Genomic DNA, 56173 nt, shown 5'->3' with positions numbered 1-56173 from the left:
GGCAGTTCGATGGTACCAGTCACGTCAGTAGTACGGAAGTAGAACTGCGGACGGTAGCCTTTGAAGAACGGAGTATGACGGCCGCCTTCGTCTTTGGACAGAATGTACACTTCAGATTCGAACTTGGTGTGCGGCTTGATAGAGCCCGGCTTAGCCAGTACCTGACCACGTTCGATTTCTTCACGTTTGATACCACGCAGCAGAACACCAACGTTCTCACCAGCACGGCCTTCGTCCAGCAGTTTGCGGAACATTTCAACGCCAGTACAGGTAGACTTAGCTGTCTCTTTGATACCAACGATTTCAACTTCTTCACCAACTTTGATGATACCGCGCTCTACACGACCGGTAACAACGGTACCACGACCGGAGATGGAGAATACGTCTTCGATAGGCAGCAGGAACGGCTTGTCAATCGCACGCTCTGGTTCTGGGATGTAAGAATCCAGGAAGCCAGCCAGTTCGATGATTTTCGCTTCCCACTCTGCTTCGCCTTCCAGCGCTTTCAGAGCAGAACCACGAACGATCGGAGTGTCGTCGCCCGGGAAATCGTACTGAGACAGAAGTTCACGAACTTCCATTTCTACCAGTTCCAGCAGCTCTTCGTCATCAACCATGTCGCATTTGTTCAGGAACACGATGATGTACGGAACGCCTACCTGACGACCCAGCAGGATGTGCTCACGAGTCTGCGGCATCGGGCCGTCAGTCGCAGCAACAACCAGGATCGCGCCGTCCATCTGCGCAGCACCGGTGATCATGTTTTTAACATAGTCGGCGTGGCCCGGGCAGTCTACGTGTGCGTAGTGGCGAGTCGGGGTGTCATATTCAACGTGAGAAGTGTTGATGGTGATACCACGAGCTTTTTCTTCCGGCGCGTTATCGATCTGGTCGAATGCACGAGCAGCACCGCCGTAGGTTTTAGCCAGTACGGTAGTGATTGCAGCGGTCAGGGTAGTTTTACCGTGGTCAACGTGGCCGATGGTGCCGACGTTAACGTGCGGTTTTGTACGTTCAAATTTTTCTTTAGACACGGCTATATTCCTTACTATAGTGCTCTCCCCTATGGAGAGAGCACGGGACTTAGGTTTTAATCCTGTGGATTATTTACCACGGGCTTCAATAACGGCCTGAGCTACGTTGTTCGGCGCATCGTCGTACTTCAGGAACTCCATGGAGTAAGAAGCACGGCCTTTGGTCAGAGAACGCAGCTGGGTTGCATATCCGAACATTTCAGACAGCGGAACTTCAGCATGGATAACAACGCCAGTGACGTTGGATTCCTGACCACGAAGCATACCACGACGGCGGCTCAAGTCACCGATTACGTCACCGGTGTTCTCTTCCGGAGTCTCTACTTCAACCTTCATGATAGGCTCAAGCAGAACTGGTTTCGCTTTCTTAAAGCCATCTTTGAAGGCGATAGAAGCGGCCAGTTTAAACGCCAGCTCAGAGGAGTCAACGTCATGGTAAGAACCGAAGTGCAGACGCACGCCCAGATCAACAACCGGGTAACCAGCCAGCGGGCCAGATTTCAGCTGTTCCTGGATGCCTTTATCAACGGCCGGGATGTATTCGCCAGGAATTACACCACCTTTGATGTCGTTGATGAACTCGTAGCCTTTCGGGTTTGAACCCGGCTCCAGCGGGTACATGTCGATAACAACATGACCGTACTGACCGCGACCACCAGACTGCTTAGCGTGTTTACCTTCGATATCGGTAACTTTCGCGCGAATCGCTTCGCGGTAAGCAACCTGAGGTTTACCGACGTTCGCTTCAACGTTGAATTCACGCTTCATACGGTCAACGATGATGTCGAGGTGCAGCTCACCCATACCAGCGATAATGGTCTGGTTAGATTCTTCGTCAGTCCATACGCGGAATGACGGGTCTTCTTTAGCCAGACGGCCCAGAGCCAGACCCATTTTTTCCTGGTCAGCTTTGGTTTTCGGTTCTACCGCGATGGAAATTACCGGCTCAGGGAATTCCATACGTTCCAGAATGATCGGGTGATCCGGGTCACACAGAGTGTCACCAGTGGTCACGTCTTTCAGACCGATTGCAGCAGCGATATCGCCCGCGCGAACTTCTTTGATCTCTTCACGTTTGTTAGCGTGCATCTGTACGATACGGCCGAAACGTTCACGTGCAGTTTTCACGGAGTTCAGGATGGTGTCACCGGAGTTAACCACACCAGAGTACACGCGGAAGAAGGTCAGGTTACCCACGAACGGGTCAGTAGCGATTTTGAATGCCAGAGCAGCAAACGGCTCGTCATCGCTAGCATGACGCTCAGCAGGAGTATCTTTACCGTCGTCCAGAATACCGTTGATCGCAGGTACGTCTACTGGGGATGGCAGGTAATCAATTACCGCATCCAGCATCGCCTGAACACCTTTGTTCTTGAACGCAGAACCACAGGTTACCAGGATGATTTCGTTGTTCAGAACGCGCTGACGCAGAGCTTTTTTGATCTCTTCTTCAGTCAGTTCTTCACCACCCAGGTATTTCTCCATCAGCTCTTCTGAAGCTTCTGCAGCGGACTCGATCAGGTTCTGGTGCCATTCTTCAGCCAGTTCCTGCATGTCAGCCGGGATATCTTCATAAGTGAAGGTTACGCCTGCATCTTCTTCGTTCCAGTTGATGGCTTTCATTTTCACCAGGTCAACAACACCGGTGAACGCTTCTTCAGCGCCAATTGCCAGCTGCAGCGGAACAGGGTTCGCGCCCAGACGGGTTTTGATCTGACCAACAACTTTCAGGAAGTTCGCACCCATACGGTCCATTTTGTTAACGAACGCAATGCGCGGAACTTTATATTTGTTTGCCTGACGCCATACGGTTTCAGACTGAGGCTGAACACCACCAACTGCGCAGTAAACCATTACTGCACCATCAAGCACACGCATGGAACGTTCTACTTCGATAGTGAAGTCAACGTGCCCCGGGGTGTCGATGATGTTTACGCGATGCGGTTCATACTGCTTAGCCATACCAGACCAGAATGCAGTAGTCGCTGCGGAGGTGATAGTAATACCACGTTCCTGCTCCTGCTCCATCCAGTCCATGGTGGCTGCGCCGTCATGAACTTCACCGATTTTATGGTTTACACCGGTGTAGAACAGAATACGTTCGGTAGTAGTGGTTTTACCGGCGTCGATGTGCGCACTGATACCGATGTTACGGTAGCGCGCGATGGGTGTTGTACGAGCCATTTGATTCCTCGTTTATCTTTTAGGCGTTCAATTTAAGTAGCCCAAAGCGGGCTGCTTACTAGAAGCGCCCGCCTGGTGACTAAAACTCCGAAGGGATTACCAACGGTAGTGTGCGAACGCCTTGTTGGCTTCTGCCATACGGTGAACGTCTTCACGTTTCTTAACTGCAGTACCTTTGTTTTCTGCAGCATCAGAAAGTTCGTTCGCCAGGCGCAGAGCCATGGATTTATCACCGCGTTTACGAGCAGCTTCAACGATCCAACGCATTGCCAGAGCATTACGACGGACCGGACGGACTTCAACTGGTACCTGATAAGTAGAACCACCAACGCGGCGAGACTTAACTTCGACAGTCGGGCGCACGTTTTCGAGAGCTACTTCGAAAGCTTCCAGTTCGTTTTTACCAGAACGCTGAGCCAGGGTCTCCAGCGCGCTGTATACGATAGTTTCGGCAGTAGATTTTTTACCATCTACCATCAGGATATTTACAAATTTAGCCAGCAGTTCTGATCCGAACTTCGGATCCGGCAGAATTTTACGCTGACCAATGACGCGACGACGTGGCATGGAAATACTCCGTTGTTAATTCAGGATTGTCCAAAACTCTAAGAGTTTAGTTTGACATTAATATAAAACGTTTGGCCTTACTTAACGGAGAACCATTAAGCCTTAGGACGTTTCACGCCATACTTGGAGCGTGATTGCTTACGGTCTTTAACGCCGGAGCAGTCAAGCGCACCACGAACGGTGTGGTAACGAACACCCGGGAGGTCTTTTACACGACCGCCACGGATCAGGATCACGGAGTGCTCCTGCAGGTTGTGACCTTCACCACCGATGTAGGAAGTCACTTCAAAACCGTTAGTCAGACGAACGCGGCAAACTTTACGCAGTGCGGAGTTCGGTTTTTTAGGAGTGGTAGTATATACACGAGTACATACGCCACGTTTCTGCGGGCATGCTTCCAGCGCAGGCACGTTGCTTTTTGCAACTTTGCGTGCACGTGGTTTGCGTACCAGCTGGTTAACTGTTGCCATTAAATAGCTCCTGGTTTTAGCTTTTGCTTCGTAAACACGTAATAAAACGACCTCATACAATATGAGGACGCAGAATTTTAGGTCGGTGTCGAAAAGGTGTCAAGAAATATACAACGATCCCACAATTACCAGGACATCTGGCTGGGATGCTTCACCGTAAGTCTGACGAAGTCAGTATAGCTAACCCTGACGACACTGTCTGAAATTTGACCACTCAAACCGCGAGCCTTAATGTCTTCTTCCAGTACATAGACCTTAATGGAGGCATTTTGCAGACTTTCAAGGAAACGGCTGCCTTCTATTGCCGCCGTCACGCCATCCTGGAGCAATAAAAGCTCATCGTCTTTATCTACCAGGCGAAGAAGAGAGGAGAAATCGGTAAGCCACGCGGAGCGATGTAGTGTGTGCAGCATGAGGGTCTCAAAACCTTAAAATGACGTCAAAGTTGCCTAACTCACGGCGTAAATCTTCCGGTTCAAGCGCTGTCGCATCGATCACAAAATTAACCCCCTGCTGAAGGCCCCGCTCGCGTAATGAAGCGGCGCACAGCCAACATTGATCGATATCGTACAACCCTAACAGCTTGAAGGTTGCGATATAGTCTCGCGCCAGCACGGCATCCGGTTGTTGTCCCTGGAGGATTTGAAAGACGCCATCGCCGATAAAAAACACGCCGAGGTCTTCCGTTAATGCAGATGTCGCTAGCAATGCATCTAATCCTTCACGGCCAGATGCGCTGCCATGCGGCACGGTAGAAAAGACAAAAGCAACACGTTTCATCAGAACTGCACCACGCGATCGCAGGTCAGGGATGCCTCAGCCAGCGATCCAAGCCCGCTGAGGTTAAAACCTGATTGTAAATTAGCCCCTGCCAGTCCCAGACGCTTTGCCTCAGTTTCATCAACAACGCCGCGACGCAACGCCGCCGCCACGCAGATATTCAGCGTTACACCATGCTGTTGGTTCAGCTGTTGCCAGGCCCGCACCAGATCATATTCATCACTGGCGGGTGAAGTCAGTAAGTTGGCGTTATATACACCTTCTCGATAGAAAAAGACGCTGCATAACTCATGCCCTTCTTCGAGAAGCGCATGTGCAAATTGCAACGCGCTACTCGCCTGCTGCGTGCCATAAGCAGGCCCTGTCACCATGATGGCAAAACGCATTACTTGTCTTGCCCCTGGAAATCGCCGCTTTTGAACTGACGAATATAGAGGTAGACCGTATGTTTGGAGATGTTCAGCCGATCGGCGACCTGGTTGATGGCATCTTTAATATCGAAGATGCCTTTCTCATATAAATTCAGGACGATCTGGCGGTTCTTCGCGTTGTTGGAAACATTGCGATCGGCATTCACTTCTTCGATCGTGAATTCCAGCGTCTGGGTAACCAGATCTTCCACCGAAGAAGCAAAGTTGACGGCAGAGCCCACTTCCGGGGTTTCCGGTGGGATAAAGGTATTCATTATCTGCGAGAAAGGAACATCAAGGTTCATGTTGATGCACAGCAGACCAATCACGCGATGCTCACGGTTGCGAATGGCAATCGTCACCGACTTCATCAAGACACCGCTTTTCGCACGTGTGAAGTAACACTTCGACACGCTGCTATCCGCACCCGTCATATCATGCAGCATACGCAACGCAAGGTCGGTAATCGGTGAGCCAATTTTACGGCCCGTGTGTTCACCGTTAGCAATGCGGATGGCCGAGCATTTCAAATCCTGCAAAGAGTGCAATACGATTTCACAATGGGAACCAATGAGCATCGCCAACCCGTCCACTACCGCTTCGTAGGATTTGAGGATATCGAAGTCGGTTTGATCGAAAGGACGTTGATCCAGCAAATCTAGCTCACTGGTTTCGTTGGTTAAAAGCGACCTGGACATGAAAAAAAGCACTCCTTTTCAGGAGCCTGTCGTTATGTTGTCAGGGCAGGCTCATCACTATTATAGGGGCATCTAAAGTAATACAGCGCACAAGGCGCTTTCCAGTATTAATTATATCCTGTCGATAATAAAAAACCGCCGCCCTGTGGGCGGCGGTTTCTGTTAGCTTATTTTTTGCTGCTGTCTGCAGCTTTATCTGCCGGTGCAGCATCTGGCTGCGCGTCAGCTTTCGGTGCCGGTTTGATGTCTAACAGTTCAACATCAAAGACCAGCGTAGAGTTGGCCGGAATACCCGGGACGCCGGTTTTGCCGTAAGCCAGATCCGGTGGGATAACCAGCTGGATTTTGCCGCCTTTCTTGATGTTTTTCAGGCCTTCAGTCCAGCCAGGGATGACACCGTCAAGACGGAAAGACAGCGGCTCACCACGGGTGTAGGAGTTATCAAACTCTTTACCATCGATCAGCGTACCTTTGTAGTTGACTACCACGGTATCGCTGTCTTTCGGTGCAGCGCCAGTACCTTCTTTCTCTACTTTGTAGACCAGGCCAGTAGAAGAGGTTTTAACGCCTTTCTCTTTAGCAAATTTCTCGCGGTAAACTTTACCTTTGGCTTCGTTGTCAGCCGCGTCTTTTTCCATTTTCGCCTGAGCGGAGCTCTTCACGCGCGCTTCAAACGCCTGCAGAGTTTGTTCGATTTCCTGGTCAGACAGTTTGCTCTTGTCTGCAAACGCATCCTGAACACCAGCGATCAGCTGATCTTTATCCAGTTTGATGCCCAGTTTTTCCTGCTCTTTCAGAGAGTTTTCCATATAACGACCCAGGGACGCGCCCAGCGCGTAAGCGGCTTTTTGGTCGTCATTCTTGAATGCTGCTTTGCTGTCAGCAGTAGCGGCTGGTTTCGCAGCATCAGCAGCGAAGGTGATCGGGGCATGCAGAGCAACAGCCATTGTGGTCGCCAGCAGCGTTACTTTAAACAGTGATTTCATCCATATCTCCAGGGCCGGGGCATCTCACCCCAGGGTTAGCTAACATAAAAATGTACTATAAAGCGTTGCAGAACAAATCAACATACAGGCACGCCCTATTATCACCACTTTTCAGACTCTTTTTGTTTAAATTAGTTTCGTTACCGAAGATTGAGTGCTGTGCAAACAGGCAAAGTTAAGTAGAATTCGCCGCAGTCCGCGATCTGCCGGAGAAAAAAGAAAGAGGTGAATCATGCAGGATACAACAATGGAAACTCGCCTGGCTGAACTGGAAAGTCGCCTGGCATTTCAGGAGATCACCATTGAAGAGCTCAACGTGACGGTGACCGCGCATGAACTGGAAATGGCCAAACTGCGCGACCATCTGCGTCTGCTGACGGAAAAGCTCAAAGCAACGCAGCCGTCCCACATTGCGTCGCAGTCTGAAGAGACCCCGCCGCCACATTATTGAGACGTAAAAAAAGCGGGGATATCCCCGCTTTTTTGTGCCGGATGACGACGTAAACGTCTTATCCGGCCTACGGTAGGCCTGATAAGCGTAGCGCCATCAGGCAATCATACCGATCAGTGGCAACCGCAGCCGCCGCCGTTACCTTTACCGCCACCGCCGCAGCAGCCTTCGCCACCGTGCTCGTGACCATGGTCGTGACCGTGGCCGTGACCACCGCAGCAACCGTCATGACCGTGGTCATGATCGTGGTCGTGGCCGTGCGCACCGTGAACGTGGCCGTGAGCCAGTTCTTCTTCGGTCGCTTCGCGGATAGCAACAACTTCTACGTTGAATTTCAGATTCTGGCCAGCCAGCATGTGGTTACCGTCAACCACAACGTGGTCGTCTTCCACTTCGGTAATTTCTACCGGTACTGGACCCTGGTCAGTTTCAGCCAGGAAACGCATGCCAACCTGCAGTTCGTCAACGCCCATGAAGACGTCTTTAGGAACGCGCTGCACCAGGTTTTCGTCGTACTGACCGTATGCGTCGTTTGCGCCAACAGCAACATCGAATTTGTCGCCAACTTCATGACCGTCCAGCGCTGTTTCCAGGCCAGAAATCAGGGAACCGTGACCATGCAGGTAGTCCAGCGGTGCACTCACCGGAGACTCATCAACCAACACACCGTCTTCTGTACGTACCTGATAGGCCAGGCTGACCACCAGGTCCTTTGCTACTTTCATGATATCTCCTGAGCATGGAAAGAATAGTGGCGCAGATTGTAGCGGAATTCTGCACCCGTGTACCCTCTAGCTTAAAAAAAGCTGCGCCATATCGCTAGTCCGGATGAAAAATCCCGATCACTTGCTCTTCTTTGCGAACGTGCTCGCGTGCCTCTTTATCGGCTTCCCGCATCTGATGACCGCACTTAACACACTCAACAATATCGATATTATTTTCACGCCACATCGCCAGCGTATCCTGCGACTGGCAGGACGGACATTTTGCACCTGCGATAAAACGTTTACGAATTGCCATGGTTATCCTCTACTCAAATTCATCCCAGCCATCCAGCTGACGTCGCTCTTGCTGCATCTCTCGTTGGAAAATTTCCTCCAGCTCGCGCCGGGCTTCCCTGGCTCGAGAGATTTGTACCGTATCTGTATGCATGGGGATCAGTTCCCGCAGCATGCGCATATCCAGCCGCCGAAAATGCAGCTGAGCGCGCTGAGCCTGGTGCGGATGCATTCCCAGTGTAACCAGCGTTTTACGCCCCAACTCCAGCGCACTGGAGAACGTTTCGCGGGAAAACTGCGTCACACCAGCCTGTAATAACTCATGCGCCTCTACACGTCCGCGCGCTCGCGCAAGAATATGCAAATGCGGAAAATACTGTTGGCACAGTTCCACCAGTTTCATGGTGTCTTCAGGCTCATTACAGGTAATAACAATAGATTGCGCCGCCTCTGCCCCTGCGGAGCGCAACAGTTCCACCTGCGTGGCATCACCGTAATAAACCTTATAGCCATATTTACGCATCAGATTCACCGCGCTGATATCCCGCTCCAAAACGGTAATGCGCATTTTATTGGCCATCAACAGACGACCAATAACCTGACCAAAACGCCCAAACCCCACCACAATCACCTGCGGTTTATCATCTTCCACCCAGGGTTTTTCGTCTTCCTCATCCGTGCCGTTAAACTGGCGGGAGAGCCATTTATCAATCAACTTCATCACCAGCGGCGTGGTCATCATCGACAGTGTGACGGTCACCAGCAGCAACGCCATTTGGTCGCCCTGAAACAGCCGTTGCGAGGATGCCGTTGAAAACAGCACGAAAGCGAATTCACCACCCTGACTTAAAACCCCGGCAAATTGCATCCGTTCAGAGCTTCTCATGCCGTTAAGACGCGCCAGCACATACAACACCAGCATTTTTACGACCACCAGCACGATCACGCTCGCTACCACCCACAGAATATGGGTGTAGAGCACACCGAGGTTGAGCGACATGCCAACGGAGATAAAAAACAGCCCGAGCAACAGGCCTTTAAACGGATCGATTGCCGTTTCCAGCTCATGTCGGTATTCGCTTTCCGCCAGCAGCACGCCCGCGATAAACGTTCCCAGCGCCATTGACAGCCCCAGCGCATCCATAAATAAAGCAGAACCCAGCACCAACAGCAGCGTGGCAGCGGTGAACACTTCCCGCACGCCAGAATCCGCAATAAAGCGGAAAACCGGACGCAGCAAATAGCGACCGCCAATCAGCATGCCGGCAAAGGCCAGCACCTTCATCCCCACTTTGATCCAGTCAAAATGTTCGTCAGCAGAGCCCGCCAGCAGCGGAACCAGCGCCAGCGCGGGGATCACCGCCAGATCCTGAAACAGCAGCACCGAAAAACCCAGTTGTCCGGATTCACTGCGGTTCATGCCTTTTTCGCGCATCAACTGTAGCGCCATAGCGGTCGATGACATCGCCAGACCAATGCCGCCAACCACTGCCGCCTGCCAGGAGAACGCAGTGAGCATCAATAATCCGGCCAGCACCACCGCGCTCAGCATCACCTGCGCGGCACCGACGCCAAAAATTGAACGCCGCAGTTGCCACAGTTTGGCGGGATTAAGTTCCAGCCCAATGATGAACATCAGAAAGACTACGCCCAGCTCGGAAAAATGCAGGATTTCATCCACATCGCTGATAAATCCTAATCCCCACGGGCCGATAGCAATACCCGCCAGCAAGTAACCCAGCACCGGACCGATACCCAGCTTTGAGGCCAGGGGAACTGCAGCCACCGCCGCGAAGAGGAACAACACTCCTGCTGTCAATAAATCAGAACCTTCCATCAGCGGCCTCCCACAGGGATCGGATTCGCCAGCCAGTCACCATACGCTTTCGCATGGCTGTCCAGCTCCTGCTTCGTTTGCCGTCTGGCCCAGTAAACGATAATTGGGCTCATCCAGTGCATGCGGCACATACCGGCCGTTAGCTCGAAAGGACGCAGCACATCGCTCATTGGATAACGGTTTAGCGCGTCATAGCGGTAGGCACTTTCCGGTTCTCCGGTAGTGATAACGCTACGCCAGTACTTTCCCGCCAGTTGATTCCCTCCGGGACCGCTGGCAAATCCGCGGCTCAGTACGCGGTCAAGCCATTCCTTTAACAGCGCCGGACAGCTATAGGTATAGAGTGGGTGCTGAAAAACAATCACATCATGCTCACGCAGCAGCGCCTGTTCATGCGGAATATCGATAAAAAAATCAGGATAGTGCGCGTAAAGGTCGTGCACGGTAACATTGCTGAGCTGCATGGCCGGTTTAAGCAGAACACGGTTCGCGACCGAGTCCTGAGATTCCGGATGGGCATACAGCAGCAAGACTTTCGCTGGCTGGAACATCATCCCCCTCCCGGTTTTGTCTTTTGTCTATTTTCGACGTTTTGGGCTACCATTGCGCCTCGGTGCGGCAAACGGCCCGCACATTACATTATCATAATGATAAATTAACATAGTCTGAACATACGGCGCCTTATGATTGTTTTCTCATCGTTACAAATTCGTCGCGGCGTGCGCGTCTTGCTGGACAATGCCACGGCCACCATTAATCCAGGGCAGAAGGTTGGCCTGGTGGGTAAAAATGGCTGCGGTAAATCTACCCTGCTGGCATTGCTGAAAAATGAACTCAGCGCCGACGCTGGAGGATTTACCTATCCGGGAAACTGGCAGCTCGCGTGGGTGAATCAGGAAACGCCTGCGTTGCCACAGCCCGCGCTGGAGTACGTCATTGACGGCGACCGCGAGTATCGTCAACTGGAAGCGCAGTTGAACGACGCCAACGAACGTAACGATGGACATGCCATTGCCACCGTCCATGGCAAGCTGGATGCCATCGACGCCTGGACCGTGCGCTCACGCTCCGCCAGCCTGCTGCATGGCCTCGGCTTCTCCAACGAACAGCTTGAGCGCCCGGTCAGCGACTTCTCCGGTGGCTGGCGTATGCGTCTCAACCTGGCCCAGGCGCTGATTTGCCGTTCAGACCTACTGCTGCTCGATGAACCCACCAACCACCTCGATCTCGACGCGGTGATCTGGCTGGAAAGATGGCTGAAAAGCTATCAGGGTACGCTGATTTTGATCTCCCACGATCGCGACTTCCTCGATCCGGTGGTAGATAAAATTATTCATATCGAACAGCAAACCATGTTCGAGTACACCGGCAACTACAGCGCGTTTGAAATCCAGCGTGCGACCCGCCTCGCACAGCAACAGGCAATGTACGAAAGCCAGCAGGAGCGCGTGGCGCATCTGCAAAGCTATATCGATCGTTTTCGCGCCAAAGCAACGAAAGCGAAGCAGGCACAGAGCCGTATCAAAATGCTGGAACGCATGGAGCTGATTGCCCCAGCGCACGTGGACAACCCGTTCCACTTCAGCTTCCGTGAGCCGGAAAGCCTGCCAAACCCGCTGCTGAAGATGGAAAAGGTTAGCGCAGGCTACGGCGATCGCGTCATTCTCGATTCGATCAAACTGAATCTGGTGCCGGGTTCCCGCATCGGCCTGCTCGGTCGCAACGGCGCGGGTAAATCGACGCTGATTAAGCTGCTGGCCGGCGAACTGGCCCCCATCAGCGGTGAGATTGGCCTGGCGAAAGGCATCAAACTGGGCTACTTCGCGCAGCACCAGTTGGAGTTTTTACGCGCCGATGAATCACCCATTCAGCATCTGGCACGCATGGCACCGCAGGAACTGGAGCAGAAACTGCGTGACTACCTGGGTGGATTCGGCTTCCAGGGCGATAAAGTCAGCGAAGAGACACGCCGCTTCTCCGGTGGCGAAAAAGCGCGTCTGGTACTGGCGTTGATCGTCTGGCAGCGCCCTAACCTGCTGCTGCTCGATGAACCAACCAACCACCTGGACCTGGATATGCGTCAGGCGCTGACCGAGGCGCTGATCGATTTTGAAGGCGCGCTGGTTGTCGTCTCGCACGACCGTCACCTGATCCGATCCACCACCGACGACCTCTATCTGGTACACGACAAGAAAGTCGAGCCGTTTGATGGCGATCTGGAGGATTATCAGCAGTGGCTGAGCGATGTCCAGAAACAGGAAAACCAGGGCGACGAACCGGCGAAAGAGAGCGTTAACAGCGCCCAGGCGCGTAAAGACCAGAAGCGCCGCGAAGCGGAACTGCGCTCCCTGACGCAGCCGCTGCGTAAAGAGATTACCCGTCTGGAAAAAGAGATGGAGAAACTGCACGCACAGCTGGCGCAGGCGGAAGAAAAACTCGGCGACAGCGAACTGTACGACCAAAGTCGCAAAGCCGAACTTACCGCCTGTTTGCAGCAGCAGGCCAGTGCGAAATCCGGGCTGGAAGAGTGTGAAATGGCCTGGCTGGAGGCTCAGGAACAGCTTGAGCAGATGCTGGCCGAGTAGTCATCATTGCCGGATCCGACGCCAACACGTCTCATCCGGCATTTTTGTTGAATTATCCCTGTGTCGCCAGACGCTGGCGGATTTCTTCGAAATGCTCGCGGTTAAACAGCTTGCCGTTGAGAAAACGAGTTTTCAGCTCCCCTTCCTGCTCTTGCTCCCAGGTCTGTTCGTCATGCAGACGCAATTCCCCTTGCTCATCACGTGTGACGCGAAGCAGACCACGGGCTGAACGTTTCAGACCATTATCAGTTTTTGGTTCTTTAAAAATCGTCCGGCCTTTGCCGTCGACTTCTCCCCACGTCGCTTTCATCGCAAAGCCAAAGGTGTCACGTGTGTTGTATTGATAAGTAAAAGAACCAACGCCAAACACGACGTTTGAACTGGCAAATCCTTTCGCTTCCAGACGACGCAGGATCTCATTCGCTCGCTCAAGGGTGATGGAGTCGCCATAAATCAGTCCGACATGCGGGTCGAGCACCTTGTAACCTTTGGCGTTAATCGTGCCGCCAAAAATCTCCCACAGCACTTCCACAGACCCTTTCTCCTGAGCGGAACGATCGCTGCTTGTATCGTCATCTTCGCCAGCACCACACAGGATCTCCACCGGGTTGCCGCTATCCGGACGGAATACCACCCGACCTTCACGCGCCAGAATGATGTTCTTCAGTTCGCGGGTATATTCCGTCAGCACCTGCCAGTAGTCCCAGGTATCAGAGACTATCGATACAAATCCTTGCGGGTAGAGATCGGCAATCAGGCGGCGGAAGGTTTCAATTTCATGCTCGCGCTCACCCATACACATCACGCTGTGTTCGGTAGCCGGAATGCTGGCGCCGATAAAATAGGGCTCGCCGTCGGTGTAGTAATCGCGAGCGTACAGCAGAGATGGAATACTGTCGGTCCCTTTAAAGCTTAACAAATGCCCACTGCCCGCCTGCATGGTGTCCTGTAATCCGGACATACCGCGAAATGAAAAGTCATGGCACTGGAAGTCAAGGTGCGTCAGGTCGCTACAGGTTTGCTCTGCCCAGCGAGCGCAGATTTTGCGGTAGTGGTGAGCTATCGTGGCATTTGTTGACGCCTTCCACAGCTCCGCCGACAGCACGGTCTCCAGGTAATTCACCAACCAGTAAAACTCAGGTTGGGTATTGATGATAGTTAAAACGGGCACCGCCATCGGCACTTTGCTGCCTTCATCCAGCGCTTTGATGTGCAGCGGCAGATAGCCCAACTGATGCAGTGCACGAATATGGTCCACCGCCACCGCATCTTTGCCCAGATAGCTGTCCATGACCTGTTTGTATTCGCTGACCACCTCGTCTTCCGGGCGGGCAAAGAACGCCTCATTAAACAGGTCGACTAAAAACCACTGCATAAAACCCTGCAGGCCGAAGAATACCAGTTTGCCATCCGCCAACGGCGAGGAGAAAAAGCGATCGCTGCGCGGGGTAAAGTTGGAATACACGCGATGGGTACCCTGCGGATACTGTACGCGATGAGAAACTTTGTAGCCGTCGATAGCCAGAATCGGGTTCATTTTCATAATCAGTCTCTCCCTCAGGCGCGGTAAATCGCGTCAATGTCGATAAGCTCAATCTGCGGATGTACCAACGCAGGGGCAGCTAAAGAGCTGGTGGTGTAGATAGCATCAATACCGTTTGCAAACAGGTGATCAACGCCCTTAGAAAAGATACCGTGGGTGACATACAGGCTGACACTGCGGGCGCCAGCATCACGTAACACCTGTGCAGAGCCTATAAACGTACCGCCTGCGTCACACAGATCGTCAACAATCAGCAGATCCCTACCCCTGACGTCTCCGGCCAATAATGCAAATCCCGTCAGGCTGCCGCTTGCCACATCACGTTTTTTGCTCAGGATGACATACTGCTCCACACCGGCCGCTCTGGCTACGGCATCAATCTTCTTCAGCGATCCCGCATCGGGAGCAACCAGCATCAGCGCGTTTTGCTGAAACAGCCGCGATAATGACGCGCTTTGCATCAGGCAGACCTCCTGGGGGATCGCCACAAAGTTGTCGATTGCAGCCGCCGCCGCATCGCTGTGCGGGTCGAGCACGTTGACCTTGTCAAATTTCAACGTATTGAGCTGACTGGCGAAGACTTTCAGCGCAAAGCTGTCACCCGATACCATATGTCTGTCCTGACGCGCCCACGGCAGCCAGGGGAGGTCGAGATGGCTGACCAGTACATCGGTCTGATGACGTACCGCCTCAACCAGTTGCGCCAGCAGCATAAAATCGTTCATATCACGCATAGCCGTGGCACGGATGTGCATCAGGCGAGCAAAGGTTGGCAACGCATCGGTGACTTTTAACCAGACAGCACCATCAGGAAAAACACCGCTGGCAACGGCATAGGTCTGGTCGTCCAAAGTTAGTGTCAATTTTATGTTCATCGCGCTCACCCCTTAATAATGTCCCTTCGACACAATTAATAATGTCCCTGTGACACATATTAAGCAAGTATAAAATGAATTATTTTTAAGGCGTGAGCTAATCCACTGATAAGCAATAAGAAAAAACGAACCTTGCCCCCCGGTGTCGGGCTGGTACACTTGTCAGCGTTACAAATCATCGTGAGTACCTTATGACCACCGAAGCCGACTACCTGAATCAGTACGATGCCAGCCGCTTCCCTTCACCTCTGGTGACGGTAGATAGCGTGTTATTTACCCTGCATCAGCAGGCGCTGTGCGTATTACTGGTCGAGCGGGCAAATCAGCCGCAAAAAGGGCGTTGGGGATTACCCGGCGGCTTTATTGATATCGAAAACGATGATTCAACCCGCGCCACCGCGCTGCGCAAACTCACCGAAAAAACAGGCGTTTCGCCTTCGTGGCTGGAACAACTGGATACCTTTTCCGGCCCTGATCGTGACCCGCGCGGCTGGAGCCTGACGGTCACCTGGTTTGCACTAATCGCCTGGGTAGACTGCGCGCCCCATATCGCCAGCGTCAGCAATGCCCGTTGGGTGCCGGTTGATGAACTGAAAAACTATTCACTCGCGTTTGATCACGAGAAAATCATTACCGCGGCGCTACACCGCTTACGGCAAAAAACGATGTACTCGCTCCTGCCCGTATACTGCTTGCCGGAAACATTTACCCATGGGCAACTGCTCGAAGCCACCGAGGTGATCCTCGGTCAGTCGATCCAGCGTAAAAGTCTGATTCGCCGCTTTGAAGCGTCAGGAATGTTTGAAGATACCGGAGAAAGCGTGGCGACAGGGACGCGTAAAGCCCGCCTGTGGCGACGTAAACCCAACGTCGATTTTCATCTTTTCTCGCGTAACCTGCTGACTGACTAGCGACAAAATCACATATTGGCTAACCCGCACGCGCTGTGCGCGGTATAGTTATTCTTTCCGATTATTAATTGCTCCGGTGTTATGGTTGAAATCACGTCCACAGAAATGACCCCACCTACCGACGATTCGCGAGAATTCCGCCCGATGCGCGGTATCAGTAACCGCCATCTGCAGACGATGCTGCCGCGTTTAATTCGCCGCAAGGTGAAGTTCGACGCCCACTGGCAGCGTCTGGAATTGCCCGACGGTGATTTCGTCGATCTGGCGTGGAGTGAAGATCCGCAACAGGCGAAACACAAACCGCGCCTGGTGGTTTTTCACGGTCTGGAAGGCAGTCTGAACAGCCCCTACGCACATGGCCTGATTGAAGCAGCGCAAAAGCGCGGCTGGCTGGGCGTGGTAATGCATTTTCGCGGTTGCAGCGGCGAACCCAATCGTCTGAACCGCATTTATCACTCCGGTGAAACAGAAGATGGCACCTGGTTTTTACACTGGCTGGAGCGTGAGTTCGGTCGCGTACCGACCGCGGCGGTAGGTTATTCACTCGGTGGAAACATGCTGGCTTGCCTGCTGGCAAAAGAAGGCAACGATATTCCGATAGATGCGGCGGTTATCGTTTCTGCACCTTTCGTGCTGGAAGCCTGTAGCTACCATATGGACAAGGGCTTCTCCCGGGTCTACCAGCGCTACCTGCTCAATCTGTTGAAAGCCAATGCCTCACGGAAGCTTGAAGCTTATCCAGGTTCGTTGCCGGTGAGTCTGGCCCAGTTGAAATCTTTGCGCCGCATTCGCGATTTTGACGATCTAATCACCGCCAAAATCCACGGTTTCGCCGATGCTATAGACTATTACCGCCAGTGCAGCGCCATGCCGTTGCTCAATCGGATAGCCAAACCAACGCTGATTATCCATGCGAAAGACGATCCGTTTATGGATCATCATGTGATCCCGAAACCGGAAAATCTGCCCTCACAGGTGGAGTACCAGCTTACTGAACACGGCGGCCACGTCGGATTTATAGGTGGCACGGTGCGCCGTCCTGAGATGTGGCTGGAATCAAGAATCCCGGACTGGCTGACAACGTATCTGGAGGCATCATCATGATTATCCCCTGGCAAGATATCTCCCCGGACGCGCTGGACAATTTGATTGAAAGCTTTGTCTTGCGCGAAGGCACCGATTATGGTGAACATGAACGCTCGCTCGAACAAAAAGTCGCCGACGTCAAACGCCAACTACAATCAGGTGAAGCCGTGCTGGTGTGGTCTGAACTGCATGAAACGGTCAACATTATGCCGAGGAAGCAGATTCACGAGTAATCCGTAGCCGCCGGCCGACTTTACTATAATTACAACCATTTCATGGAGTTGTTATGTCTGCCAAACATCCGGTGATTGCGGTAACAGGATCCAGCGGCGCGGGGACCACCACCACCAGCCTCGCGTTTCGTAAAATTTTCGCGCAGTTAAATCTGCGCGCCGCCGAGGTGGAAGGTGACAGTTTTCATCGCTATACCCGTCCAGAAATGGACATGGCGATTCGCAAAGCGCGCGATGCCGGGCGGCATATCAGCTATTTTGGCCCTGAAGCTAATGACTTCGGCTTGCTGGAACAAACCTTCATCGAATACGGTCAGACGGGCAAAGGCCAGTCGCGAAAATATCTGCACACTTACGATGAGGCCGTACCATGGAACCAGGTTCCGGGGACATTCACGCCCTGGCAGCCGCTGCCTGAACCGACGGATGTACTGTTCTACGAAGGGCTGCACGGCGGTGTTGTCACCCCGCAGCAAAACGTGGCCCGGCATGTCGATCTGCTGGTTGGCGTGGTACCTATCGTAAACCTGGAATGGATCCAGAAGCTGACCCGCGATACCAGCGAGCGTGGACATTCGCGTGAAGCGGTGATGGACTCGGTGGTGCGTTCAATGGACGATTACATCAATTACATCACGCCGCAGTTTTCCCGGACACATATTAACTTCCAGCGCGTACCGACCGTCGATACCTCCAACCCCTTTGCCGCTAAGAGCATTCCATCACTGGATGAAAGCTTTGTCGTGATTCATTTTCGTAACCTGGAAGGGATCGACTTCCCGTGGTTACTGGCCATGTTGCAGGGATCATTCATTTCCCATATCAATACGTTAGTCGTACCTGGCGGCAAGATGGGTCTGGCGATGGAATTGATTATGCTGCCGCTGGTACAGCGACTGATGGAAGGTAAGAAGATAGAGTGATGTGGTCTTTTGCCGGATGGCGGCTGATGCCTTATCCGGCCTACGTGTTTATATCCTGTAGGCCTGATAAGTGAAACGCCATCAGGCATGACATCACGCAGCAGCAACCACTTCATAGGAATGGGTAATATTCACTGCCTTTTCCAGCATCAACGCCACGGAGCAGTATTTTTCCGCTGAAAGATCGACGGCGCGGGAGACTGATGCATCTTTCAGATCGTTACCCGTTACGATGAAATGCAGGTTGATGTGGGTAAACAGGCGCGGTGCTTCATCACGACGCTCTGAAGTCAGTTTCACTTCGCAGTTGGTCACATCCTGACGACCCTTTTGCAGGATCGATACCACATCAATTGCGCTACAACCACCGGCAGCCATTAATACCATTTCCATCGGGCTCGGCGCTTTATCACCGGAGTTACCGTCCATCAAAATTTGGTGGCCAGAGGCGGACTCACCGAGGAAGGTTAACCCCTCAACCCACTTTACACGCGCTTGCATATTTCGTAACTCCAATGTTTCAATTTTCCTGACAGATTACGCGCACATAACAATTCTCGCAACGGAAGGCGACCTGCGTCATGCTGAAGCGAGACACCAGGAGACACACGGCGAAAGCTATGCTAAAACAGACGGGATGCTACAGTAATACATTGACGTACTGCATGTATGCAGAGGACATCACATTACAGGCTGCAGTATATTTTTGACAGCCCCTTTCCCAGGTAGCGGGAAGCATATTTTTGCAAACCCAGAGGCAGCGTCGTTTTCTGGCTCTGGAGACAGCTTATAACAGAGGATAACCGCGCATGGTGCTTGGCAAACCGCAAACAGACCCGACTCTCGAATGGTTCTTGTCTCATTGCCATATTCATAAGTACCCATCGAAGAGCACGCTGATTCACCAGGGTGAAAAAGCGGAAACGTTGTATTACATCGTTAAAGGCTCCGTGGCAGTGCTGATCAAAGATGAAGAAGGGAAAGAAATGATCCTTTCTTATCTGAATCAGGGCGATTTTATTGGTGAATTAGGCCTCTTCGAAGAAGGTCAGGAACGTAGCGCCTGGGTACGTGCCAAAACCGCATGTGAAGTCGCTGAAATTTCCTACAAAAAATTTCGCCAATTAATCCAGGTCAACCCGGATATTCTGATGCGCCTGTCTTCTCAGATGGCTCGTCGTCTGCAGGTCACGTCTGAAAAAGTGGGCAACCTTGCCTTCCTCGACGTAACCGGTCGTATCGCGCAGACTCTGCTGAATCTGGCGAAACAGCCTGATGCGATGACCCACCCGGACGGCATGCAGATTAAAATCACCCGTCAGGAAATCGGCCAGATCGTTGGCTGCTCCCGTGAGACCGTCGGTCGTATTCTGAAGATGCTGGAAGATCAGAACCTGATCTCCGCACACGGTAAGACCATCGTCGTCTACGGCACGCGTTAACCCCATCGAAGTGGCGCGTTACCCAGTAATGCGCCACTTTTGTTTACTCCGATGTGGCGAAGACTGATATACCACCCAGAGATCAACTACGCACTACGACAAACGCTGGTGCTATGTTTACCTGTGGCTGTTGGTCTGATCATCGGTCAGCTTCATTTGGGGCTTCTCTTTTCCCTCGTCCCTGCCTGCTGCAACATTGCCGGTCTTGATACCCCGCACAAGCGCTTTTTCAAACGCTTAGTCATTGGTGCATCGCTGTTTGCCGGGTGCAGCTTGATCATGCAGCTACTGCTTGCGCAAACTATACCGCTACCATTGATCCTCACCGGCCTGACGCTGATTCTTGGCGTAACCGCCGAGCTAAGCCCCTTGCATGCGCGATTACTGCCAGCCTCGCTTATCGCGGCGATTTTCACGCTCAGCCTGGCCGGGAATATGCCCGTCTGGGAGCCGCTGCTGATCTACGCGCTGGGCACGTTATGGTATGGCCTGTTCAACTGGTTCTGGTTCTGGATGTGGCGCGAGCAACCGCTCCGCGAATCGCTCAGCTTGCTGTACCGTGAATTAGCCGATTACTGTGAAGCCAAGTACAGCATGCTGACCCAGCATGCCGACCCAGAAAAAGCGCTGCCTCCCCTGCTGGTTCGCCAACAAAAGGCGGTGGATCTGATTACCCAGTGCTATCAGCAAATGCATATGCTGTCGGCACATCACAACAACGAATACAAACGCCTGCTGCGTGCCTTTCAGGAGGCGCTGGATTTACAGGAGCATATTTCCGTTAGCCTCCACCAGCCAGAAGAAGTGCAAAAACTGGTTGAGCGTAGCCACGCGGAGCAGGTAATTCGCTGGAACGCGCGAACCGTCGCCGAACGCCTTCGGGTACTGGCCGATGATATTTTGTATCACCGCTTGCCGACCCGTTTCTCGATGGAAAAGCAGATTGGCACGCTGGAGAAAATCGCCAGGCAGCATCCGGACAATCCGGTGGGGCAATTTTGCTACTGGCACTTCAGCCGTATTGCCCGCGTGCTACGGACCCAGCGCCCGCTGTATGCCCGTGACTTAATGGCTGACAAGCAGCGTCGGTTGCCGCTGATCCCTGCCCTGAAAAACTACCTGTCGTTGAAATCCCCAGCGCTGCGCAATGCCGGACGCATCAGCGTTATGTTGAGTATCGCCAGCCTGATGGGCAGCGCTTTACACCTGCCAAAGCCTTACTGGATTTTGATGACAGTCCTGTTTGTTACGCAAAATGGCTACGGGGCGACCCGGGTGCGCATCTTACACCGTTCCGTAGGTACGCTCGTTGGACTGGTTATTGCCGGCGTCACGTTGCACTTTCATATTCCCGAAGGTTTCACGCTGGCGGCCATGCTGCTGATCACCCTGGTGAGCTATCTGATCATCCGTAAAAACTACGGCTGGGCTACCGTCGGTTTTACGGTAACGGCGGTATACACCCTGCAACTGCTGACGCTGAACGGGGAAGAGTTTATCGTGCCGCGGTTTGTCGATACGGTCATTGGCTGCTTAATCGCCTTTGGCGGCACGCTCTGGCTGTGGCCACAGTGGCAGAGCGGTCTGCTGCGTAAGAACGCCCACGATGCGTTAGAAGCCGACCAGGAGGCAATTCGTCTGATCCTCAGCAACGATCCACAGGCCACGCCGCTGGCGTATCAGCGCATGCGCGTCAACCAGACGCAAAACACGCTGTTCAACTCGCTGAACCAGGCAATGCAGGAGCCGGGATTTAACTCGCACTACCTTGCAGACATGAAACTGTGGGTCACGCACAGCCAGTTCATCGTTGAACACATCAACGCGATGACCACGCTGGCAAGGGAACATACGATGCTGACGCCGGATTTGGCGCAGCGGTATCTGGAGTCCTGTGAAATTGCACTCCAGCGCTGTCAGCAGCGGCTGGAATATGATGGGCCGGGAAGTTCGGGAGATGTGAATATTCTCGAAGCGCCAGAGATGCTGTCCCATGGTCCGTTAAGCACCCTTGAGCAGCATCTGCAGCGGGTTCTTGGGCATCTGAACACCATGCATACCATTTCGTCGGTAGCATGGCGTCAGCGACCGCACCACGGGATCTGGCTGAGCCGCCGACTACGGGACATGAAAGGTTAAGAGATTTGCCGGATGCGCTACGCTTATCCGGCCAACGAATCACACCTTACCCTGTAGGCCGGATAAGGCGCGCGCGCCGCCATCCGGCAATCAGCCCACCACCTTCGCTACCGCCTGCGCGAAACGCTGCATCCCTTCATCGATATCCGCCTGCTCCACCACCAGCGACGGCGCGAAACGCATCACGTCCGGCCCGGCGTTCAGCACCATCACCCCTTCGTGCGCGGCGGCATAGAGGAAATCGCGCGCCCGGCCTTTAAACTGCGGCTTCAGCTCGGCGCCAATCAGCAGCCCCATCCCGCGAATATCGCTGAAAATATCGAACTGTTGATCAATCTTGTGCAAATGCTGGACAAACGCCTGACGCCGGGCCTGAATGCCTCCCAGCACTTCCGGCGTGTTGATGATATCAAACGCTGCCCCCGCTACCGCGCAGGCCAGCGGGTTACCGCCGTAAGTGGAGCCGTGCGAACCCACGTGGAACGCGGAGGCAATCTCCTGAGTGGTCAACACCGCGCTTACCGGGAAGCCGCCACCGAGCGCCTTCGCGCTGGTGAGGATATCCGGCGTCACGCCGTAGTGCATATAGGCAAACAAATCGCCGGTACGCCCCATCCCGCTCTGCACTTCATCAAATACCAACAGCGCCTGGTGCTGGTCACAAAGTTCACGCAAACCTTGCAGGAATTCCGGCGTAGCCGCAGTGACGCCGCCCTCTCCCTGAATAGGCTCAACGACCACCGCGCAGGTGTGATCGTCCATCACCGCTTTGACCGCATGCAGATCGTTAAACGGGACATGGATGATATCCGCCGGTTTTGGCCCAAAGCCGTCGGAGTATTTCGGCTGCCCACCAACGGACACGGTAAACAGCGAACGGCCGTGAAACGCATTATGGAAGGCAATGATTTTGGTTTTGAACGGACTATGACGCACGCAGGCATAATGGCGCGCCAGCTTAAAGGCGGTTTCGTTGGCTTCAGTACCGGAGTTCATGAACAGCACGCGCTCGGCAAAGCTCGCATCAATGATTTTACGGCCTAAGCGCAACGCCGGTTCGTTGGTAAATACGTTGCTGGTATGCCACAGGGTTTCGCCCTGGGTTTTTAACGCCTCAACCAATGCCGGATGGCAATGCCCTAACGCGGTCACTGCAATGCCGCCCGCGAAATCAACATACTCTTTGCCCTGTTGATCCCACACTCGACTCCCTTTTCCTTTTACCGGGATAAACTCAGCCGGTGCATAAATCGGCAGAATCACTTCATCGAATGTCGCGCGCGTAATTGCAGTTTGTTCAGTTGCCATGTCATTACCACCCTGTTAAGCAGAAACGCCAGTGAAATTATAATCACAAAATATGAATAAAAAATCACTGAATAGCAACTACAAATCAGCGATTGAGAAAATTAGCCAGCAGCTGATGCCCCTGTTCGCTGAGAATACTCTCCGGGTGAAACTGTACCCCTTCCATATCCCACTCGCGGTGACGAATGCCCATAATCTCCTGCGTTTCACTCCAGGCCGTCACCTCAAAGCACTCGGGAAGCGTCTCAGGGGCAACCACCAGAGAGTGGTAGCGCGTCACCGTTAATGGGTTAGCGAGTCCCTGAAAAACACCCTGCCCGGTATGGGTAATCGGCGAGGTTTTACCGTGCATCACTTTAGCCGCCCGAACTACGCTCGCACCAAAGGCCTGCGCCATCGCCTGGTGGCCAAGACAAACACCCAACAAGGGGAGCTTACCGGCGAAATGACGAATAACCTCCAGTGAGATACCGGCGTCATCCGGCGTGCATGGCCCAGGGGAAATCACGATTTTTTGCGGGTTCAGCGCGTCGATTTGCGCCAGCGTCAGCTCGTCGTTGCGCCGGACAAGGACATCAGCGCCCAGTTCGCAGAAGTATTGGTACAGGTTCCAGGTAAAAGAATCATAGTTATCAATAAGCAGGATCATGGCGGCTCCGGTACATAAGAACCGCGCTATTCTACTCAGTTTCAGGGGCTTCGCTTACCACTTTACGAAATATCGCCCGCAGTGCAGACAGGTCACCCATCGCCCCGCTCTGATTAGCCTGATTCCACTCCTCAACCGGAATGCCATCCCAGCTCAGCATATACCCGGCATGAATCGCTAACTGTTCGAAGAAAATACGCTGCGCCAGGCCACTGCCAATGCGAAACGGATGCAGCACATTGATTTCGCAATAATAGTGCGCAAGACGATCGACAAACTTGTCTTCCGGTATTCCCACCAGCCAGGACTCCTCTTCCAGGTCCTGCATCAGCGCATTGCCCTCTTTCTCGATATAGGCGAAGTGGCAAAAGCGAGTATCGCCCTGGTAAATATCGACTTCACGCAGGTGTCCCGCCCAGTCAAAAATATCCCGATACAGCTGACGATGAATGGCGCACAGGTGCGGTAATCCCCGTTTAAGCGGCCCCAATTCGATAGTTGCCGCACGCAGCGCTGTCAGTTCATAAGCAGCCTGCGCCAAACGCTGCGCCTGATGAATCCCCAGACGGTTACGCATGACATTCAGGCCCGGATATAAATACGGGTCGCGACCATCACCGAATTTATCGCTCATAGTGCCTCCTCAGCTCTTCAAGACGCGCCAGGGCGTCTTCAGCACTCAGAGTAACCCGTGGAATATCTACGCCTTCCAGCCGTCGGCTGGCCTGGAAATTGGCGTTTCGCCGTTGTTCCCACAGCCTGGACTTTTGTTTATCGGTGAGTTTTTTCACGTGACCTCCCTGAATGAGCCGACACTTGCCACAAGTATAAGCAGCAATTTCGGGTTACGCAGAGAGAGGGGTGAACGCGGGCAAGAACTACCCGCGCAAGATACGATTACGGCAGGACTTTAGCAGAAAGGATAACAATCGGTTTTGACGGGACATTCTGGTATGGACCGACATCATGGGTCTGTACCTGAGAGATCTTATCCGCGACATCCATACCTTTCACAACTTTACCGAAAACAGCGTAGCCAAAGTCGCGCTGGCCGTGATCGAGGAAAGCGTTATCTGCAATGTTGATAAAGAACTGGCTGGTCGCGCTGTCTTTATCCGCTGTACGCGCCATAGCAATCGTGCCGCGAGTGTTACGCAGTCCGTTATCGGCTTCATTCTTGATTGGCGGGTTAGGTTTCTTCTGCTGCATCTGCTCGGTAAAACCGCCGCCCTGCACCATGAAGCCTGGGATCACACGGTGGAACGTGGTGTTGTTATAGAAACCACTGTTGACATAATCGACAAAGTTTTGCACTGAAACCGGGGCTTTCTGACTGTTCAGCTCCAGCTCAATGTTACCAGCAGAGGTTGTCAGCAGAACATGTGGATCACCTTTTGCTGCCAGTGCTGCGGGAGAGAGAGCAGAAAGAGCGAGAACAGCTGCAACAGCCGCCAGAGTCGATTTGAGCATGAGAATTCCTTAACAAGAGCAGAAATGAAGCAAGTGAATTGATTCTAAAGAGCCTTCAAGGACAAGGCCATCCCTTTACTTAATTTTACGTACCTGAAACAAATGTAACCTCATGGCTGCAAGTATCAATGTGATCAAGATCACATTGAAAAATGTAACGCACCAAGTTATTACCGATAAATATTTAAATACATCACTAAAGCGCCTAAAATCTGCCCGCTCACGGCGCAGTCAATGCGCCTTACACTTCTATACAGGCCAGTCATGACTAACAGCAATCGCATCAAGCTCACATGGATTAGCTTTCTCTCCTACGCCCTGACAGGTGCGTTGGTAATTGTCACCGGGATGGTGATGGGAAACATCGCAGATTACTTCCATTTGCCCGTTTCCAGCATGAGTAACACCTTCACCTTCCTGAATGCCGGCATTCTGATCTCTATCTTTCTGAATGCATGGTTAATGGAAATCGTGCCACTGAAAACCCAGCTGCGCTTCGGCTTTATCCTGATGGTACTGGCCGTTGCCGGACTGATGTTCAGCCATAGCCTGGCCTTGTTCTCCGCCGCCATGTTTGTATTGGGCCTGGTAAGCGGTATCACCATGTCGATTGGTACGTTCCTGGTAACTCAAATGTACGAAGGTCGTCAGCGCGGTTCCCGCCTGCTGTTTACTGACTCCTTCTTCAGCATGGCCGGTATGATTTTCCCAATGGTTGCCGCGTTCCTGTTAGCGCGCAGCATCGAATGGTATTGGGTCTATGCCTGCATCGGCCTCGTATACGTCGCCATTTTCCTGCTGACCTTCGGTTGTGAATTCCCGGCACTGGGTAAACACGCTCAGCAGTCAGACGCGCCGGTAGTAAAAGAAAAATGGGGGATTGGCGTGCTGTTTCTGGCGATCGCTGCACTGTGCTACATCCTTGGTCAGCTGGGTTTTATCTCCTGGGTCCCGGAATACGCCAAAAGTCTGGGCATGAGCCTGAACGATGCGGGTAAACTGGTCAGCGACTTCTGGATGTCTTACATGGTTGGCATGTGGGCATTTAGCTTTATTCTGCGTTTCTTCGATTTGCAGCGCATCCTGACCGTACTGGCGGGTCTGGCTACCGTCCTGATGTATCTGTTTATCACCGGTACGCCAGAGCATATGCCGTGGTTTATTATGACGCTGGGCTTCTTCTCCAGTGCGATTTATACCACCATCATTACCCTTGGCTCCCAGCAGACGAAGGTCGCCTCACCCAAACTGGTTAACTTCGTTCTGACCTGCGGTACCATCGGCACCATGCTCACTTTCGTCGTCACCGGCCCTATCGTGGCACACAGCGGCCCGCAGGCGGCATTGCAAACAGCTAACGGCTTGTATGCGGTTGTATTCGTGATGTGCTTTATTCTTGGGTTTGTCACGCGCCATCGCCAGCATAACGCCCCAGCAACGCATTAATCTCACTGCCGGATGGTATCCACATCATCCGGCACATTCTCACCCTCCTCTTCTTTCATTGGTCATGTAGGCCAATTCTTACAAAAACCCCTTAATTTGTACGCTATTTATACAAACACGAAAACCCAAATAATTCCGTCACTTATAAAAATGCTGACAAATCAGTTATATACCTCTTAAGGAGTATATAAGGGCGAATTTGATTTGTATCAATAAGCGCGGTAGCTGAATCGTTAAGGTAGGCAGTAATAGAAAAGAAATCGAGGCAAAAATGAGCAAAGTCAGACTCGCTATTATCGGTAATGGTATGGTCGGCCATCGCTTTATTGAGGATCTTCTTGATAAATCCGACGCTGCCAATTTTGATATTACCGTCTTCTGTGAAGAACCCCGCAAAGCGTACGACCGCGTACACCTGTCTTCCTACTTCTCCCACCACACCGCCGAAGAGCTTTCTCTGGTGCGTGAAGGATTCTACGAGAAGCACGGTGTTAAGGTGTTAGTGGGCGAGCGCGCAATTACCATTAACCGCCAGGAGAAGGTGATCCACTCCAGCGCAGGTCGTACGGTTTACTACGATAAGCTGATCATGGCGACGGGCTCTTACCCGTGGATCCCACCGATTAAAGGTTCGGAAACCCAGGACTGCTTCGTTTACCGCACCATTGAAGACCTCAACGCGATTGAGTCTTGCGCGCGCCGCAGCAAACGCGGTGCTGTTGTCGGCGGTGGTCTACTGGGCCTGGAAGCCGCCGGTGCGCTGAAAAGCCTCGGCGTTGAAACCCACGTGATTGAATTCGCCCCAATGCTGATGGCTGAACAGCTGGATCATATGGGTGGCGAGCAGTTACGTCGCAAAATTGAAAGCATGGGCGTGCGTGTGCACACCAGCAAAAACACCAAAGAGATCGTTCAGGAAGGCACCGAAGCGCGCAAAACCATGCGTTTTGCCGACGGTAGCGAACTGGAAGTCGATTTCATCGTCTTCTCTACCGGTATTCGTCCACGCGACAAACTGGCCACCCAGTGCGGTCTGGACGTCGCGCCACGCGGCGGGATCGTCATTAACGACACTTGCCAGACATCTGACCCGGACATCTATGCCATCGGCGAATGCGCCAGTTGGAACAACCGCGTGTATGGTCTGGTCGCTCCAGGCTATAAAATGGCGCAGGTTGCCGTTGACCATATTCTCGAAACTGAAAACGCCTTTGAAGGCGCGGACCTGAGCGCCAAGCTGAAGCTGCTCGGCGTTGACGTCGGCGGTATTGGCGACGCGCATGCGCGCACGCCGGGCGCACGTAGCTACGTCTATCTCGACGAAAGCAAAGAAGTCTACAAACGCCTGATCGTTAGCGAAGATAACAAAACCCTGCTCGGCGCGGTTCTGGTAGGCGACACCAGCGATTACGGCAATCTGCTGCAACTGGTGCTGAACGCCATCGAACTGCCGGAAAATCCGGATTCACTGATTCTGCCAGCACACGCGGGCAGCGGTAAGCCGTCTATCGGTGTCGATAAACTGCCGGACAGCGCGCAGATTTGCTCCTGTTTTGACGTCACCAAAGGCATGCTGGTTGCCGCTATCAACAAGGGCTGCCATACCGTTGCGGCGCTGAAAGCAGAAACCAAAGCCGGGACCGGCTGCGGCGGGTGTATCCCGCTGGTAACGCAGGTTCTGAACGCCGAACTGGCGAAACAGGGTATCGAAGTTAACAACAATCTGTGTGAACACTTCCCGTACTCACGTCAGGAACTGTTCCATCTCATCCGCGTAGAAGGCATCAAAACCTTCGAAGAGCTGCTGGCAAAACACGGGAAAGGTTACGGCTGTGAAGTATGTAAACCTACCGTAGGTTCCCTGCTGGCTTCCTGCTGGAATGAGTACATCCTCAAACCGCAGCACACGCCGTTGCAGGACACCAACGACAATTTCCTGGCGAACATCCAGAAAGACGGTACTTATTCCGTGATCCCGCGCTCTGCGGGTGGCGAAATTACCCCTGAAGGCCTGGTGGCTGTGGGCCGTATCGCGCGTGAATTTAACCTGTACACCAAAATTACCGGTTCTCAGCGTATCGGCCTGTTCGGCGCGCAGAAAGATGACCTGCCGGAAATCTGGCGTCAGCTGATTGAAGCCGGTTTTGAAACCGGTCACGCGTATGCCAAAGCGCTGCGTATGGCGAAAACCTGCGTAGGCAGCACCTGGTGCCGTTACGGCGTCGGCGATAGCGTGGGCTTCGGCGTGGAGCTGGAAAATCGCTACAAAGGCATTCGTACCCCGCACAAAATGAAATTCGGCGTCTCCGGCTGTACCCGTGAATGTGCGGAAGCTCAGGGTAAAGACGTGGGTATCATCGCCACTGAGAAAGGCTGGAACCTGTACGTTTGCGGTAACGGCGGGATGAAACCTCGTCATGCAGACCTGCTGGCAGCGGATATCGATCGCGAAACGCTGCTCAAGTACCTTGACCGTTTCATGATGTTCTACATCCGTACTGCCGACAAACTGACCCGTACCGCACCGTGGTTAGACAATCTGGAAGGCGGTATTGAGTATCTGAAGTCCGTCATCATCGACGACAAGTTGGGTCTGAACCAGCATCTTGAAGAAGAGATGGCCCGTCTGCGTGAAGCAGTGGTGTGTGAGTGGACAGAAACCGTTAACACCCCATCCGCGCAGGTTCGCTTCAAACACTTTATCAACAGCGAAAAACGCGATCCGAATGTCCAGGTTGTGCCTGAACGTGAACAACATCGTCCGGCCACGCCTTATGAGCGTATCCCGGTGACTCTGGTGGAGGAAAACGCATGAGCCAGTGGAAAAACATCTGCAAAATCGATGACATTCTGCCTGCAACAGGCGTCTGCGCCCTGTTAGGTAACGAGCAGGTTGCGATTTTCCGCCCGTATCACAGCGACCAGGTGTTTGCGATCAGCAACATCGACCCGTTCTTTGAGTCCAGCGTGCTTTCTCGTGGGCTGATTGCTGAACATCAGGGCGAATTGTGGGTTGCCAGCCCGCTGAAAAAACAGCGTTTTCGCTTAAGCGACGGTCTGTGCATGGAAGACGAACAGTTCTCCGTGAAACATTACGAAGCGCGAGTGAAAGACGGCACGGTGCAACTGCGCGGTTAATTAATTTTGGGAGGCGCAACGCCTCCCCTTTTTTGACGTATTTGTAGGTCTTTTATTAGTAGGCCTGATAAGCGTAGCGCCATCAGGCAATTGCACAAGCACATTGCCGGATGGCGGCATAAATGCCTTATCCGGCCTACGGTTACGATTTCTTTTTATTGTTTGTACTTCAAGGATAATCAACACATGTTCACAGACACTATCAATAAGTGTGCGGCTAACGCTGCGCGCATCGCACGCCTGTCGGCTAATAACCCGCTCGGATTCTGGATCAGTTCGGCAATGGCGGGAGCCTATGTGGGTCTCGGCATCATTCTTATTTTCACCCTCGGTAATCTGCTCGACCCGTCCGTTCGTCCTCTTGTGATGGGTGCAACCTTTGGTATCGCCTTAACGCTGGTCATTATTGCCGGTTCGGAACTGTTTACCGGTCACACCATGTTTCTGACGCTCGGCGTCAAAGCAGGCACCATCAGCCACGGTCAGATGTGGGCAATCCTGCCAAAAACCTGGCTGGGTAACCTGGTCGGTTCCGTGTTTGTCGCTCTGCTTTACAGCTGGGGTGGCGGTAGCCTGCTGCCGGTCGATACCAGCATCGTCCATTCGGTTGCTCTGGCGAAAACGACCGCGCCTGCAATGGTTTTGTTCTTTAAAGGCGCACTGTGTAACTGGTTGGTTTGTCTGGCAATCTGGATGGCAATCCGTACCGAAGGCGCGGCAAAATTCCTCGCTATCTGGTGGTGTCTGCTGGCGTTTATCGCTTCCGGCTACGAGCACTCCGTTGCCAACATGACGCTGTTTGCCCTCTCCTGGTTCGGCCACCACAGCGAAGCCTATACCCTGTCAGGAATTGGTCATAACCTGTTGTGGGTGACACTCGGTAATACTTTGTCCGGTGTCGTATTCATGGGATTGGGTTATTGGTATGCTACGCCAAAATCGGAGCGTCCGGCTCCGGCAAAAATCAATCAGCCAGAGGCTGCTGCCAATAATTAAGGGGTAATGTCGTGGATCATTTGCCTATATTTTGTCAACTACGTGACCGCGACTGCTTGATCGTCGGCGGTGGTGATGTCGCAGAACGCAAAGCGCGGTTACTGCTGGAAGCGGGCGCCCGTTTAACGGTTAATGCGCTGGCGTTTATTCCACAGTTCACCGTATGGGCAGATGAAGGCATGCTGACGCTGGTGGAGGGACCGTTCGATGAGTCCCTGCTCGACACCTGCTGGCTGGCTATTGCCGCCACCGATGACGATGCCGTCAACCAAAGCGTCAGCACCGCCGCAGAATCACGTCGTATCTTCTGCAACGTGGTCGATGCGCCAAAAGCAGCCAGTTTTATCATGCCCTCCATTATCGACCGCTCACCGCTGATGGTGGCGGTCTCCTCCGGCGGGACATCGCCAGTGCTGGCCCGTCTGCTGCGTGAAAGGCTTGAATCCGTACTGCCTCAGCATCTGGGCCAGGTCGCGCAGTATGCCGGCAAGTTGCGCTCCCGAGTGAAGCAACAGTTTGCCAGCATGGGTGAACGTCGCCGCTTCTGGGAAAAATTGTTCGTGAATGACCGCCTGGCGCAGTCGTTGGCGAACAATGACCTGAAAGCCGTCGAGGAAACCACTGAGCAAATGCTCAGCGAACCGCTGGATCACCGTGGTGAAGTGGTGCTGGTTGGCGCCGGTCCTGGCGATGCCGGCCTGCTGACGCTGAAAGGGCTACAGCAGATCCAGCAAGCGGATGTTGTGGTCTATGACCGTCTGGTTTCCGACGATATAATGAACCTTGTACGCCGCGACGCAGACCGGGTATTCGTTGGTAAACGTGCGGGCTATCACTGCGTACCGCAGGAAGAGATCAACCAGATCCTGCTGCGTGAAGCACAACAGGGCAAGCGCGTGGTACGACTGAAAGGTGGCGACCCGTTCATCTTTGGCCGCGGTGGCGAAGAGCTGGAAACGCTGTGCCATGCCGGTATTCCATTCTCTGTAGTGCCGGGTATTACCGCAGCCTCCGGTTGTTCTGCCTATTCCGGCATTCCACTGACCCATCGTGATTACGCTCAGAGCGTGCGTCTGGTTACCGGACACCTGAAAACCGGCGGAGAGCTGGACTGGGAAAACCTGGCAGCAGAGAAACAAACGCTGGTGTTCTACATGGGGCTAAACCAGGCGGCCACGATCCAGGAAAAATTGATCGAATTTGGCATGCAGCCCGATATGCCCGTCGCCCTGGTAGAAAACGGTACCTCCGTGAAACAGCGTGTCGTCAATGGAGAGCTGACTCAGCTAGGAGAGTTGGCACAACAGGTTGAAAGCCCAGCGCTAATTATTGTTGGCCGTGTGGTAGGCCTTCGCGATAAGTTGAACTGGTTCTCGAATCATTAATTGAATGCTAATAAATGCCCTGACTCTCAGGGCATTTATTTTCTCGTTTGTTATTCATGATTTATTCTCAAAGCTGAATTAAGAAAGACTAAATTCATTCATAAACAAAATGTATTTACGCTCTTATTTATAAAAAACACGTAAAAAACCCTGTTTATATCCGAACAACCCATAAATTAAATTCACATCCTAAATAATACCTGACCATTGAGTAATTTGACGAAACACTGTCATTCAGTGGCAAAATAATAAATTACCTCGAAATAAATTCATGCCTTCAATGGCATGTTTTGTGCGTATTTATTTAAGGATGTCGATTATGCAAAGGAAAAAACTCATTGCTGTGGGTATTGCTCTTGCGTTGCAAACTTACTATCTCCCGGCGATAGCCGCAGATAGCAGCGACGATGACAATGATTGCCCTACTGATATATCCGTATTATCAAAAGCCGAACGTGACAAACTCTCCGCACGCTGCCTGGCAGATTATACAGAACAAGACAATCACTGGGGATGGGTCGCGGGTGGTGTCGCTGCGCTAACAGCTGGTGTAGCGATAGGTATCGATAACAATGGCGGCGGCCATTCCCACCATAATGATACTCCGGCAACCCCATCAGATAATGGCGATGTTACGCCCACACCTCCTGACGACGATAACGGTGATGTAACGCCCACACCTCCCGACGACGATAGCGGCGATGTTACGCCCACACCTCCTGACGACGATGGCGGCGATGTAACGCCCACGCCTCCCGATGACGATGGCGGCGATGTAACGCCCACACCTCCCGACGACGATGGCGGCGATGTAACACCTACACCACCTGATGATACCTCTGTTATTACCTTCAGTAACGGCGTCACCATCGATAAAGGCCTGAACACACTGACATTTGACGGCATCAAGCTGGATAGCGGCACGGACCTCGGCGGCGCCGTGTGGAATTACGTCGAACAGGACGATCGGTGGCAGATCACGTTACAAGACGGTAAAACGCTGCTGGTATCCGACTGGAAAGTAACCGACGAGAATGCCGCCGTCATTGAAGGTACGGTGCAAGGAAGCGATCTGTACTGGAAATATGACAGCCAGGGATACCTGATCGTTGCCGATGATCAAACCACCGTTGCAACGGGCGACGACGAGTCACACGTTGCCGATCGCGGGGTTGATACCCGTGGTGAAGGTAAAACCGGGGTCATCATCTCCGGCGATAGGACAAACAACACGTTAAGCGGTGATTCCTCCATCAGCGATGGTGCGGTCGGCATCGTCATTACCGGTGACAACACCACCAATACGATTTCAGGACAAAGCACCGTCGACGGCGCAACCGGCGCGCTGATTTCAGGTAACGGCACCACCACCCGCATTTCAGGTGGCATTGACGTCACAGGTGGCGGCACCGGCATGGTGATCGATGGCAACGAAACCACGGTGGCGAATACCGGCACCTCTAACATCAGCGGTCAAGGTTCAACCGGCTCCATCGTCAATGGCGACAACTCGCACGTTATTAACGATGGCGAACTCTATGTGGCCGACGGCGCTACCGGGGCAAAGATTACCGGTGATGATGTCCTCATCGACAACAAAGGCGATACCACCGCCAGCGGTGCAGGTTCTACCGGGCTATATATTGACGGCGACAACGCAACCATTAACAGCGAAGGGAAGCAGGATATTTCCGGCGGCGCAACGGGCATCCTGATTAACGGCAACAGCGCCACCTTCGATAATATCGGCACCACCGATGTCAACGGCGCAGGCTCTATCGGTATCAGCATCACCGGCGACAAAACGCGTATTACTAACGATGGTGAGCTAAACGTTACCGACGGCGCGACTGGAGCCAAAATGACCGGTGACGGTGCGGTGATTGATAACACCGGCGACTCAGCGGTCACCGGCGCGGGGTCTACTGGACTGTACATCGCAGGTAATAAGGCGCTGGTTATTGGCGAAGGAGATCAAACCATTGCGCAGGGCGCAACGGGTACCGTCATTGCGGGCGATAATTCCCGAATCGCGAATACGGGTGATATCACCGTGGATGGCACGGGCTCTACTGCCGCAGTCATTGATGGTAATGATAATAATCTGACCCAGGCAGGTGACATGCTGGTCACCAACGGTGCGACGGGCATCGTCACAGACGGGACGGGTAACGAAATCAAAAACACCGGTCACGCGACCGTGCGTGATGAAAGCTCCGTCGGATTTATCATCGCGGGCGAACAAAACACCTTTTACAACAAAGGGAATATCGACGTCAGCCTGAATGGTACTGGCGCCCAGGTGAGCAGCGATTCGTCACAGGCAACGCTTGATGGTGATATTAACGTTACCTCAGCGCAGGACAGCGATGGCGTATTTCGTGGCGCAACGGGTGTAAACATCAGTGGCGATAGCAACACCGTTAATATCACTGGTAATGTCAATATGAGTGCTGACTATATACAGGACTCTCTGATAGCCAGCGATACAACACTAACCGGCGTCACTGTCGGCGGTGACAACAATAATATTTCGCTTGATGGCGGGCTTAACATTGATGTTAGCGATCAGTCCGCTGGCAGCGGACAATATCTGAACGTTGTTGGCTTAAACGTGACGGGTGACGGGAACAGTGTCGCGATCGATGGCGGTATTAATGTTACTCACAGCGAATATGGAGATATTGACGATGTGCTTATTCATGGTATTGATATCAATGGAAACAGCGAAGCCACGCTAAGCGGTCACTCTACGGTAGATACGGCAACTCTTAGCGGCGGCAATGTCGTGCTGGCTCAGGTCAAAAATGGCGGCACACTGGTTTTGGATGACAGCTCAGTTATTGATATTAATGCCAAATATGTGGATTCGTTCAATTTCACCTCAAATGCCTTGCTAATGGCCGACGGGGAAAGTTCATCGATTGAAAACAACGGCAGCATCACCAGTCAGGGCGTATATACCATCATGCGCGCTGACGATGGCGCAGAAATCAGCAACAGCGGCAATATCCTTATTTATGCAACGGGCAATAACGTCAGCGGCAGCGATGACCGTACAGGTATTACTCAGGCTAACGGTAACGGCTCTGTTGTTCAGAACAAGGCTGGCGGGGATATCACCGTTATTTCTGACCAAACGCCGGCGTACATCGGTGGTATAAGCGTATACCCACTGAAATGGTACACCCACACCTTTTACGCCATGCTGTCCTCCGGATACGGCAGCGTTATCAATGATGAAGGCGCAACTATCCATTTGCAGGGCGCAGGTGTGTATGGCGTTAGCGCCAGCAGAGGAACAGCGATAAACGAAGGCGATATTTACCTGGATGGTTTTATCCCGACGCTGGACGATGAAAACAACATCACTGGCACCAGCTACTGGCAGCCATCATCGCTCTATCTCACCAGCTCAGGAATGGTGGCTGGCTCCACCGACGGTGGCGATGGCGACGCTACCGCTACCAACACCGGCACCATTACCGTTAATAACGCCGGGTTCGGCATGATGGCGCTTAATGGCGGCACCGCGATTAACCAGGGTGTGATCACCCTGACCGCCGATGAGGGCGTGACCGGCCAGGCAAACGAGCTGGTCGGGATGGCGGCGCTCAACGGTGGCGTCGTGATTAACGACACGACTGGCACCATCAATATTGATGCTGATTACGGCCAGGCGTTCCTGAGCGACAGTACCAGTTACATCATCAACAACGGCGCCATCAATCTCAACGGCAGCCCGATGGATGACGCCGATTCCCATATGGGCAGTACGCCAACGGATAAAATCTGGATCCAGTCCCTGCCCGGCAGCGGCGACAGCGACACCCAGACCTCTGATGCGGGTTTCTTCACCAACGGCACGCTGGCGAACTACGGCAATGAAACGCTGAACGGCGATGTGGACGTTAACGGGGGCTGGCTGTACAACGAGACGGGGGCCTCGCTCACCGTCAACGGTACCCTGACGATTAACGGCGGGGCTAACGCGCTGGCCAACTACGGGACGCTGGACGCGAACGCTATTTCCACCTGGCACAGCCTCTTCAATGAAGCGGGCGGCAGCATCACCACCGATCTGTTAACCCTTAACGGCGACGTCACTTTTTACAATAACGGCGATTTCACCGGCTCCATCGCGGGCACCAGCTACCAACAGGAAATCGTCAACACCGGCGATATGACGGTGGCGGAAGATGGCAAATCGTTGGTCAGCGGCAGCTTCTATTTCTATAACGAAGAGGGCGCAACACTTACCAACAGCGGCAGCGCGGTGGAAGGCGGCGAGAACACTATCATCAACCTGACGCGCGCCAACGATTCGCTGACCCAGGTGAACAGCGGCACCATTACCGCCACCAACGGTTACAGCGCCATCACCACGGTCAACGGCAGCAACAGTCCCAAATGGATCTGGAACACCGAAACCGGCGTGATTAACGGTATTAACCCGGATGCGCCGCTAATCAATCTGGGCCGCGGCTATAACTTCGGCAACCAGGGCACTATCAACGTGCAGGGCGATAACGCCGTAGCGATTAGCGGCGGCACCAGCAGCTATGTAATCAACCTGGTCAACAGCGGCACCATCAACGTCGGAACCGAGCAGGGCAAAGAGGACGGCACCAACGGCACCGGGCTTATCGGCATCAAAGGCAACGGTAATGCCACCACCATAAACAACACCGCAGACGGCGTGATCAACGTTTACGCGGATGACTCGTATGCGTTTGGCGGCCAGACCAAAGCCATCATTAACAACGGTGAAATCAACCTGCTGTGCGACAGCGGCTGCGACATCTACGCTCCGGGCACCACCGGTACGCTGAATGACCACAACGGTACGGCAGACATCGTTATCCCAGATGCGGCTACCGCCCCAACCGAGGGCAGCATCCCCACGCCGCCAGCGGATCCAAACGCGCCGCAGCAGCTCTCCAACTATATTGTCGGCACCAACGTCGATGGCAGTTCCGGTACGCTGAAAGCTAATAATCTGGTGATTGGCGACAACGTGAAGGTGGATACCGGTTTTACCAGCGGCACGGCGGAGACCACCGTGGTGGTGGATAACGCCTTCACCGGCAGCAATATCCAGGGTGCGGACAACATCACATCCACCAGCGTAGTGTGGAACGCACAGGGTAGCCAGGACAGCGACGGCAACGTTGACGTCACCATGACCAAAAACGCCTATGCCGATGTGGCGACCGATGGTTCTGTCAGTGACGTGGCGCAGGCGCTCGACGCCGGTTACACCAACAACGAGCTGTACACCAGCCTTAACGTAAGCACCACCGCTGAGCTGAACAGCGCGCTGAAACAGGTAAGCGGCAGTCAGGCTATCACCGCGTTCCGTGAAGCCCGCGTGCTAAGCAACCGCTTTACCATGCTGGCCGATGCCGCGCCGCAAATTAAAGATGGCCTGGCGTTCAACGTCGTAGCGAAAGGCGACCCACGCGCTGAGTTGGGCAACGATACCCAGTACGACATGCTGGCATTACGTCAGTCGTTGGATCTCACCGCCAGCCAGAATCTGACGCTGGAGTACGGTATCGCACGTCTGGACGGTGACGGTTCGAAGACCGCGGGCGATAACGGCCTGACCGGTGGCTACAGCCAGTTCTTTGGTCTGAAGCACAGCATGGCGTTTAATGAAGGTCTGGCGTGGAAGAACAGCCTGCGTTATGACGTGCACAATCTCGACAGCAGTCGTTCTGTCTCTTATGGCGACACCAACAAGGTGGCGGATTCCAACGCACGTCAGCAGTATCTTGAGTTCCGCAGCGAAGGGGCGAAAACCTTCACCATGCTCAACGATACGTTGAAAGTCACGCCGTACGCCGGGGTGAAATTCCGTCATACGCTGGAAGGCGGCTACAAAGAGCGCAGCGCGGGGGACTTTAACCTGTCGATGAACGCTGGCAGCGAAACCGCCGTAGATTCCATTGTCGGAATGAAGTTCGCCTATACCGGTGAAAATGGCTGGAGCGCCAGCGCCACACTGGAAGGCGGTCCGAACCTGAGCTACAGCAAAAGCCAGCGTACTGCGTCACTGCAAGGTGCCGCAGGCCAGTCCTTTGGCGTAGACGACGACCAAAAAGGCGGAGGCATCAACGGTCTGGCGACGGTCGGTGTGAAATACAGCGCCAAAGACGCCAGTCTGAATCTGGACGCTTACCAGTGGAAAGAGGACAACATCAACGATAAAGGCTTTATGTTGAATTTCAGAAAAACATTTCGTTAATTAATTAAACCCAGCAGCCTGGTATTATTTATTAATACCAGGCTTTTTTATTTAAATTAAATTCACTAATCGTATGCTTTATATATAAAGCGACATGTCCTTTTCTGGACTACTTAAAGTTTATGTTAGTTGATATCTTATCCGGCGAAAAATGGACTTCATCCATTTAGAAATAGATATCTAACAAGGATTTTGACATGCTGAAATTTGCAAAAATCACCTTAGTTGCTGGTGTTCTGGCTACGCTGACCGCGTGTACTGGTCATATCGAAAACACAAAAAATAACTGCAGCTACGATTACTTCCTGCATCCAGCAATTTCGATTTCTAAAATTATTGGTGGCTGTGGTCCGGCTGCAAATCAGTAATAAAAGCGATTGCGCAGATACAAAAAACCGGGAATATCCCGGTTTTTTGCATTTATAGATTCGATGCTCATTTACATGTTATCGCACTCACACTCTCGCGTAAAATACGCAGCACCGTTTCTTCTCCACTTCGGTTTGGATTGATTCGAATCGCATAATCGCCCAGCGACGGATTTGCTTCGCGAAACGTCCCCGAAAGACGATATAACAGTGGAGGGATCTCATACTTCGACTCTGCTCCCACCGGGTATGGCAGCGCACCTCTCTCTTGTGCCGCTTTCAGCACACGAGCGGCAATCGGCTGGTGAAACTCCACGATCAGCACCTTCGACTGAGCATTGGCAATGACGGCTTTTTTCACCTCGGGCAGCACTCCGCTATTGAGCATCGTCAGCAACCGTTCGGAAACGCCAGCCTGTACCGCATGCATCACCGGAGCGAAAACCAGGCCGCGTAGCACCTCCAGCGCCTGCGCGCCCTGAATCTGGCTGCCACCGGAATAAAGCGTCGCACGGATTTTAGCGATAGCCTCCGCCTTGCCGACCACCGCCCCTACTCCCTCCGGACCAAAGAGCTTGAAGCAGGAAAAGGTAGACAGCGTCGCCCCACATTCACAGCCGATGCCGTCAACTTTCATCACCGCGTAGTTATCGTCGGTTAACGTCGGCACGCCGCACTTTGTTATTTCCGCCAACACCTCGGCTAACACGTAACGATCCTGCGGTTGCTGACGCGTATGCTGCACCAGTGCGGCGTCAGGACGATGCTGCGTAATCGCCTGCGTGATTGTCGGGAGGCAGTTGAAATCCGCCCTGACCAGGGTAATACCCATCTGCTCAATGAGTACCTGCGTTGTGGGATACACAGGCGCATCATGAACCAGCAGACGCTGGCCGGGTTTGAGCAGCGCAGCCAGCCCGGCGCGAATAGCCCCGGTGCCCGCCCCCTGAACCAGCGCTGCGGCCTCAGCATGAAATGCCTCGGCCAGCACCTTTTCCACACGTTGCGTCACCCGAGGCTGATTTAGCCCCGGAGCCAATCCCAAATCACCTCCGGCCAGAAAATCAGCGCCAGGAAAGTGACGGCAAATCGTATCCACCAGCGCAAACTGCTTTTGCTGTGCTTGCGTGAGCGTCAGGCTTTGCAGAGGAAACGTCTTCATGTTTTACGCCTCCTCAGGCCGGAACAAACAGACCAAACCAGTAGAGAATATTCAGTACAATACCGGTGATCATCACCGCCACTACCGGCGCAGCCATCTTCTGTACCGGACGTCCAATCGATTCATTGAGGAAGTAGATCGCTACCGCAATTGAGAAACCGGTGTAGCCTGCCATCTTGATGGCGGCAAAAATCGAACCGATCAACAGTGCCATTTCCATCAGCATATTCATCGCATTACGAATATTGTCCGATGCGTTACGTACTGATGGATAACGCCCCAGCCATTTGCCAATAGAGCGCAGCAGCAGCACTTCCGCTGAAATCACGATAGCGCCAAGGATTGCCGCAATCCACGGATTCGGTGCCAGGTAGCCAACGGAATAAACGAAGGTGAAACCCGCTACCGCGTAAACGCCCGTCGCCAGCGCGGTTGTCGCAATCATCGGTACAAAGCCCAGCCCGCGCATAAACTCCGCCAACGCCGCCTGGTTAACTAACGTCTGCGACTGCTCCGACGTAATCCCTGCCGAATAGGCTTTTTCCAGCGTAAAAATTGAGACCTCGCTACCAGCAAAAATTTTCATACTGGCAACGGCGGCAATCAGTGCGCCGACGATGGCAATATACGGCAGGTTTTTAATAATCCGCGAAGTTCGTTCTTCAAAGACCGATAGCCCGCTGGCATCCATCTCCTCATCACCGCGGTGGCGAATATCATGCGTAATGGCGATCGCCAGCAGCATCATCATCCCCACAAAAATCTCAATCGATTCTGGGTTCAGATGCGGGAAGTAACGCACCACCACCACGCGGGTCATCAGTACTACCACCGCCGCGATAATGCTGTGCTTCCAGCCAAACTGGTAGAAAATCGCCACCAGCGGGAAGAGTGCGAATGCGGAAACCACTGGAGAACTCAGTTCACCGAGGCTACCCAGTACATCAACCGGCAGCGCCGTGAGCAGATGGTTCACCGGCAGCAGGCAGGTCAGAATCAATACGCCCCAGATAGCGCCCAGACCGAACGCCAGCAGGCTGTTCATCGCCAGCACGCCGAGAATATCCGTCGGCAGGAACAGCAGCCAGGCGTTGAGCAAGCCGGTTTTCAGGGTAAAGGAGATCCCCACCGACGCCACAAAGCCGATACTCAGACCAAACGCGATACTTCCCGCCTCACGGCGATTCATGTACCCCTCGATCAGCTGCGGCAGAATCGGGCGGATGCCGTCATGAAAGACGGCCGCCGAGCGGTGTGCCAGAAGTGACGTCATGCCGGTCAGGCAGGCCACCACCACAATCTGAATATACAGATCCATAGTCATGCCTTTTATTTCAGGTGGTTAACCAGCATCGGAATCGCATGTTCAACATGTTCGACGGAGAGACCAAAAGCCACTTTCCCTTCCGCAACCATTTTTGCGATATGTTCGTCTTTCGCCTTAATACCCGGCTTGGCGATAGTGCAGCTTTTGTTGTAGCCAATCACCGCGATGGCAATCGACAGCGCTGCACCCGCGCCGGTGTTACAAGCGCCGATGTAGTAATCCAGTTGTCCGGATTTCACCTTCATCGCCGCTTCCATATCGTTATGAATGGAGACTTCAAAGCAGCCCGGTGCTGCGGTTTCGATGGTCTTTTTAATCTGCTCACGCTGTAAGCCAGCAACGCCAATCTTCTTCATGATTCTGTCCTTATTGGAAAAATTGTGAGGGGTTATCACGTAACATCGTGTCCACATCGGCCTGGCTGAATCCTGACTGGCGCAACTGTGGGATAAAAGTAGTTAACAGGTAGTCGTAGCCATTGCCGCCATTGGCTTTTAAATGCGAGCGGCGGGTAATGTCCATGGAGAGCATCACGCGATTCAACAGCCCGCGATTACGTAGCGCGTGCAACATGCCAATGCGTTTCTCGTCGGGGTAATAGCTGTTTTTACCGATGGTATCGAACTGCACATACGCGCCGAGATCGATCATGCGTAAGATATTGTCGAGATTATCTTTCAGGTCACAGTGACCAACGGTTACGCGGGAAAGGTCAACGCCGTGCGCCTGTAGCAACACCAGCTGTTCCACCCCCATCGTGCTAAAAGAGGTATGGGTTGAGATGGGGCGTCCGGTTTCGATGTGTGCCCGCGCCGCGGCGATAAACACCTTCTCTTCAAGCGGCGTAATCACGCCTTCACTGGAGCCGATTTCCGCGATAATTCCGGCCTTTAATTCAGTACCATCAATACCGATGACTATCTCATCGACCATCTCCTGCGCGAGCTGTTCCACGCTGCGGGCCGCAACATGTTCAGGGAAGAACGCATCCTGGTAATAGCCTGTGCAGGCCACGACGTTGATTCCGGTCTCGCGCATCAGGTCGAGCATGAATTGCGGATTACGCCCCATATAGCGGTTGGTCATCTCAATAATGTTGCTGACGCCTAACGCCCGGAGATCCTTCATTTCCTGACAAATGAGATCGTACTGATCTAACCGGCAGTCGAGGTTATTCTTGAACCCGGAGAGATCGATATGCAGATGTTCGTGGACCCAGGTGTAGCCCGTCGGATCAAAGTTCATAAAGTGTCTCCTGTAAGGCGCAATGCCGAGAGAAAAGAACAGCCATTTTGTGGTGCCGCCGCGCCGAAAAATTCACACACCGTAGCGCCAACGTCAGATAACGTCGCCCGGATGCCTAATTGCGCAGGCTCCAGCCCCTGTTGATATACCAATACCGGCACAACTTCCCGGGTATGATGGCTGTGACCAATGGTCGGATCGTTACCGTGATCGGCCATAACCACCAGGCAGTCATTTGGATCCATAGCGGCCAGAAGGCGCGAAAGATTAAGATCGACAAGCTGCAACCGCTCCGCATAACGTGCCACGTCTTCCGCGTGTCCGGCGAGGTCGGTCTCCTGAATGTTGGTACAGATAAATACCGTCGACTCAGCGTTAAATTCGTTAAGCGTGATATCCATGATCTGCTGGCTATCCACCAGGTTTTGCCAGCTGCGCCCGTGCGGATTGCCAACGATGTCCGCCACTTTACCGACCAGCACGGTAGGGATTCCGGCGTCATGCAGTTTTTGCGGTACCTGTACCTGCTCATCTACACCAAAACCCATATGCCTGACCTGGAAGCCATTTTCATAGGCGCCGGAGCGTGGAGCGTTAATACCGATAAAGCGTCCCTCTTTGGTCTCGGCTGCATCCAGAATGCGCTGGCTGTCTGCAAGCTGACCGCCAAACGCGATCACGCGCCCAACCTGAACCTGCTCACGCACCACCCGGCCTATCTTTAGCACCTCATCAAACGGGATAACGGCAAGATTGGCGGTAATGTTGTAGACCTGACCTAAATCCGCTTCGAGGTTATCGCCCACCGCAACCGCATCATTGACCCAAAGAAACGCCAGGTCGTCGCCGCGGCGTTCCACATGCCAGCCTGCGGCTTTCAGCGCCTGTTCAACTCCATCGATGACGTCGCTAAATGGCATCCGCAGCGGGGCCTGAGGCCGTGTGCCTAAAATCTCCTGATGGCCCATAAAGGTATCTCCCCCTTCATGCTGTAGCTCTGCAACGCCCCAGACTGCAGATGCTGAAGGTTTCATCACGCCCGGCGCAAAGCCCAGAGCGTTAATCAGCCCCAACTTCTCAAGCGTTGGCAGCCGTAACTGCGGGAGTTCGCCCAGGATATGACCACAGGTATTCGCTCCGGCATCCTGCGGCCTGACACGCGCGACGTCTTTCATTGCACCAACGCCAAAACTGTCGATTACTAACACCACGAATCGGGCCATTAGTCCTCCAGAATATTGCCGAGACTGTCGTAACGCGCGACGATTTCAGCTGCACCGTGCTGAATACCCGACACCAGCACCACGTCGCTACGCGTCACGAAGATCTGGGTGCGAAAACAGAAGATCACCGCGCTGCTCACCGGAAACTCCCCGGCAACAGGCAGGTAGTAGTCAATACTGCTGTCATCTACGGGTTTTAGCTTCGCTGCGATCGGCGAGTCACTTTCTGGCGTAAAGACCAGCGCATTTTGCGCATGGCCGCGACGGTAATAACCCCCACCGTAGCAATAACTGTCCCCGCGAAAATTGTGCGATACCTCGCTCAGCCAGAGCATCGCGATTCGTTCCGGCTGGTCGCCTTTTTGATTGGAAGGAATAGTGCCTGTCAGTGCATGACCCGGCTCGGCGTGGGTGACGCCATATTCCGCCAGCAGAGGGAGTGACGAACAGCTACTGGCTGACGGCGCGTTAAGTTGCTCAATGGCAATCCCGGCTTCCGCCAACTGACGTCGTGCATTCACCAGCGTGTGCAGATTAGGCGTCGGCATCGTCTGCGCTGAGTTTTCATCCCATAACAGGCAGGGGAAATGGGTCAACCCGCTCAGGCGTAAGCCCGGCAGCCTGCGAATTTCATTGACCACATCCGTCAGATACATCAGCGGAAATCCGCTTTCCTGCCCCGGATAGAGAAAATCATCCTTGTCGTACACTTTCAGCATCACGTTCTGTTCACAGCTGGCCTTCACCGCTGCAGCTGAAACTTCACGCGCTTTCTCCAGCGAGAACAACGTGATGACCTCGGTGCCCTGCGCCACAGCATCATTGACCAGTCGCGACGGGATCTGCACCAGATGTCCCTGGTGCGCAACCGGTAACCCGGCACGACGCATCACACGACTCTCCTTGTAATCGACAACCACGATGCCTTCATAGCCAAGCTGCAACAGCTTGTCCGCCAGCCACGGGTTACGTCCTACCTGTTTGGTCATCAGATATAGCGAGATGCCATGTTGCCTCGCGACATCCAGCAGACGTTTGCCATTCTCAATAACCTGGTCAACATCAATAACCCAACTGTCAGGTGCGATCTTTCCCTGCTGCCACAACGCGATAGCTGCCGAGATAAGCTTGGGGTTCTGGCGTTTCAATGCCTCTATAAACATTTCTCTGCCTCGTTTCTAATCCTTCAGCTAAATATTCATTTTTTTGAATATTTAGGGTGCAATAGGCTAATTCTCCATGGATTTTAGACGCCTTCGTTCGCAGCCATCCACAATCCATACAAGTTCGCCAGCATGTAGCCTTCTTCATTCGCGTGCAGCGTCACCGTGAACTCTTTCAGCAACGCCTGATGTACCAGCAAAATAGTTGGCCAGAGATGAGATTGCGTCAGCTCCTCTAACAACTCACCATCCAGTGCTTCAATCACTTCGCCCTTGCGGCTACGCATTAACGCGCTCGCCATATGGGTCATCGCCATGATTCCTTGCTCATTTTGAATCGGCAAACACCACTCTTCATCCAACCGCCTGACTACTTGCAGCATGCCGCTGCAAATATCCTTGTCGATAACGCCTGCTTCGCACAGCAGGTTAAGCCTGTTTTCCATGTCGTTCGCCTTCACTTAATAACTGGGTTCCTGTTCACCGTTCGCCACACGTTGCTGGTGGGCAAGCAGCGCCTCTTTATTAACAACGGCCCGCAGTAGCTGTTGCATCGGATAATCCTCTGCCCGGGTCAGTACCACGGCCTCCGTGGCCTGAAGAAACCGCGGATCGTTGGTGAGCGGCGTGGCTTCTAATCCCAAAACTGCCAGCTCGGCCTCCGCAACTACGTTCCAGATAACCGCGTCCACATCCCCTTTCGCGATGCGCTGCAAACTCTCGTGATAGGGCATATCGATCAATTCAACGTCACGGTCGCCAAAACAGGCCTCGGTCATGATTTTCTGATCCGCCGAACGGTTATCCAGACCGACACGTTTTACTGTTGCAGATTCGCCCTTGCGACAAATCAGCTGGTGCTCGCCAACATAGGTATGCGGCCCCAGCGCCAACGTGATACGCAATCTGTCCTGGGCAAGGTAACTTTCCGCCGCCAGACGAGAAACCACCGCCATGTCGTAGACGCCGTTTAGCAGGCATTCCACGCGAATATCAGCCCCACGCATGTGTGCGTAATAAAACGGGATCCCGTCGAACTGCGCCTTCAGCCCACTCGCCAGCCCTTCATATAAACGGGTGTAGGGCAGCGGCATCGCACAAACTACGTTATTAATATCTACATGCTTTAGCAGCGTACGGTTATCCATCTCCACCAGATAGCTACCGTTACGTCCGCGACGCTCAATACGGATCGCCCCTGAGGATTCCAGCGTTTTCAACGCGGCCTGGGTTAACCCTACCGATGAGTGACACTCGGCTGCCAGTTCATCAATAGTTTTCAGTCTGTTACCACACTTCTCACCGAGCAGGTAACGGGCCAGGGTTGTCAGCACAACCCCCTCTTTCTTGATAAATGTCCGACGCATTTTATATTTTCAGTAAATTGAATATTTATATCTTCATTAAAGTGAAGATATAACGCAATGAGGAAATATGCAAACGGCGAGGCGCTTCACATTTTTTGAGGTTCACAAACGAGCAGGCGAAAAAAAACCGGGCGTAACCCGGTTTCTTCAGTATCGCAGGGAGCATTACGGCTTGGCGACAAAACCAATCGCTTCGTAAACGGCTTTCAGCGTAACAGACGCGCGGGCGCTGGCTTTTTCTGCACCGTCTTTCATCACTTTCTGCAGGAAAGCTTCATCGTTACGGAAACGGTGATAACGTTCCTGAAGCTCGGTCAGCATACCGGAAACGGCCTCTGCGACTTCACCTTTCAGATGACCATACATTTTGCCTTCGAAGTGCTGTTCCAGCTCCGGAATGCTCTTACCGGTGACGGCGGAGAGAATATCCAACAGGTTGGAAACACCCGCTTTGTTCTGCACGTCGTAGCGTACAACTGGCGGCTCTTCAGAGTCGGTCATCGCACGTTTGATTTTCTTAACCACAGATTTCGGATCTTCCAGCAGACCGATCACGTTGTTACGGTTGTCATCCGACTTGGACATTTTCTTCGTCGGCTCCAGCAGCGACATCACGCGCGCGCCGGATTTAGGAATGAACGGCTCAGGCACTTTGAAGATGTCGCCATACAGGGCATTAAAGCGCTGGGCGATATCGCGGCTCAGTTCCAGATGCTGTTTCTGATCTTCGCCAACCGGTACCTGGTTGGTCTGATACAACAGGATGTCTGCCGCCATCAGTACCGGATAATCAAACAGACCGGCGTTGATGTTCTCCGCATAGCGCGCGGATTTGTCTTTGAACTGGGTCATACGGCTCAGTTCGCCGAAGTAGGTGTAGCAGTTCAGCGCCCAACCTAACTGTGCATGCTCCGGTACGTGAGACTGCACGAAAATGGTGCTTTTTTCAGGATCGATACCGCATGCCAGATACAGCGCCAGCGTATCGAGCGTTGCTTTACGCAGCTGCTGAGCATCCTGACGAACGGTGATGGCATGTTGGTCAACGATGCAGTAGATGCAATGGTAGTCATCCTGCATGCTCACCCACTGACGCAGCGCACCCATATAGTTGCCAATGGTCAATTCACCTGAGGGCTGTGCGCCACTAAAAACGATGGGCTTAGTCATTTTTTGATTCCTGATTTTCGCTATGCGGAAGCCCGAGAGCGGGCAGTAGTTCATTAATACGGTCGTAAATAACGTCGGGCTGGCTCAGCGCGATCGACTCGCCGTAGTTGTAGCCATAGGTCAGGCCAACGGACGGACAGCCAGCAGCTTTTGCCGCCTGAATATCATTGCGTGAATCCCCTACGAAGAGCATTTGCTCAGGCTTGATACCAAGCTTACTTGCCACCAGCAGCAGCGGATCCGGATGCGGTTTTTTATTCTGCACGTCGTCACCACCGATGACCACGCTAAAGTACTTGGCGATATCTAATGCTTCGAGCAATGGCGCGACAAACGGGGTCGGTTTGTTGGTCACCAGACCCAGCGGCAATCCTTTCGCATGTAGTGCGCCCAGCGTGTCGGCAACATCAGGGAACAGGAATGTCCCCTCTTCTGCGACATCGCCGTAGTATCTGTCGAACAGCTTACGCAAAATACGTACCTGCTCCTCGGCGGGAATATCATCATCAACGGGCGGTTTACCCATCGTTTTACGTAATGTTGCGCGCTCCTGACGGGACCACGCCAGCGCGCGCTCCATCAGTACATCTGCACCGTTACCAATCCAGGTGATAACGCGTTCTTCTCCGGCAACCGGCAGTTCCAGCGCATACAGCGCCATGTCCACCGCTGCGGCTAATCCCGGCGCGCTGTCGACCAGCGTGCCGTCGAGGTCAAATGCAGCGCCCCGAATATCCTGAAACTTATCCATGACTTACCTTCGCCAGTTCATTGCGCATTTCATCAATGACTTTTTTGTAGTCTGGTTGGTCGAAAATGGCGGAGCCTGCGACAAACATATCTGCGCCTGCTGCGGCAATTTCACCAATGTTATTCACTTTGACGCCACCGTCCACTTCGAGGCGGATATCGTAGCCAGATTCATCAATACGACGACGCACTTCGCGCAGCTTATCCAGCGTTTGTGGGATGAAGGACTGTCCGCCAAAGCCTGGGTTAACGGACATTAGCAGGATCACATCGAGCTTATCCATGACGTAGTCCAGATAACTCAGTGGTGTTGCCGGGTTGAATACCAGGCCCGCTTTACAGCCATGCTCTTTGATCAGCTGTAAAGTGCGATCGACATGCTCGGAGGCTTCCGGATGAAAAGTAATGATGCTGGCGCCAGCGGCGGCGAAGTCCGGGACAATCCGATCGACCGGTTTCACCATCAGGTGAACATCAATCGGGGCGGTGATGCCATATTTACGCAGCGATTTCAGTACCATCGGTCCGATGGTCAGGTTCGGTACGTAGTGATTGTCCATGACGTCGAAGTGCACGACATCGGCACCGGCAGTCAGCGCTCTCGCGGTGTCCTCACCCAGGCGGGCAAAATCAGCCGACAGAATTGAGGGGGCGATCAAATACTGTTTCATCCGCTTCTCCTTGAGATTTATTTCTTCGCAGGCGTTACAACTCCTGGTTTATACAGTGCCAGCAGTTCGTTCACCTTTTTACGCGTGCCGCCATTGCTGCTTATGCTGCGCCGCACTTTGACCTGAAAATGTTTCGCCGCTCGGTACCATTCACGGGTATCGGGCGTATCGTGGTTCGAAATTAACACCGGGATCTGCTTACTGACCAGCTTTTCTGCCATCTCGGCCAAATGCGCTTGCTCTTTCGGGCTAAAGCTGTTGGTGTGATACGCAGTGAAATTTGCCGTCGCCGAAAGTGGTGCATAAGGCGGGTCACAATAGACCACAGAGTTGCTATCCGCACGGTCCATGCACTCTTCATAGGAAAGGCAATGGAACTCCGCATTCTGCGCTTTCTCAGCAAAATGGTACAACTCGGCTTCCGGGAAGTAAGGTTTTTTATAACGCCCAAACGGGACGTTAAACTCGCCGCGCAGGTTATAACGGCACAATCCGTTGTAACCAAAGCGGTTCAGATACAAGAACAGCACTGCTCTGCGGAACGGATCCTCGCTGGCATTAAATTCTTCTCTGAACCGATAGTACACCTCAGCCTGATTGGTTTCAGGCATAAACAGCTCACGCGAAGCCTGCACATACTCATCGGTACGCGTCTTCACGATGTTATAGAGACTGATAAGGTCGCTGTTGATATCGGCAAGAATATAACGAGAAAAGTCGGTGTTGAGAAACACCGACCCGGCACCCACGAAAGGTTCAATCAGGCACTCACCCTGAGGTAAATGCCGTTTGATATCATCAAGCAGGGGGTATTTCCCCCCTGCCCATTTCAAAAAAGCGCGATTTTTTTTCATGCTGACTAACTAATTACACCTTCTCCGGCTGTGGAGAAAGCTCCGACAGCATCCTGCGCTTTAGTCTTTGTCCCGCAATTGGGCGAAACATCAAACCATTGCAGAACATATCCTATCTTACTTCAAATCGGCCTGAACCTGATGCAGCGGTTTTGCCCACGGGTTTTTCGCCTGAATATCAGCGGGTAACGTAGACACTGCACGTTTCGCATCTTCTTTCGACGCATACACGCCTGTCACCAGAACATACCACGGTTGACCGTTACGCGTCGTCTGGTACACCACGTAGTTCTTCAGGTTTTCTTTCTTCGCCCAACCGTTCAGGTTGTCGTAGTTAGAAGAACTGCTGAGCTGCAGCGTGTAATGGCTGGACGGCGCAGATTTTAACGCTCCAACATTACCTGCACTTTTCGCTCCGCCAGCAACAGGCGTTGTTGCTGTCGCCGTTGGCGCAGGCGTTGCAGTCTGTGCTGGCGCAGTTGTGGTTGCTTTCGGCTCAGCGGCCGCTTTCGGCGTAGCTGTTACCACAGGTGCTTTAGTTGTGGTGGTCGGCGCGGTAGCAGTTACGGTTGGTTTTGCCTGAGCAACAGGTTTCGGCTCTGTCGGCGTCGCTTTCACCGTAGTTTGCGGTTTGCTCTTCGGCTCAATAACGGCCTGTTTACGTTCCTGGCGCGTAGCAGCAGGACGCTCAGTCGTTTCCGTTTTCGCCGTCTGGCGCGCAGCATTACCATTACGCATCGGCGCAACGGTCGCAGGTTCGGTCGGCAGCGTAGAGTTAACCACTGCGTTGTTAACCTGCTCCTGACCCTGTGGTTGTGTCAGAGCATTGTTCAAATCGCCCTGCACTTCAACACGCTGCTGGCCTTCGGTTGCCGCAGGTGCCTGACCTTGAGTCGGGGTAGAGGAAATCGGTGGCAGGGAAACATCCTGCTGGGTATTGCCAGCGGTCTGCTCAGTGCCCGTTGCAGGTGTCGTTGCGCTCGCCTGATCCGTTGCATTGCTGCCAGAAAGATCGATGCTCTTCTCACCAGATGCTGCCTGCTCATTGGAAGAAGATGAGGGGGCTTTCAGCGCAGAACCAATGCCGATAATCAGCAGCAGCAGTACCAGAACACCCACACCCATCATCATGTATTGGCGGGAGGCAGGTTTGCTGGCGGCTTTCTTACGCTTGCGCGGACGACGTTCTACACGCTCTTCATCCACGGCATCGTCATCAGATTCATACTCTTCTTCAATGTCCTGCTCTTCTTCACGCTCTTTGCGTGCACGTGCAGGACGGCGATCGTCAGCATCCAGATCAACATCATCAAAATTGATTTGCGGCTCATTATCGCGTTCAGACGATTGACGAGAACGACCAGTACGACGATCGCTGGGATCGGGTTTCAGCTCGTCTTCTGGTTTGAATTCATCCATTTAACACCCCACTCAAAGGTTAATGCTTACGACTTTGCACATAACCTGAAGCTAAAAGACCTACGTTTCGCAACGTAAGCCTGACCTTTCTTGTTGTTACGCCTGCTGGCAATCAGCAATAGCGTTAAGAACCACCTCGTGCGACACTCCGCCGCGCACTTCACTCTTCCCTATCGCTCGCGGAAGCACCAAACGAATCTCTCCCGCTAACACTTTTTTATCTCGCAGCATGTGCGGCAGATAAGCCTCGGTGGACATTTCACGCGGCCCATTCACCGGTAAGCCAGCTCGCTGTAACAGCGTAATGATGCGCTGCGTATCAGCGGAGGTGAACTGACCCAAACGTTCTGACGTACGGGCAGCCATTACCATACCTGCTGCGACTGCTTCACCATGTAACCAATTGCCATAACCCATTTCAGCTTCGATCGCATGGCCAAACGTGTGTCCCAGATTCAGTAAAGCACGTAAGCCCATTTCACGCTCGTCTGCTGCGACAACTTCTGCTTTCAGCTCACAACAACGACGGATACAGTACGCCATTGCCGGACCATCCAGACGCAGTAACGCATCCAGATTGTCTTCCAGCCAGCTGAAAAATTCACCGTCAAGAATGATGCCGTATTTGATCACTTCCGCCAGCCCCGATGCCAGCTCACGCGCAGGAAGCGTTTTCAGACAATCGAGATCCACCACCACGGAGGCCGGTTGGTAAAACGCGCCAATCATGTTTTTACCGAGGGGATGGTTTACGGCGGTTTTGCCGCCAACGGAGGAGTCGACCTGCGACAACAGAGTTGTCGGGACTTGAATAAAACGAACACCACGTTGATAGCTGGCTGCCGCAAAACCGGTCAGATCGCCAATCACGCCGCCGCCAAGGGCAACTAACGTGGTATCACGACCGTGCGGTTTTTGCAGTAACGCGGTGAAAACCGTATCCAGAACCGTCAGGCTTTTATACTGCTCGCCATCGGGAAGGATAACGCTATCAACGTTAACACCCGCCTGTTCAAGTACGCCGCGAACCTTATCGAGATAAAGGGGAGCCAGGGTTTCGTTGGTCACCAACATAACCTGATCGCCCGATTTCAGCGGTAAGAATGAAGCTGGCTCATTGAACAAACCAGCCGCGATGGTGATAGGGTAACTACGTTCCCCGAGAGTGACTGTGATCCTCTCCATTACGCGACATCCACCTTAGTTACTTGTACCCGCAGACGAGTGTGTATTCAGCCAGAATTAGTTGCTTTCCAACATATGAATAATCTGGTTTGCTACGACTTTTGCGCTCTGATCGTCGGTGCGAATGGTCACGTCAGCAATCTCTTCGTACAGAGGATTGCGTTCGTCAGCCAACGCTTCCAGAACTTCACGAGGCGGTGATTCTACCTGCAGCAGCGGGCGTTTCTTGTCACGTTGAGTACGTGCAAGTTGTTTTTCAATTGTCGTTTCAAGATAGACCACGACGCCACGCGCGGAAAGACGGTTACGTGTTTCACGTGATTTTACAGAGCCACCGCCAGTTGCCAGCACAATACCCTGTTTTTCCGTCAACTCGTTGATGACTTTTTCTTCGCGATCACGGAAGCCGTCTTCACCTTCTACATCGAAGACCCAGCCCACATCAGCTCCGGTTCGTTTCTCAATCTCTTGATCAGAATCGTAAAATTCCATATTGAGTTGTTGAGCTAACTGGCGCCCAATAGTGCTTTTTCCGGCACCCATAGGCCCAACCAGAAAGATATTGCGTTTCTCTGCCATTTTTTCGGTACTACTAAGACTATTCGTTAATGGTAAACCCGCTTCGCAGACACCCAGCGCAGCAGGACATGAACTGAAACCTCATAAGATATTGCGAGAGTCAGACTGAAAATTATCTCAATACTCAAGCGGGTTTGGCAACTGAATAAATCACCAAACCTAACGCATTTCTGGTCGTGGCAGGCATGCTACCCTGCAAACATCAGACCTGGCGACGTATCGCGCAGTCAAATGACACCCAATAAGCCTATGGCACACCACCGGAAAGGCAAAGCGTATTCACTGCCGCATAAGTAAAGAAAAGTACCGACGCTCAAATCGGTACTCCTTGTATGCTAAATACACCCTCACGTCAAATCCCTGAAACGTGTTCAGTGCAAAAACAACGGCTTTTCATGCATAAGTTATTCCGTTGAAACCAGTCTGGGCGTAATAAAGACCACTAATTCGCGCCGTTCGTCTTCTTTACCATCATGGCGAAAAAGAGAGCCAAGCCAGGGAATGTCGCCTAATAGCGGCACGCTGTCGGCTGCGGATTTATTCTTATGTGAAAAAATCCCGCCAAGCGCAATCGTCTCGCCGCTTTTTACCTCGACCTGCGTTTCAATCTCCTGCTTGTCGATAGCCAGCACTTCGCCATCTGCCTGCTGTAGAACCTGTCCGGGAACATTCTGGCTGATATGCAGTTTCAGCCTGATTCTCCCTTTCTGCAACACCGTTGGTGTTACCTCCATCCCCAGTACCGCTTCCTTGAACTCGACGGATGTCGCACCGCTTTCACCGCTGGAGACCTGATAAGGGATCTCACTGCCCTGCTTAATACTGGCAGGTTGCAGGTGAGATGCCAGTAATCGTGGACTGGCGATGATATCCAACTGCTGTTTTTGCTCCAGCGCAGACAACTCCAGTTCCAGTAAACGACCGTTAATACGGCCAATGTTAAATCCCACACGGGATGTGGCGGTGGCTACAGAAAGGTCGCTGGCGAGCGTCGTGACATTCCCAACCGCCCCCGAGTGTTGTGCGTCAGCCAGCGACCACTTCACTCCCAGCTCGCGCAAACTTTTTTCATTAATAGTCACGATATGCGCCGCCAGTTCGACCTGGGCAACCGGCAAATCCATTTCCGATACCCACTTTTCCAGGGTGTTAAGCGCAACGCTATTATCACGCAGCAGTAAGCGGTTGGTCCGTTTATCCACCGTCATGCTTCCCTTGGCACTGATCAGCTTTTCTCCTGCTTTTGCCAGCTCGGCAGCATCGGCATAGTGCAAAATAATGCTGCGCTGCTCCAGCGGCATACTGGCCTGAATCCGCGCCTGTTCATTGTCCTGGCGGGCCGCATTTTCACTCTGCCATTGAACAGAATGTACATGCAGGATGTTTCCCTCCTGGCGTAATACCAGTCCGGCACTTTTTACCACCGTCTGCAATGCCTGCTTCCAGGGGACATCCGTCAAATGCAGCGACAGCACACCGCTGACATCTGGCGAAACCACCAGGTTTTTCTGTTCCTGTTCAGCCAGCGCCTGCAATACTTGCGTAACCGGCACATCATCGACCACCAGCGTCACGTTTTGCGGTTTCGTCGCCAGTGCGCTCGTTATCCCGACCGCCAGCGCTATTACTATCCACGCTATCCATCGCTTCATTTACCGCTCCTTGTCGTTGCCACTGCCACCGCGGCGGTTCGCAGTTTTTTTCTGTGCCGAGGGTTATGTTCTGGGCCGTTATCTGCGTAATCGTCCAACCGTTTTTCAGGACGTCATTTGGCTTAACCCGCCGCCATTTTTTCTGGCTATCCTGAACGATGCCGATGGGTCGCGTGCCCTGGCTCACCATGCCCTGAAAACGCCATGTCGACAGCTCAGCAATTTGGCAACGGTCCTCCGGCGGCAGGAAGGGATTACGCATACCGGTGAGCATCAGTACGCTCATACATGCCAACAGCCAGCGTTCAACCGTCATTCAGGCGCTCCAGCTGTAGCGTTAGCAGCAGCTCCGTGTCTTCTGCGCTAAGCGAAAATCGGCTGACGCTCATCCCCTGATCCGCCAACTGGACAAACGTCTGCGGGATAGCATCCCAGGCCGATATCAGCGCCATCTCTCCGCCTTGCGCAGAGGGTTGCCAGTGGATAAGACGAGTAAGTGAAGTCTGAAACAGTAGTGGAGAGAACAGGGTCAGTTTCTCTTCCGGCTCTGCTGTTGATGCCGCCAGCAGATAGACATCTCGCCATTGCATCTGAATAGCTGCACGTTGCTGGACCAGCGTCTCGCGTAGCATCGTCCGCTCCCGCGCTACGGGATAAAGACATAACGTCACCAGTATGAGTAGCCCCAACATCCAGCCGCACCAGCAGATGAGTCGAAAGCGCGGCGACTGCGCTAACCAGACATCACAGAGCGTTATCATGCGCGCCGCTCCGTGTCAGTCGATAGTGGAATTGCCAGCGTCCCTGCGCATCCTGCTGCGTTTCACCGGGGCTGCTCAACTGAAATAATGGCTGCTGGCGTAATTGCGCTTCCAGAGTCTTCAGCGCGGCAAAGTTCAGCGTGTTTCCCGTCAGTTCCAGCGTGTCCTGCTGCCATGCCATTTTTGTTAACCACACCTGCTCAGGCAGTAATTCCGCCAGCTCTTGCAAAACCGACTGCCAGCTTCGGGTCTGCTCACGCTGTTTGTTCCGTGCCTGCACCTGTTGCCATCGTTGCTGGCGCTGCTGCATACGCGGCTTTAGCGCCATTAAGGCCTCGACACGCGTCTTTTCGGCATCTGCCAGCAACAATTCAGCCCGATTTTCTACACTCAACACGCTGTAATAGCGCAACAACACGCCAATACTAAGCAGTAGCGAAGCGCTAAATAAGATGCCCCAGAAGCGCAGGCAAGCGTAACGCC

Annotated in this window: 54 protein-coding genes and 1 pseudogene (1 of these 55 cut by a window edge); 15 read left to right on the top strand and 40 right to left on the bottom strand. The window is 53.1% G+C overall.

Annotation, left to right across the window (positions count from 1 at the left end; all coding sequences use genetic code 11):
• The 9 genes from tuf to fkpA form a co-directional block, all read right to left on the bottom strand.
• Window positions 1–1034: elongation factor Tu (gene tuf, locus OGY33_RS01990; protein ID WP_286553871.1), on the bottom strand; the 1034-nt coding region annotated here is incomplete at its 3' end.
• Window positions 1035–1103: 69 nt separating this feature from the next.
• Window positions 1104–3218, bottom strand: coding sequence for an elongation factor G (gene fusA, locus OGY33_RS01985; protein ID WP_003023659.1), 2115 nt, complete (start codon window positions 3216–3218; stop codon window positions 1104–1106).
• A 96-nt stretch (window positions 3219–3314) separates the two neighbouring features.
• Window positions 3315–3785 carry a 30S ribosomal protein S7 gene (rpsG, locus tag OGY33_RS01980; protein ID WP_003023657.1) on the bottom strand — a complete coding sequence of 157 codons (471 nt, stop codon included), beginning with the start codon at window positions 3783–3785 and terminating at the stop codon, window positions 3315–3317.
• Between the two features lie 95 nt (window positions 3786–3880).
• Complete coding sequence (rpsL, locus tag OGY33_RS01975) at window positions 3881–4255, bottom strand: 30S ribosomal protein S12 (RefSeq protein ID WP_003023654.1); 375 nt, start codon at window positions 4253–4255, stop codon at window positions 3881–3883.
• A 125-nt stretch (window positions 4256–4380) separates the two neighbouring features.
• Window positions 4381–4668 (bottom strand): sulfurtransferase complex subunit TusB, encoded by a 288-nt coding sequence (gene tusB, locus OGY33_RS01970; RefSeq protein ID WP_008786292.1) that lies wholly within the window; start codon window positions 4666–4668, stop codon window positions 4381–4383.
• Window positions 4669–4675: 7 nt separating this feature from the next.
• A complete protein-coding gene (tusC, locus tag OGY33_RS01965; protein WP_048227388.1) occupies window positions 4676–5035 on the bottom strand; it encodes a sulfurtransferase complex subunit TusC in 360 nt (119 codons plus the stop codon).
• Entirely contained in the window at window positions 5035–5421 is a 387-nt protein-coding gene (gene tusD / locus OGY33_RS01960; RefSeq protein WP_008786293.1) for a sulfurtransferase complex subunit TusD, read from the bottom strand. The genes tusC and tusD overlap by 1 nt, the downstream gene beginning before the upstream one ends.
• Window positions 5421–6143 carry a helix-turn-helix transcriptional regulator gene (locus OGY33_RS01955; protein WP_003023643.1) on the bottom strand — a complete coding sequence of 241 codons (723 nt, stop codon included), beginning with the start codon at window positions 6141–6143 and terminating at the stop codon, window positions 5421–5423. Before OGY33_RS01955 ends, tusD begins: the two co-directional genes overlap by 1 nt.
• 167 nt (window positions 6144–6310) lie before the next feature.
• Window positions 6311–7129: an FKBP-type peptidyl-prolyl cis-trans isomerase gene (fkpA, locus tag OGY33_RS01950; RefSeq protein WP_003827768.1), complete on the bottom strand. Its 819-nt coding sequence runs from the start codon at window positions 7127–7129 to the stop codon at window positions 6311–6313.
• Window positions 7130–7361: 232 nt separating this feature from the next.
• Between fkpA and OGY33_RS01945 the strand changes: the two genes are divergently transcribed.
• Window positions 7362–7580, top strand: a complete 219-nt coding sequence (locus tag OGY33_RS01945) for a protein SlyX (protein WP_003023639.1) — start codon at window positions 7362–7364, stop codon at window positions 7578–7580.
• Window positions 7581–7693: 113 nt separating this feature from the next.
• Here OGY33_RS01945 and slyD read toward each other — a convergent pair whose 3' ends face one another.
• From slyD to kefG, 4 genes are all read right to left on the bottom strand, one after another.
• On the bottom strand, window positions 7694–8305 hold the full coding sequence (gene slyD, locus OGY33_RS01940; RefSeq protein ID WP_008786294.1) for a peptidylprolyl isomerase: 612 nt from the start codon (window positions 8303–8305) through the stop codon (window positions 7694–7696).
• Window positions 8306–8399: 94 nt separating this feature from the next.
• Window positions 8400–8600 (bottom strand): YheV family putative zinc ribbon protein, encoded by a 201-nt coding sequence (locus OGY33_RS01935; RefSeq protein WP_003023632.1) that lies wholly within the window; start codon window positions 8598–8600, stop codon window positions 8400–8402.
• 9 nt (window positions 8601–8609) lie between these two features.
• Window positions 8610–10415, bottom strand: a complete 1806-nt coding sequence (kefB, locus tag OGY33_RS01930) for a glutathione-regulated potassium-efflux system protein KefB (protein WP_100271844.1) — start codon at window positions 10413–10415, stop codon at window positions 8610–8612.
• On the bottom strand, window positions 10415–10966 hold the full coding sequence (kefG, locus tag OGY33_RS01925) for a glutathione-regulated potassium-efflux system ancillary protein KefG (protein WP_003023629.1): 552 nt from the start codon (window positions 10964–10966) through the stop codon (window positions 10415–10417). The genes kefB and kefG overlap by 1 nt, the downstream gene beginning before the upstream one ends.
• A 132-nt stretch (window positions 10967–11098) precedes the next feature.
• On the opposite strand from kefG, the gene OGY33_RS01920 reads away from it, so the two are divergent.
• Window positions 11099–13000 (top strand): ABC transporter ATP-binding protein, encoded by a 1902-nt coding sequence (locus tag OGY33_RS01920; protein ID WP_191238070.1) that lies wholly within the window; start codon window positions 11099–11101, stop codon window positions 12998–13000.
• A gap of 52 nt (window positions 13001–13052) precedes the next feature.
• Here OGY33_RS01920 and OGY33_RS01915 read toward each other — a convergent pair whose 3' ends face one another.
• The gene (locus OGY33_RS01915) at window positions 13053–14543 is read right to left on the bottom strand and encodes a nicotinate phosphoribosyltransferase (RefSeq protein WP_191238069.1); all 1491 of its coding nucleotides are present in this window, start codon (window positions 14541–14543) and stop codon (window positions 13053–13055) included.
• A gap of 14 nt (window positions 14544–14557) precedes the next feature.
• Window positions 14558–15418 (bottom strand): ribose-phosphate diphosphokinase, encoded by an 861-nt coding sequence (prs, locus tag OGY33_RS01910; RefSeq protein ID WP_191238068.1) that lies wholly within the window; start codon window positions 15416–15418, stop codon window positions 14558–14560.
• Between the two features lie 191 nt (window positions 15419–15609).
• On the opposite strand from prs, the gene OGY33_RS01905 reads away from it, so the two are divergent.
• The 4 genes and pseudogenes from OGY33_RS01905 (at window position 15610) to OGY33_RS01890 (ending at window position 18571) form a co-directional block, all read left to right on the top strand.
• Entirely contained in the window at window positions 15610–16329 is a 720-nt protein-coding gene (locus OGY33_RS01905; protein ID WP_008786298.1) for an NUDIX domain-containing protein, read from the top strand.
• A gap of 35 nt (window positions 16330–16364) precedes the next feature.
• Window positions 16365–17433 (top strand): annotated as a pseudogene (locus tag OGY33_RS01900) (hydrolase).
• Window positions 17430–17648 (top strand): YheU family protein, encoded by a 219-nt coding sequence (locus OGY33_RS01895; protein WP_003023615.1) that lies wholly within the window; start codon window positions 17430–17432, stop codon window positions 17646–17648. The pseudogene OGY33_RS01900 and the gene OGY33_RS01895 overlap by 4 nt, the downstream one beginning before the upstream one ends.
• A 53-nt stretch (window positions 17649–17701) precedes the next feature.
• Entirely contained in the window at window positions 17702–18571 is an 870-nt protein-coding gene (locus OGY33_RS01890; protein WP_003827751.1) for a phosphoribulokinase, read from the top strand.
• A gap of 93 nt (window positions 18572–18664) precedes the next feature.
• On the opposite strand, the gene OGY33_RS01885 is transcribed toward OGY33_RS01890, so the two are convergent.
• Window positions 18665–19072, bottom strand: a complete 408-nt coding sequence (locus OGY33_RS01885; protein WP_003827750.1) for an OsmC family protein — start codon at window positions 19070–19072, stop codon at window positions 18665–18667.
• 308 nt (window positions 19073–19380) lie between these two features.
• Between OGY33_RS01885 and crp the strand changes: the two genes are divergently transcribed.
• Window positions 19381–20013, top strand: a complete 633-nt coding sequence (gene crp / locus OGY33_RS01880) for a cAMP-activated global transcriptional regulator CRP (RefSeq protein ID WP_000242758.1) — start codon at window positions 19381–19383, stop codon at window positions 20011–20013.
• A gap of 51 nt (window positions 20014–20064) precedes the next feature.
• Window positions 20065–22152 carry a YccS/YhfK family putative transporter gene (locus OGY33_RS01875; RefSeq protein ID WP_008786302.1) on the top strand — a complete coding sequence of 696 codons (2088 nt, stop codon included), beginning with the start codon at window positions 20065–20067 and terminating at the stop codon, window positions 22150–22152.
• A gap of 90 nt (window positions 22153–22242) precedes the next feature.
• On the opposite strand, the gene argD is transcribed toward OGY33_RS01875, so the two are convergent.
• From argD to ppiA, 5 genes are all read right to left on the bottom strand, one after another.
• Window positions 22243–23460, bottom strand: a complete 1218-nt coding sequence (gene argD, locus OGY33_RS01870) for a bifunctional acetylornithine/succinyldiaminopimelate transaminase (RefSeq protein ID WP_191238067.1) — start codon at window positions 23458–23460, stop codon at window positions 22243–22245.
• A gap of 85 nt (window positions 23461–23545) precedes the next feature.
• Window positions 23546–24109, bottom strand: a complete 564-nt coding sequence (pabA, locus tag OGY33_RS01865) for an aminodeoxychorismate synthase component 2 (protein ID WP_032945196.1) — start codon at window positions 24107–24109, stop codon at window positions 23546–23548.
• Between the two features lie 31 nt (window positions 24110–24140).
• Window positions 24141–24743, bottom strand: coding sequence for a putative adenosine monophosphate-protein transferase Fic (locus tag OGY33_RS01860; protein WP_191238066.1), 603 nt, complete (start codon window positions 24741–24743; stop codon window positions 24141–24143).
• The gene (ficA, locus tag OGY33_RS01855) at window positions 24733–24900 is read right to left on the bottom strand and encodes a FicA/YhfG family antitoxin (RefSeq protein ID WP_003827708.1); all 168 of its coding nucleotides are present in this window, start codon (window positions 24898–24900) and stop codon (window positions 24733–24735) included. The genes OGY33_RS01860 and ficA overlap by 11 nt, the downstream gene beginning before the upstream one ends.
• Window positions 24901–25006: 106 nt before the next feature.
• A complete protein-coding gene (ppiA, locus tag OGY33_RS01850; RefSeq protein WP_003023595.1) occupies window positions 25007–25579 on the bottom strand; it encodes a peptidylprolyl isomerase A in 573 nt (190 codons plus the stop codon).
• 264 nt (window positions 25580–25843) lie between these two features.
• On the opposite strand from ppiA, the gene tsgA reads away from it, so the two are divergent.
• The 7 genes from tsgA to OGY33_RS01815 all read left to right on the top strand — a co-directional run bounded on the left by tsgA (window position 25844) and on the right by OGY33_RS01815 (window position 39162).
• Entirely contained in the window at window positions 25844–27025 is a 1182-nt protein-coding gene (gene tsgA / locus OGY33_RS01845) for an MFS transporter TsgA (RefSeq protein ID WP_032945197.1), read from the top strand.
• 271 nt (window positions 27026–27296) lie between these two features.
• Window positions 27297–29840: an NADPH-nitrite reductase large subunit gene (gene nirB, locus OGY33_RS01840; RefSeq protein WP_008786307.1), complete on the top strand. Its 2544-nt coding sequence runs from the start codon at window positions 27297–27299 to the stop codon at window positions 29838–29840.
• Window positions 29837–30163 carry a nitrite reductase small subunit NirD gene (nirD, locus tag OGY33_RS01835; RefSeq protein WP_003023590.1) on the top strand — a complete coding sequence of 109 codons (327 nt, stop codon included), beginning with the start codon at window positions 29837–29839 and terminating at the stop codon, window positions 30161–30163. The genes nirB and nirD overlap by 4 nt, the downstream gene beginning before the upstream one ends.
• Window positions 30164–30349: 186 nt before the next feature.
• Complete coding sequence (gene nirC / locus OGY33_RS01830) at window positions 30350–31159, top strand: nitrite transporter NirC (RefSeq protein WP_008786308.1); 810 nt, start codon at window positions 30350–30352, stop codon at window positions 31157–31159.
• Window positions 31160–31170: 11 nt separating this feature from the next.
• The gene (cysG, locus tag OGY33_RS01825; RefSeq protein WP_191238065.1) at window positions 31171–32544 is read left to right on the top strand and encodes a siroheme synthase CysG; all 1374 of its coding nucleotides are present in this window, start codon (window positions 31171–31173) and stop codon (window positions 32542–32544) included.
• A 319-nt stretch (window positions 32545–32863) separates the two neighbouring features.
• Window positions 32864–38794 carry an autotransporter adhesin BigA gene (gene bigA, locus OGY33_RS01820; protein WP_502873594.1) on the top strand — a complete coding sequence of 1977 codons (5931 nt, stop codon included), beginning with the start codon at window positions 32864–32866 and terminating at the stop codon, window positions 38792–38794.
• 197 nt (window positions 38795–38991) lie between these two features.
• On the top strand, window positions 38992–39162 hold the full coding sequence (locus OGY33_RS01815) for a YhfL family protein (RefSeq protein WP_003827690.1): 171 nt from the start codon (window positions 38992–38994) through the stop codon (window positions 39160–39162).
• A gap of 67 nt (window positions 39163–39229) precedes the next feature.
• Here OGY33_RS01815 and OGY33_RS01810 read toward each other — a convergent pair whose 3' ends face one another.
• The 19 genes from OGY33_RS01810 to OGY33_RS01720 all read right to left on the bottom strand — a co-directional run.
• A complete protein-coding gene (locus OGY33_RS01810) occupies window positions 39230–40324 on the bottom strand; it encodes an aminotransferase class V-fold PLP-dependent enzyme (protein WP_191238064.1) in 1095 nt (364 codons plus the stop codon).
• A gap of 13 nt (window positions 40325–40337) precedes the next feature.
• Entirely contained in the window at window positions 40338–41642 is a 1305-nt protein-coding gene (locus tag OGY33_RS01805) for a YhfT family protein (protein ID WP_191238063.1), read from the bottom strand.
• 11 nt (window positions 41643–41653) lie between these two features.
• The gene (locus OGY33_RS01800; protein WP_003023576.1) at window positions 41654–42007 is read right to left on the bottom strand and encodes a DUF2620 domain-containing protein; all 354 of its coding nucleotides are present in this window, start codon (window positions 42005–42007) and stop codon (window positions 41654–41656) included.
• Window positions 42008–42017: 10 nt separating this feature from the next.
• Window positions 42018–42896 carry a phosphotriesterase-related protein gene (locus OGY33_RS01795; protein WP_191238062.1) on the bottom strand — a complete coding sequence of 293 codons (879 nt, stop codon included), beginning with the start codon at window positions 42894–42896 and terminating at the stop codon, window positions 42018–42020.
• Complete coding sequence (locus tag OGY33_RS01790; protein WP_191238061.1) at window positions 42893–44119, bottom strand: phosphopentomutase; 1227 nt, start codon at window positions 44117–44119, stop codon at window positions 42893–42895. The genes OGY33_RS01795 and OGY33_RS01790 overlap by 4 nt, the downstream gene beginning before the upstream one ends.
• Window positions 44119–45282 carry a YhfX family PLP-dependent enzyme gene (locus OGY33_RS01785; RefSeq protein ID WP_048227400.1) on the bottom strand — a complete coding sequence of 388 codons (1164 nt, stop codon included), beginning with the start codon at window positions 45280–45282 and terminating at the stop codon, window positions 44119–44121. Before OGY33_RS01785 ends, OGY33_RS01790 begins: the two co-directional genes overlap by 1 nt.
• A gap of 83 nt (window positions 45283–45365) precedes the next feature.
• Window positions 45366–45728, bottom strand: a complete 363-nt coding sequence (locus OGY33_RS01780; protein ID WP_048215411.1) for a hypothetical protein — start codon at window positions 45726–45728, stop codon at window positions 45366–45368.
• Window positions 45729–45743: 15 nt separating this feature from the next.
• Entirely contained in the window at window positions 45744–46649 is a 906-nt protein-coding gene (gene yhfZ / locus OGY33_RS01775) for a GntR family transcriptional regulator YhfZ (RefSeq protein WP_008786319.1), read from the bottom strand.
• Window positions 46650–46814: 165 nt separating this feature from the next.
• Window positions 46815–47819, bottom strand: a complete 1005-nt coding sequence (trpS, locus tag OGY33_RS01770; protein ID WP_148361397.1) for a tryptophan--tRNA ligase — start codon at window positions 47817–47819, stop codon at window positions 46815–46817.
• Complete coding sequence (gene gph, locus OGY33_RS01765; RefSeq protein ID WP_003837920.1) at window positions 47812–48570, bottom strand: phosphoglycolate phosphatase; 759 nt, start codon at window positions 48568–48570, stop codon at window positions 47812–47814. Before gph ends, trpS begins: the two co-directional genes overlap by 8 nt.
• Entirely contained in the window at window positions 48563–49240 is a 678-nt protein-coding gene (rpe, locus tag OGY33_RS01760; protein WP_003023561.1) for a ribulose-phosphate 3-epimerase, read from the bottom strand. Before rpe ends, gph begins: the two co-directional genes overlap by 8 nt.
• Before the next feature lie 17 nt (window positions 49241–49257).
• Window positions 49258–50094, bottom strand: a complete 837-nt coding sequence (gene dam / locus OGY33_RS01755) for an adenine-specific DNA-methyltransferase (RefSeq protein ID WP_048215408.1) — start codon at window positions 50092–50094, stop codon at window positions 49258–49260.
• 117 nt (window positions 50095–50211) lie between these two features.
• The gene (gene damX, locus OGY33_RS01750; RefSeq protein WP_191238060.1) at window positions 50212–51513 is read right to left on the bottom strand and encodes a cell division protein DamX; all 1302 of its coding nucleotides are present in this window, start codon (window positions 51511–51513) and stop codon (window positions 50212–50214) included.
• A gap of 96 nt (window positions 51514–51609) precedes the next feature.
• Window positions 51610–52698 (bottom strand): 3-dehydroquinate synthase, encoded by a 1089-nt coding sequence (gene aroB / locus OGY33_RS01745; protein ID WP_003827681.1) that lies wholly within the window; start codon window positions 52696–52698, stop codon window positions 51610–51612.
• 57 nt (window positions 52699–52755) lie between these two features.
• Entirely contained in the window at window positions 52756–53277 is a 522-nt protein-coding gene (aroK, locus tag OGY33_RS01740) for a shikimate kinase AroK (protein ID WP_003023552.1), read from the bottom strand.
• 404 nt (window positions 53278–53681) lie between these two features.
• On the bottom strand, window positions 53682–54929 hold the full coding sequence (gene hofQ, locus OGY33_RS01735) for a DNA uptake porin HofQ (protein WP_191238059.1): 1248 nt from the start codon (window positions 54927–54929) through the stop codon (window positions 53682–53684).
• Window positions 54832–55245: a HofP DNA utilization family protein gene (locus tag OGY33_RS01730; RefSeq protein WP_048227404.1), complete on the bottom strand. Its 414-nt coding sequence runs from the start codon at window positions 55243–55245 to the stop codon at window positions 54832–54834. Before OGY33_RS01730 ends, hofQ begins: the two co-directional genes overlap by 98 nt.
• Window positions 55235–55690: a HofO family protein gene (locus OGY33_RS01725; protein ID WP_262411163.1), complete on the bottom strand. Its 456-nt coding sequence runs from the start codon at window positions 55688–55690 to the stop codon at window positions 55235–55237. The genes OGY33_RS01730 and OGY33_RS01725 overlap by 11 nt, the downstream gene beginning before the upstream one ends.
• Window positions 55674–56173, bottom strand: partial view of a PilN domain-containing protein gene (locus OGY33_RS01720; RefSeq protein ID WP_191238058.1) — the 3' portion only. It continues 40 nt past the right edge of the window; only the last 500 of its 540 coding nucleotides appear in the window; its start codon lies beyond the right edge, outside the window; its stop codon occupies window positions 55674–55676. The genes OGY33_RS01725 and OGY33_RS01720 overlap by 17 nt, the downstream gene beginning before the upstream one ends.

Source organism: Citrobacter sp. Cpo032, assembly GCF_030332975.1.
GTDB lineage: Bacteria > Pseudomonadota > Gammaproteobacteria > Enterobacterales > Enterobacteriaceae > Citrobacter > Citrobacter portucalensis.
This window is presented reverse-complemented; position numbering and strand designations above follow the sequence as displayed.

Coding starts and splice junctions, on each gene's coding strand:
- prs (WP_191238068.1), bottom strand. CDS start 15,418: ATGAACATAAAATTGACACTAACTTTGGACGACCAGACCTATGCCGTT.
- fkpA (WP_003827768.1), bottom strand. CDS start 7,129: ATGAAATCACTGTTTAAAGTAACGCTGCTGGCGACCACAATGGCTGTT.
- kefB (WP_100271844.1), bottom strand. CDS start 10,415: ATGGAAGGTTCTGATTTATTGACAGCAGGAGTGTTGTTCCTCTTCGCG.
- OGY33_RS01785 (WP_048227400.1), bottom strand. CDS start 45,282: ATGTTTATAGAGGCATTGAAACGCCAGAACCCCAAGCTTATCTCGGCA.
- hofQ (WP_191238059.1), bottom strand. CDS start 54,929: ATGAAGCGATGGATAGCGTGGATAGTAATAGCGCTGGCGGTCGGGATA.
- kefG (WP_003023629.1), bottom strand. CDS start 10,966: ATGTTCCAGCCAGCGAAAGTCTTGCTGCTGTATGCCCATCCGGAATCT.
- OGY33_RS01920 (WP_191238070.1), top strand. CDS start 11,099: ATGATTGTTTTCTCATCGTTACAAATTCGTCGCGGCGTGCGCGTCTTG.
- nirD (WP_003023590.1), top strand. CDS start 29,837: ATGAGCCAGTGGAAAAACATCTGCAAAATCGATGACATTCTGCCTGCA.
- rpsL (WP_003023654.1), bottom strand. CDS start 4,255: ATGGCAACAGTTAACCAGCTGGTACGCAAACCACGTGCACGCAAAGTT.
- OGY33_RS01790 (WP_191238061.1), bottom strand. CDS start 44,119: ATGGCCCGATTCGTGGTGTTAGTAATCGACAGTTTTGGCGTTGGTGCA.
- OGY33_RS01795 (WP_191238062.1), bottom strand. CDS start 42,896: ATGAACTTTGATCCGACGGGCTACACCTGGGTCCACGAACATCTGCAT.
- rpe (WP_003023561.1), bottom strand. CDS start 49,240: ATGAAACAGTATTTGATCGCCCCCTCAATTCTGTCGGCTGATTTTGCC.
- dam (WP_048215408.1), bottom strand. CDS start 50,094: ATGAAAAAAAATCGCGCTTTTTTGAAATGGGCAGGGGGGAAATACCCC.
- pabA (WP_032945196.1), bottom strand. CDS start 24,109: ATGATCCTGCTTATTGATAACTATGATTCTTTTACCTGGAACCTGTAC.
- aroK (WP_003023552.1), bottom strand. CDS start 53,277: ATGGCAGAGAAACGCAATATCTTTCTGGTTGGGCCTATGGGTGCCGGA.
- OGY33_RS01780 (WP_048215411.1), bottom strand. CDS start 45,728: ATGGAAAACAGGCTTAACCTGCTGTGCGAAGCAGGCGTTATCGACAAG.
- OGY33_RS01890 (WP_003827751.1), top strand. CDS start 17,702: ATGTCTGCCAAACATCCGGTGATTGCGGTAACAGGATCCAGCGGCGCG.
- bigA (WP_502873594.1), top strand. CDS start 32,864: ATGCAAAGGAAAAAACTCATTGCTGTGGGTATTGCTCTTGCGTTGCAA.
- tsgA (WP_032945197.1), top strand. CDS start 25,844: ATGACTAACAGCAATCGCATCAAGCTCACATGGATTAGCTTTCTCTCC.
- OGY33_RS01875 (WP_008786302.1), top strand. CDS start 20,065: ATGTGGCGAAGACTGATATACCACCCAGAGATCAACTACGCACTACGA.
- nirB (WP_008786307.1), top strand. CDS start 27,297: ATGAGCAAAGTCAGACTCGCTATTATCGGTAATGGTATGGTCGGCCAT.
- OGY33_RS01895 (WP_003023615.1), top strand. CDS start 17,430: ATGATTATCCCCTGGCAAGATATCTCCCCGGACGCGCTGGACAATTTG.
- OGY33_RS01805 (WP_191238063.1), bottom strand. CDS start 41,642: ATGGATCTGTATATTCAGATTGTGGTGGTGGCCTGCCTGACCGGCATG.
- OGY33_RS01860 (WP_191238066.1), bottom strand. CDS start 24,743: ATGAGCGATAAATTCGGTGATGGTCGCGACCCGTATTTATATCCGGGC.
- OGY33_RS01935 (WP_003023632.1), bottom strand. CDS start 8,600: ATGGCAATTCGTAAACGTTTTATCGCAGGTGCAAAATGTCCGTCCTGC.
- tusC (WP_048227388.1), bottom strand. CDS start 5,035: ATGAAACGTGTTGCTTTTGTCTTTTCTACCGTGCCGCATGGCAGCGCA.
- fusA (WP_003023659.1), bottom strand. CDS start 3,218: ATGGCTCGTACAACACCCATCGCGCGCTACCGTAACATCGGTATCAGT.
- crp (WP_000242758.1), top strand. CDS start 19,381: ATGGTGCTTGGCAAACCGCAAACAGACCCGACTCTCGAATGGTTCTTG.
- nirC (WP_008786308.1), top strand. CDS start 30,350: ATGTTCACAGACACTATCAATAAGTGTGCGGCTAACGCTGCGCGCATC.
- aroB (WP_003827681.1), bottom strand. CDS start 52,698: ATGGAGAGGATCACAGTCACTCTCGGGGAACGTAGTTACCCTATCACC.
- gph (WP_003837920.1), bottom strand. CDS start 48,570: ATGGATAAGTTTCAGGATATTCGGGGCGCTGCATTTGACCTCGACGGC.
- OGY33_RS01955 (WP_003023643.1), bottom strand. CDS start 6,143: ATGTCCAGGTCGCTTTTAACCAACGAAACCAGTGAGCTAGATTTGCTG.
- OGY33_RS01730 (WP_048227404.1), bottom strand. CDS start 55,245: ATGACGGTTGAACGCTGGCTGTTGGCATGTATGAGCGTACTGATGCTC.
- OGY33_RS01885 (WP_003827750.1), bottom strand. CDS start 19,072: ATGCAAGCGCGTGTAAAGTGGGTTGAGGGGTTAACCTTCCTCGGTGAG.
- OGY33_RS01810 (WP_191238064.1), bottom strand. CDS start 40,324: ATGAAGACGTTTCCTCTGCAAAGCCTGACGCTCACGCAAGCACAGCAA.
- yhfZ (WP_008786319.1), bottom strand. CDS start 46,649: ATGCGTCGGACATTTATCAAGAAAGAGGGGGTTGTGCTGACAACCCTG.
- OGY33_RS01945 (WP_003023639.1), top strand. CDS start 7,362: ATGCAGGATACAACAATGGAAACTCGCCTGGCTGAACTGGAAAGTCGC.
- slyD (WP_008786294.1), bottom strand. CDS start 8,305: ATGAAAGTAGCAAAGGACCTGGTGGTCAGCCTGGCCTATCAGGTACGT.
- OGY33_RS01915 (WP_191238069.1), bottom strand. CDS start 14,543: ATGAAAATGAACCCGATTCTGGCTATCGACGGCTACAAAGTTTCTCAT.
- argD (WP_191238067.1), bottom strand. CDS start 23,460: ATGGCAACTGAACAAACTGCAATTACGCGCGCGACATTCGATGAAGTG.
- rpsG (WP_003023657.1), bottom strand. CDS start 3,785: ATGCCACGTCGTCGCGTCATTGGTCAGCGTAAAATTCTGCCGGATCCG.
- OGY33_RS01905 (WP_008786298.1), top strand. CDS start 15,610: ATGACCACCGAAGCCGACTACCTGAATCAGTACGATGCCAGCCGCTTC.
- tusB (WP_008786292.1), bottom strand. CDS start 4,668: ATGCTGCACACACTACATCGCTCCGCGTGGCTTACCGATTTCTCCTCT.
- OGY33_RS01725 (WP_262411163.1), bottom strand. CDS start 55,690: ATGATAACGCTCTGTGATGTCTGGTTAGCGCAGTCGCCGCGCTTTCGA.
- tusD (WP_008786293.1), bottom strand. CDS start 5,421: ATGCGTTTTGCCATCATGGTGACAGGGCCTGCTTATGGCACGCAGCAG.
- damX (WP_191238060.1), bottom strand. CDS start 51,513: ATGGATGAATTCAAACCAGAAGACGAGCTGAAACCCGATCCCAGCGAT.
- trpS (WP_148361397.1), bottom strand. CDS start 47,819: ATGACTAAGCCCATCGTTTTTAGTGGCGCACAGCCCTCAGGTGAATTG.
- OGY33_RS01815 (WP_003827690.1), top strand. CDS start 38,992: ATGCTGAAATTTGCAAAAATCACCTTAGTTGCTGGTGTTCTGGCTACG.
- ppiA (WP_003023595.1), bottom strand. CDS start 25,579: ATGCTCAAATCGACTCTGGCGGCTGTTGCAGCTGTTCTCGCTCTTTCT.
- OGY33_RS01800 (WP_003023576.1), bottom strand. CDS start 42,007: ATGAAGAAGATTGGCGTTGCTGGCTTACAGCGTGAGCAGATTAAAAAG.